The 57188-nt window shown below is 73.3% G+C and carries 51 protein-coding genes (2 of these 51 running past the window's edge); 28 read left to right on the top strand and 23 right to left on the bottom strand.

The annotated features are described in order from the left end of the window. Together uvrA and IE140_RS23175 are read right to left on the bottom strand one after the other, a co-directional pair. Window positions 1-231 carry the 5' end (the start) of an excinuclease ABC subunit UvrA gene (uvrA, locus tag IE140_RS23170; RefSeq protein WP_150197030.1) on the bottom strand. 2211 nt of this gene lie to the left of the window's left edge, so only the first 231 of its 2442 coding nucleotides appear in the window; its start codon is at window positions 229-231; its stop codon lies beyond the left edge, outside the window. 40 nt (window positions 232-271) lie between these two features. Continuing rightward, window positions 272-1495 carry an MFS transporter gene (locus tag IE140_RS23175; RefSeq protein WP_150197029.1) on the bottom strand — a complete coding sequence of 408 codons (1224 nt, stop codon included), beginning with the start codon at window positions 1493-1495 and terminating at the stop codon, window positions 272-274. A 56-nt stretch (window positions 1496-1551) separates the two neighbouring features. Here IE140_RS23175 and IE140_RS23180 point away from each other — a divergent pair, with 56 nt between their 5' ends. Further along, entirely contained in the window at window positions 1552-2106 is a 555-nt protein-coding gene (locus IE140_RS23180) for a CGNR zinc finger domain-containing protein (RefSeq protein ID WP_150197028.1), read from the top strand. Window positions 2107-2137: 31 nt separating this feature from the next. Here IE140_RS23180 and IE140_RS23185 read toward each other — a convergent pair whose 3' ends face one another. Continuing rightward, a complete protein-coding gene (locus IE140_RS23185) occupies window positions 2138-3139 on the bottom strand; it encodes an MsnO8 family LLM class oxidoreductase (protein WP_150197035.1) in 1002 nt (333 codons plus the stop codon). A gap of 102 nt (window positions 3140-3241) precedes the next feature. On the opposite strand from IE140_RS23185, the gene IE140_RS23190 reads away from it, so the two are divergent. Next, on the top strand, window positions 3242-3730 hold the full coding sequence (locus tag IE140_RS23190; protein WP_006129190.1) for a phosphatase domain-containing protein: 489 nt from the start codon (window positions 3242-3244) through the stop codon (window positions 3728-3730). On the opposite strand, the gene IE140_RS23195 is transcribed toward IE140_RS23190, so the two are convergent. Further along, window positions 3731-3946: a dodecin gene (locus IE140_RS23195; RefSeq protein WP_006129191.1), complete on the bottom strand. Its 216-nt coding sequence runs from the start codon at window positions 3944-3946 to the stop codon at window positions 3731-3733. It abuts the gene before it with no gap. Window positions 3947-4149: 203 nt separating this feature from the next. Between IE140_RS23195 and IE140_RS23200 the strand changes: the two genes are divergently transcribed. From IE140_RS23200 to IE140_RS23210, 3 genes are all read left to right on the top strand, one after another. Then, window positions 4150-5406 carry an extracellular solute-binding protein gene (locus tag IE140_RS23200; RefSeq protein ID WP_109181036.1) on the top strand — a complete coding sequence of 419 codons (1257 nt, stop codon included), beginning with the start codon at window positions 4150-4152 and terminating at the stop codon, window positions 5404-5406. A gap of 183 nt (window positions 5407-5589) precedes the next feature. Next, window positions 5590-6405, top strand: a complete 816-nt coding sequence (locus IE140_RS23205) for a GNAT family N-acetyltransferase (protein ID WP_189460646.1) — start codon at window positions 5590-5592, stop codon at window positions 6403-6405. Between the two features lie 23 nt (window positions 6406-6428). After that, complete coding sequence (locus IE140_RS23210) at window positions 6429-7325, top strand: lysophospholipid acyltransferase family protein (RefSeq protein ID WP_189460663.1); 897 nt, start codon at window positions 6429-6431, stop codon at window positions 7323-7325. Here IE140_RS23210 and egtD read toward each other — a convergent pair. From egtD to egtA, 4 genes are read right to left on the bottom strand one after another with little or no spacing between them, the layout of a single operon-like run. Beyond that, window positions 7268-8230, bottom strand: a complete 963-nt coding sequence (gene egtD / locus IE140_RS23215) for an L-histidine N(alpha)-methyltransferase (RefSeq protein ID WP_150196189.1) — start codon at window positions 8228-8230, stop codon at window positions 7268-7270. The genes IE140_RS23210 and egtD overlap by 58 nt on opposite strands. After that, window positions 8227-8982, bottom strand: a complete 756-nt coding sequence (gene egtC, locus IE140_RS23220; protein ID WP_150196192.1) for an ergothioneine biosynthesis protein EgtC — start codon at window positions 8980-8982, stop codon at window positions 8227-8229. Before egtC ends, egtD begins: the two co-directional genes overlap by 4 nt. Beyond that, window positions 8982-10418, bottom strand: coding sequence for an ergothioneine biosynthesis protein EgtB (gene egtB, locus IE140_RS23225; RefSeq protein ID WP_189460648.1), 1437 nt, complete (start codon window positions 10416-10418; stop codon window positions 8982-8984). The genes egtC and egtB overlap by 1 nt, the downstream gene beginning before the upstream one ends. After that, window positions 10415-11731: an ergothioneine biosynthesis glutamate--cysteine ligase EgtA gene (gene egtA / locus IE140_RS23230; RefSeq protein WP_109181041.1), complete on the bottom strand. Its 1317-nt coding sequence runs from the start codon at window positions 11729-11731 to the stop codon at window positions 10415-10417. The genes egtB and egtA overlap by 4 nt, the downstream gene beginning before the upstream one ends. A 145-nt stretch (window positions 11732-11876) precedes the next feature. On the opposite strand from egtA, the gene IE140_RS23235 reads away from it, so the two are divergent. After that, window positions 11877-12698: a TIGR02452 family protein gene (locus tag IE140_RS23235; RefSeq protein ID WP_093435541.1), complete on the top strand. Its 822-nt coding sequence runs from the start codon at window positions 11877-11879 to the stop codon at window positions 12696-12698. Window positions 12699-12765: 67 nt separating this feature from the next. Here IE140_RS23235 and IE140_RS23240 read toward each other — a convergent pair whose 3' ends face one another. Further along, on the bottom strand, window positions 12766-13233 hold the full coding sequence (locus tag IE140_RS23240) for a type II toxin-antitoxin system PemK/MazF family toxin (protein ID WP_093435543.1): 468 nt from the start codon (window positions 13231-13233) through the stop codon (window positions 12766-12768). Window positions 13234-13378: 145 nt separating this feature from the next. On the opposite strand from IE140_RS23240, the gene IE140_RS23245 reads away from it, so the two are divergent. Both IE140_RS23245 and IE140_RS23250 read left to right on the top strand, forming a co-directional pair. Continuing rightward, window positions 13379-14401: a LacI family DNA-binding transcriptional regulator gene (locus IE140_RS23245; protein ID WP_150196194.1), complete on the top strand. Its 1023-nt coding sequence runs from the start codon at window positions 13379-13381 to the stop codon at window positions 14399-14401. A 54-nt stretch (window positions 14402-14455) separates the two neighbouring features. Beyond that, window positions 14456-14731, top strand: coding sequence for a hypothetical protein (locus IE140_RS23250; protein ID WP_093435547.1), 276 nt, complete (start codon window positions 14456-14458; stop codon window positions 14729-14731). A 15-nt stretch (window positions 14732-14746) separates the two neighbouring features. On the opposite strand, the gene trxA is transcribed toward IE140_RS23250, so the two are convergent. Then, window positions 14747-15145: a thioredoxin gene (trxA, locus tag IE140_RS23255; protein ID WP_006129204.1), complete on the bottom strand. Its 399-nt coding sequence runs from the start codon at window positions 15143-15145 to the stop codon at window positions 14747-14749. A gap of 127 nt (window positions 15146-15272) precedes the next feature. Here trxA and IE140_RS23260 point away from each other — a divergent pair, with 127 nt between their 5' ends. Beyond that, window positions 15273-16775 (top strand): dihydrolipoyl dehydrogenase family protein, encoded by a 1503-nt coding sequence (locus IE140_RS23260; RefSeq protein WP_150196196.1) that lies wholly within the window; start codon window positions 15273-15275, stop codon window positions 16773-16775. A 280-nt stretch (window positions 16776-17055) separates the two neighbouring features. Here the strand turns inward: IE140_RS23260 and IE140_RS23265 are convergent, their stop codons facing one another. Together IE140_RS23265 and IE140_RS23270 are read right to left on the bottom strand one after the other, a co-directional pair. Next, entirely contained in the window at window positions 17056-18846 is a 1791-nt protein-coding gene (locus IE140_RS23265; protein ID WP_150196198.1) for a SpoIIE family protein phosphatase, read from the bottom strand. Window positions 18847-19020: 174 nt separating this feature from the next. Further along, on the bottom strand, window positions 19021-19767 hold the full coding sequence (locus tag IE140_RS23270) for a PP2C family protein-serine/threonine phosphatase (protein WP_150196199.1): 747 nt from the start codon (window positions 19765-19767) through the stop codon (window positions 19021-19023). A 192-nt stretch (window positions 19768-19959) separates the two neighbouring features. Here IE140_RS23270 and IE140_RS23275 point away from each other — a divergent pair, with 192 nt between their 5' ends. Continuing rightward, window positions 19960-20739: a S1 family peptidase gene (locus IE140_RS23275; protein WP_032762385.1), complete on the top strand. Its 780-nt coding sequence runs from the start codon at window positions 19960-19962 to the stop codon at window positions 20737-20739. Between the two features lie 184 nt (window positions 20740-20923). Here the strand turns inward: IE140_RS23275 and IE140_RS23280 are convergent, their stop codons facing one another. Continuing rightward, window positions 20924-22189 carry a DUF6357 family protein gene (locus IE140_RS23280; RefSeq protein WP_150196201.1) on the bottom strand — a complete coding sequence of 422 codons (1266 nt, stop codon included), beginning with the start codon at window positions 22187-22189 and terminating at the stop codon, window positions 20924-20926. A gap of 216 nt (window positions 22190-22405) precedes the next feature. Between IE140_RS23280 and IE140_RS23285 the strand changes: the two genes are divergently transcribed. The 6 genes from IE140_RS23285 to IE140_RS23310 all read left to right on the top strand — a co-directional run bounded on the left by IE140_RS23285 (window position 22406) and on the right by IE140_RS23310 (window position 36639). After that, entirely contained in the window at window positions 22406-23266 is an 861-nt protein-coding gene (locus tag IE140_RS23285) for a DUF4132 domain-containing protein (protein WP_150196203.1), read from the top strand. Continuing rightward, complete coding sequence (locus IE140_RS23290) at window positions 23263-28455, top strand: hypothetical protein (RefSeq protein WP_150196205.1); 5193 nt, start codon at window positions 23263-23265, stop codon at window positions 28453-28455. Before IE140_RS23285 ends, IE140_RS23290 begins: the two co-directional genes overlap by 4 nt. Beyond that, complete coding sequence (locus IE140_RS23295) at window positions 28452-29687, top strand: ATP-binding protein (RefSeq protein WP_150196207.1); 1236 nt, start codon at window positions 28452-28454, stop codon at window positions 29685-29687. The genes IE140_RS23290 and IE140_RS23295 overlap by 4 nt, the downstream gene beginning before the upstream one ends. Window positions 29688-29689: 2 nt before the next feature. Further along, complete coding sequence (locus tag IE140_RS23300; RefSeq protein WP_229826882.1) at window positions 29690-33679, top strand: vWA domain-containing protein; 3990 nt, start codon at window positions 29690-29692, stop codon at window positions 33677-33679. After that, window positions 33676-35664 carry a hypothetical protein gene (locus tag IE140_RS23305; protein ID WP_189460651.1) on the top strand — a complete coding sequence of 663 codons (1989 nt, stop codon included), beginning with the start codon at window positions 33676-33678 and terminating at the stop codon, window positions 35662-35664. Before IE140_RS23300 ends, IE140_RS23305 begins: the two co-directional genes overlap by 4 nt. Window positions 35665-35994: 330 nt before the next feature. Next, window positions 35995-36639 (top strand): ScbR family autoregulator-binding transcription factor, encoded by a 645-nt coding sequence (locus tag IE140_RS23310; protein WP_150197624.1) that lies wholly within the window; start codon window positions 35995-35997, stop codon window positions 36637-36639. 65 nt (window positions 36640-36704) lie between these two features. On the opposite strand, the gene IE140_RS23315 is transcribed toward IE140_RS23310, so the two are convergent. From IE140_RS23315 to IE140_RS23340, 6 genes are all read right to left on the bottom strand, one after another. Further along, window positions 36705-37532 (bottom strand): pentapeptide repeat-containing protein, encoded by an 828-nt coding sequence (locus tag IE140_RS23315; RefSeq protein WP_150197623.1) that lies wholly within the window; start codon window positions 37530-37532, stop codon window positions 36705-36707. A 100-nt stretch (window positions 37533-37632) separates the two neighbouring features. Further along, complete coding sequence (gene rpmF, locus IE140_RS23320) at window positions 37633-37803, bottom strand: 50S ribosomal protein L32 (RefSeq protein WP_032774608.1); 171 nt, start codon at window positions 37801-37803, stop codon at window positions 37633-37635. A gap of 118 nt (window positions 37804-37921) precedes the next feature. Further along, a complete protein-coding gene (locus tag IE140_RS23325) occupies window positions 37922-38623 on the bottom strand; it encodes a 2-phosphosulfolactate phosphatase (protein ID WP_150197622.1) in 702 nt (233 codons plus the stop codon). 458 nt (window positions 38624-39081) lie between these two features. After that, window positions 39082-39486, bottom strand: coding sequence for a hypothetical protein (locus IE140_RS23330; protein WP_150197621.1), 405 nt, complete (start codon window positions 39484-39486; stop codon window positions 39082-39084). A 69-nt stretch (window positions 39487-39555) separates the two neighbouring features. Then, the gene (ddaH, locus tag IE140_RS23335; RefSeq protein WP_341874152.1) at window positions 39556-40470 is read right to left on the bottom strand and encodes a dimethylargininase; all 915 of its coding nucleotides are present in this window, start codon (window positions 40468-40470) and stop codon (window positions 39556-39558) included. Continuing rightward, window positions 40388-41332 carry a methionyl-tRNA formyltransferase gene (locus tag IE140_RS23340; RefSeq protein WP_150197619.1) on the bottom strand — a complete coding sequence of 315 codons (945 nt, stop codon included), beginning with the start codon at window positions 41330-41332 and terminating at the stop codon, window positions 40388-40390. The genes ddaH and IE140_RS23340 overlap by 83 nt, the downstream gene beginning before the upstream one ends. Before the next feature lie 212 nt (window positions 41333-41544). Between IE140_RS23340 and IE140_RS23345 the strand changes: the two genes are divergently transcribed. From IE140_RS23345 to IE140_RS23355, 3 genes are all read left to right on the top strand, one after another. Next, complete coding sequence (locus IE140_RS23345; RefSeq protein WP_150197618.1) at window positions 41545-43122, top strand: amidohydrolase; 1578 nt, start codon at window positions 41545-41547, stop codon at window positions 43120-43122. 157 nt (window positions 43123-43279) lie between these two features. After that, complete coding sequence (locus tag IE140_RS23350; protein WP_093440413.1) at window positions 43280-43498, top strand: hypothetical protein; 219 nt, start codon at window positions 43280-43282, stop codon at window positions 43496-43498. Between the two features lie 261 nt (window positions 43499-43759). Further along, on the top strand, window positions 43760-45040 hold the full coding sequence (locus IE140_RS23355; protein WP_189460653.1) for an MraY family glycosyltransferase: 1281 nt from the start codon (window positions 43760-43762) through the stop codon (window positions 45038-45040). A 17-nt stretch (window positions 45041-45057) separates the two neighbouring features. Here the strand turns inward: IE140_RS23355 and IE140_RS23360 are convergent, their stop codons facing one another. Then, window positions 45058-45945, bottom strand: a complete 888-nt coding sequence (locus tag IE140_RS23360; RefSeq protein ID WP_093440418.1) for a glycosyltransferase family 2 protein — start codon at window positions 45943-45945, stop codon at window positions 45058-45060. Window positions 45946-46015: 70 nt separating this feature from the next. Here IE140_RS23360 and IE140_RS23365 point away from each other — a divergent pair, with 70 nt between their 5' ends. From IE140_RS23365 to IE140_RS23375, 3 genes are all read left to right on the top strand, one after another. Beyond that, window positions 46016-48235, top strand: coding sequence for a phosphoinositide-specific phospholipase C-related protein (locus IE140_RS23365; RefSeq protein ID WP_150194337.1), 2220 nt, complete (start codon window positions 46016-46018; stop codon window positions 48233-48235). Between the two features lie 163 nt (window positions 48236-48398). Then, window positions 48399-49379: a metallophosphoesterase family protein gene (locus IE140_RS23370; protein ID WP_150194339.1), complete on the top strand. Its 981-nt coding sequence runs from the start codon at window positions 48399-48401 to the stop codon at window positions 49377-49379. Continuing rightward, window positions 49376-50098, top strand: coding sequence for a 4'-phosphopantetheinyl transferase family protein (locus IE140_RS23375; protein WP_150194341.1), 723 nt, complete (start codon window positions 49376-49378; stop codon window positions 50096-50098). The genes IE140_RS23370 and IE140_RS23375 overlap by 4 nt, the downstream gene beginning before the upstream one ends. A 3-nt stretch (window positions 50099-50101) precedes the next feature. On the opposite strand, the gene IE140_RS23380 is transcribed toward IE140_RS23375, so the two are convergent. Further along, window positions 50102-50692 carry a histidine phosphatase family protein gene (locus IE140_RS23380; protein WP_150194344.1) on the bottom strand — a complete coding sequence of 197 codons (591 nt, stop codon included), beginning with the start codon at window positions 50690-50692 and terminating at the stop codon, window positions 50102-50104. A gap of 266 nt (window positions 50693-50958) precedes the next feature. Here IE140_RS23380 and IE140_RS23385 point away from each other — a divergent pair, with 266 nt between their 5' ends. The 4 genes from IE140_RS23385 to IE140_RS23400 all read left to right on the top strand — a co-directional run bounded on the left by IE140_RS23385 (window position 50959) and on the right by IE140_RS23400 (window position 53849). Beyond that, window positions 50959-51174 (top strand): CbtB domain-containing protein, encoded by a 216-nt coding sequence (locus IE140_RS23385; RefSeq protein WP_032762363.1) that lies wholly within the window; start codon window positions 50959-50961, stop codon window positions 51172-51174. Window positions 51175-51328: 154 nt separating this feature from the next. Further along, window positions 51329-52084 (top strand): CbtA family protein, encoded by a 756-nt coding sequence (locus tag IE140_RS23390; RefSeq protein WP_150194346.1) that lies wholly within the window; start codon window positions 51329-51331, stop codon window positions 52082-52084. Window positions 52085-52335: 251 nt separating this feature from the next. Continuing rightward, the gene (locus IE140_RS23395; protein WP_150194348.1) at window positions 52336-53097 is read left to right on the top strand and encodes an SDR family oxidoreductase; all 762 of its coding nucleotides are present in this window, start codon (window positions 52336-52338) and stop codon (window positions 53095-53097) included. 32 nt (window positions 53098-53129) lie between these two features. Beyond that, window positions 53130-53849, top strand: coding sequence for a TetR/AcrR family transcriptional regulator (locus IE140_RS23400; RefSeq protein ID WP_167533474.1), 720 nt, complete (start codon window positions 53130-53132; stop codon window positions 53847-53849). A 116-nt stretch (window positions 53850-53965) separates the two neighbouring features. Here IE140_RS23400 and IE140_RS23405 read toward each other — a convergent pair whose 3' ends face one another. Together IE140_RS23405 and IE140_RS23410 are read right to left on the bottom strand one after the other, a co-directional pair. Then, the gene (locus tag IE140_RS23405) at window positions 53966-54643 is read right to left on the bottom strand and encodes a hypothetical protein (protein ID WP_150194352.1); all 678 of its coding nucleotides are present in this window, start codon (window positions 54641-54643) and stop codon (window positions 53966-53968) included. 111 nt (window positions 54644-54754) lie between these two features. Further along, window positions 54755-55120, bottom strand: a complete 366-nt coding sequence (locus IE140_RS23410) for a tetratricopeptide repeat protein (protein WP_150194354.1) — start codon at window positions 55118-55120, stop codon at window positions 54755-54757. A gap of 146 nt (window positions 55121-55266) precedes the next feature. On the opposite strand from IE140_RS23410, the gene IE140_RS23415 reads away from it, so the two are divergent. Both IE140_RS23415 and IE140_RS23420 read left to right on the top strand, forming a co-directional pair. Continuing rightward, a complete protein-coding gene (locus IE140_RS23415) occupies window positions 55267-56232 on the top strand; it encodes a pirin family protein (protein WP_150194356.1) in 966 nt (321 codons plus the stop codon). A gap of 763 nt (window positions 56233-56995) precedes the next feature. After that, window positions 56996-57188 carry the beginning of an SDR family NAD(P)-dependent oxidoreductase gene (locus tag IE140_RS23420; RefSeq protein ID WP_150194360.1) on the top strand. 548 nt of this gene lie beyond the right edge of the window, so the window shows 193 of its 741 coding nt (coding positions 1-193); its start codon is at window positions 56996-56998; its stop codon lies beyond the right edge, outside the window.

The following is a 57188-nucleotide window of genomic DNA, read 5'->3' on the forward strand; positions in this document are numbered from 1 at the left end:
GGCGGGTGCGCCCACCTGGTGGATCAGCCGACGGGCGTAGGGGGCGACGGACTCGAAGTAGCGGCGCTGGGCCTCGGCGTAGATCGTGCCGAACGCCAGCGAGGACTTCCCCGATCCCGACACGCCCGTGAAGACGGTCAGGGTGTCGCGCGGAATGTCGACCCGGACGTCCTTGAGGTTGTGCTCGCGCGCGCCGCGCACCCGGACGTACGGGTCGTGGGGGGAGTGCATGGGGCTCGGCTCCGTACATGAGGGGACAAACGGTTTGATTCTAGGCGTGGGTGGTGGGCCGGGCCGGTCCGCCACCTGGGCGTACGGCGCAGCAGGCCGGTACGGCGAGGGCCGCGATGCCCGCCGCGACCAGGAGCGCACCGGGCGGAAACCGGTCCGCCAGGGGCCCGGCGACGGCGGCCCCCACGGCGAAACCGGTGATCTTCAGGCTGGCGCCCGTCGTGAAGACCTGGGCGCGCAGCCGCTCCGGCGCCTCCCGGTGGCGTACCGCGAACAGGGCGGTGAGCTGGGGTCCTTCCGCGAGTCCCACGACGGCCACCGCCACGACGAGCGCCACCGGTCCTCCTGTGGCGGCCAGGGCGAGGGCGGCGGCCTGGAGGAGCGGGGCGGCCCACAGGACCGTGTCGGGGGCGACGGCGTGCGGGTGCCGGGCGAGGACGGCGTTGGCCAGGAGCGCGGAGAGCGCCGCGCAGGAGAGCAGCGCCGCGCCGAAACCGGCTCCGCCCACCGCGCGTTCGCCCAGCAACGGGAGGCAGACGGTCATCATGCCCTGGGCCGAGCAGGAGAGCACCGAGGTGAGCGTGGCCCGGGCCAGGGGCCGGCTGCCGGCGATGGCCCGGACGCCCGAGGCGACGAAACCGGTCAGCGGTGCGGCCCGCGACTTCGCGGTCGGCCCGGAGACCGGCGCCGGAGCCGGTCCGGAGACCGGAGGCAGACGCCAGGCGGCGGGCGCGGCCGCCGCGATGAGCACCGCTGAGACCACCACGGCCGTCGGTGCGCCGAGTGCCTCGGCAGCACCGCCCGCGAGGGCCGGACCGGCCAGGCCCGCCGCGCCGAAGGTCATCGCGTCGAGCGCGTTCGCCCGGGGCAGCCGGCCGGCCGGGACGGTCCGGGGCAGTTGGGCCGTCCAGCCGCCCGACAGTGCGGGCCCCAGCAGCCCGGTCACGACCGCGACCAGCAGGGTGACGGCGACCGGGCCCCGGCCGAGCGCCCCGAGGGCGACCGCCAGTCCCGTCGCGTACAGGACGAGCGCTCCGGCCAGCAGGCGGCCCGGCCGGGGCGAACGGTCGAGCAGCGCCCCGAGCACCGGCCCGCCGATCGCGGCGGAGACGGTGACGGCCGCGAGCAGCGAGGACGCCCCCGTGGCCGAGCCGGTGAGAGCGAGCCCGGCCAGCAGGAGCGCGGGACCGGCCGTCTCGTCCCCGGTACGGGCCAGGAGCGCGCCCACCAGGTAAGAGCGGGAGGAGGGGTGACGGTCTGCCATGGGAGGGACCGTACGGAAGTAACGTAAAACTGCGCAAGATACGTTACATTTGGCGGATGTCCTCCACCGCCGACAACTGGTCCACCCGGCACTCCGTGCTCACCAACGCCCGCCGCGCCGCCGCCCTGGTGAACGCCCTCACCGGCGGCCCCCCGGACCCCGGCGAGGTCGCCGAGATCCTGTACGCGTACGGGGAGAGCGGCACCATCGACCTCACCGCCCGGGACCTCGCGGAGATGAGCACGGCGGCTGCCCGGCTGCGCGAGGTCTTCGCCGCCACCGACGCAGACGGCGCGGCCGCCGCTCTCAACGGTCTTCTGCGCGAGCACACCGGTCCGCTCCGGCTGACCTCCCACGAGGGCGACAGCCCATGGCACCCCCACATCGACCACGACGACGAAGCGCCCTGGGGCGCCTGGCTGCTCGCCTCGTCCTGCCTGGCGCTGACGGTGCTCGTCTGGGACCGTCAGCGTCCGCCCGGGCGGATCTGCGCCTCGCCGAGCTGCCCCGACGTCTTCATCAACCAGGGCAGTGGCCCGGACCGCCGTTACTGTTCACGCCGCTGTGCCACTCGCGAACGCGTCGCCGCCCACCGGCGGCAGCAGGCGTGACCTCCTTCGCCTGCTCGGAGCCAACGTTCGCTCAGCTCGCCCGCGGGGCGATCCCGGCCAGCCGTCGCAGTGAATCCACCAGCGCCTCACGGTCGTACGTACTCGTCGTCACGAGCACCTCGTCCGCACCGGTCTCCTTGATCGCCCGCTCCAGCTGCTCGGTGACCTGCTCCTCCGTGCCGTGGATGTGACCGTCGAGCCCGCGTTCGTACAGCTCCCGCTCCTTCGCCGTCATCGTGCGGCGCTCGATCTCCTCGGCGGGGGCCAGCGGCGGAAAGTCCCCGTGTGTGCGGGAGTACGCCATGGCCCACGCCTCCGGTACGAGCAGCCGACGGGCCGCGTCCTCGGTGGCGGCGACGGCCACCGTGCCCGCGACGATCACCTCCGGGCGCTCGGCGCGGGCGGAGGGGCGGAAATCGCGGCGGTAGACCTCGATGGCGCGCAGCACCTTCTCCCGGCCGCGCAGGTCGCCGATGACGAGGGGGAGCCCGGCGGCGGCCGCGACCGACGCGCCCTCCCCGATCGCCAGGACGTACGCGGGGATCCGCAGGCCCTCCGCCGGGTGGGCGTGCACCCGGGGATGAGCCTGCTGGGTGCCGTCGATCCAGCCGAGCAGTTCGGCCAGCCGTCCGGGGAAGTCCTCGGCGTCCTCCTTGCCGTGGCCCAGCGCCCGGCGTACGCCGTCGGTGAAGCCCACGGAGCGGCCGAGCCCCATGTCGATCCGGCCGGGGAAGAGGGCGGCGAGCACCCCGAACTGCTCGGCGACGACCAGCGGCCGGTGGTTGGGCAGCATCACTCCGCCGGTGCCGACCCGGATGGTGGAGGTCGCGGCGGCGACGGCGGCGGCCAGCACCGTCGGAGCGGACCCCACGACCCCCGGCACCCCGTGGTGCTCGGAGACCCAGAAGCGGTGGAAGCCGAGCGCCTCCGCCTCCCGGGCCAGATCCACGGTGTCGCGCAGCGCCCGGGATGCCTCGTGACCCTCACGGGTGCGGGAACGGTCCAGGACGGAGAATCGGGTCGACGCGATCACAGAGCTCACGCTCTGTTCAACGCGCTCGTTCCCCAGGGATTCCCGCGGTGCTCCCTGGGCTGAGGCGCCCCCCTGAGCCGAGGTGCTTCCTAAGCTGGGGGAGTGGAGAACGACGCACGGCCGCTGGCCGTATTCGACCTGGACAACACACTCGCGGGCACCGCCCACCGGCAGCACTTCCTGGAGGGCGCCAAGCGCGACTGGGCCGGCTTCTTCGCCGCGGCCGTGGACGACCCGCCGCTCCCGGAGGGCGTCAGGATGGTGCACGCGAGTGCCGAGGAGTGCCGAATCGTCTATCTGACCGGGCGCCCCGAGCGGTGCCGTCGCGACACCGTGCGCTGGCTGAGCCGCCAGGGGCTGCCCGAGGGCACGCTGTTCATGCGGCGCAACGACGACCGGCGCCCCGCCCGCCGGACGAAGCTGGACATCCTCCGGCGGCTGGGGCGGACGGGGCAGGTGCGCATGCTCGTGGATGACGACGAGCTGGTCTGCGATGCGGCCGAGGTGGCCGGATTTGCCGTGGTGCGGGCCCGCTGGGCCGATCCATCGGCTGTCCTGAAGGACGCCCAGGAGCGGGAGGGGCGTACCTGATCAGGTGTTTTCGTCGAGCCGAAAGCCCACCTTCAGGCCGACCTGATAGTGCGCGATTCGGCCATCTTCGATATGGCCGCGAACTTGATTAATCTCGAACCAATCGAGATTGTGCAACGTTTCCGCCGCTCTTGCGACGCCGTTCCGGATCGCCGCGTCGACGCCCTCGTCGGAGGTTCCTACGATCTCGGTGACCCGATAGGTGTGATTCGCCATTGTTTGTCTCCTCTCCTGTGACCACGGTGCCCCAATCCGGGGCGTCCCGCGAGGGGGAGAGTGGGGTGAGTCGGCACAGGCGTCCGCCTTGACCTACCCATTGGTCCATACCAAAATTCAGCCAACCACCCGTGCGAGCGCCGCCCGCAATCCCCCCACACCGGGTCCCGATTTCGTTGTGCCGTTTCGCAGAAGGTGACCACGTGAAGAACCGCATCCTGACCGGAGCCGTCGCGCTTGTCTCGACCGTCGCACTCAGCGGATGCGGCTTGATATCGGGGGCGGGCGGCGGTGACCGGACAGTGACGGTCTGGCTGATGAAGGACAGCGTCTCGCCCGGCTTCCTGGACAAGTTCACCCGCTCGTACGAGGAGGAGAACCCCTCGATCGAGCTGGACTTCCAGATCCAGGAGTGGAGCGGCATCGGCCCCAAGGTCATCGCCGCTCTGGAGGGCGATGACGCCCCGGACGTGATCGAGGTCGGAAACACCCAGGTCGCGCAGTACGCGGAGAGCGGCGGCCTGCGGGATCTGACCCTCGAGTCGATGCGCGACCTGGGCAGCGAGGACTGGCTGCCCGGCCTGGCCCAGCCCGGCAGCATCAACGGGGTGCAGTACGGCATCCCCTGGTACGCGGCCAACCGGGTGGTGATCTACAACAAGGACATCTTCCAGGAGGCGGGCATCGACGGCGTCCCGAAGACGCGCGCCGAGTGGATCGCCGCCACCGAGAAGCTCAACAACGGCGGAAACCAAGGCATTTACCTGGCCGGTCAGAACTGGTACGTGCTCGCCGGATTCATCTGGGACGAGGGTGGCGAGCTCGCCGACGAGAACGGCGGCGACTGGCAGGGCGCCCTGGACACCCCTCAGGCCCTCGCGGGCATGGAGTTCTACCAGAAACTCCAGGCGCTCGGCGACGGCCCCAAGGACGCCGACGAGGAGAAGCCCCCGCAGACCGACGTATTCGCCAAGGGAGACGTCGCCCAGATCATCTCCGTGCCGGGCAGCGCCGCGCTCATCGAGCAGAAGAATCCCGAACTCAAGGGAAAGCTGGGCTACTTCCCCATTCCCGGCAAGACCGCGAAAGAGCCCGGCTCGGTATTCACCGGCGGCTCCGACCTCATCGTCCCGAAGAACGCCGACGAGCGCAGCGCGGGCATCGCCGTCGTCAAGGCGCTGGCGAGCGAGAAGTGGCAGACGGAGCTGGCCCGGGGCATGAGTTACGTCCCCAACAAGCCGAGCCTCGCCCATGTCATCGAGGGCGAGGAGGGCACCGCGGCGATGGCGGAAGGCGCCACCCGCGGTCGTGCCACCCCCAACTCGGCCCAGTGGGCCCGGGTCGAGGCGGAGAACCCGATCAAGCCCTATATGACGGCCGTGCTCCAGGGCGGCGATCCCGCACGGGAGGCCAAGGCCGCCTCCGAGCGCATCACCGCCCTGCTCACCGGCACCGGCTGATCCCGCCCGGGGACCATCCGGGCGGCGGCCGGGGACGCTCCGTCCCTGGGGATTCAGCCGTCGCACATCCGCGCTCCCCACGGCGGTCACGTCGAATCCAGCCGGTGACGGAAGAAGTAAGGGGTCGGTGCGTCGCACCCGCGACGGTCCGGCCCCTGACCTCTTCCGTCACCGGAGACCGCCATGACCGTGCTGCCCGTCGCCCCGCACCACGCCGTCCCCGCCCCGGCACCCGCCCCCGAGGCCGCCCGTGCCACCGCCACCGAACCGGCCTACCGGGTCTCCCTCGCCACCTGCCAGGAGGACGTACGCGCGGCGCAGCGACTGCGCCACCTGGTGTTCGCCGGGGAGCTCGGAGCCCGGCTGGAGGGACCCGAACCCGGCCTGGACAGCGACGCCTTCGACGCGTACTGCGACCACCTGCTGGTCCGGGAGACCGCCACCGGGGAGGTCGTCGCCACCTACCGCCTGCTGCCGCCGGACCGGGCCCGGATCGCCGGACGCCTCTACGCGGAGAGCGAGTTCGACCTCAGCAGGCTCGCCCCGATCCGCGACGACCTCGTCGAGGTCGGCCGTTCCTGCGTCCACCCCGCCCACCGCGACGGCGCGGTCATCGCCCTCGTCTGGGCCGGACTCGCCCGCTACATGGAGCGCACCGGCCACACCTGGATAGCGGGCTGCTGCTCCCTCCCGCTGGCCGACGGCGGCGCCTCGGCCGCCCGCAGCTGGAACACCGTACGCGCGGGACACCTCGCCCCCCAGGAATACTGGGTCACCCCGCACCGCCTCTGGGACTCCTCCGCGCACGGCCCGGAAACCGGCTCCCGGGCGGACCTCCCGCCGCTGCTGCGCGGCTACCTCCGGCTCGGCGCCCAGATCTGCGGAGCCCCCGCGTACGACCCCGACTTCAACGTCGCCGACCTGTACGTCCTGCTCTCGCTGCGCCGGACCGACCCGCGCTATCTGCGCCACTTCCTCTCCCTGGCCCCGCTGCGATGACCGGTGTTCCCGGCCCCGCTGCGATGACCGGCTGGCTGCCCGTCGCCCCGTGCACCCCGGACGGCTGCGCCCGGCACACCGGAGCCGTACGCGCTTTGCTGCCCGCCGCCCTCCTTCTGCTGTCCGGCTGCGCGCTGGTCCTGCTGGGGGTGGCCTGCGTCCCGCTGGTCCGGCTGCTCGGGGCCGGCCCACGACACCGGCTGACCCGGCGCTGGGCGCGCGCCGTTCCACAGGCGTTCGGCGTACGCGTCATCGTCCGGCCGCACCTGCCGTCCGGTGCCCGGGCCAGCGCCCCGGACAGCGGCGAACTGGTCGTCGCCAACCACATCTCCTGGCTCGACATACCGCTGGTCGCGTCCGTGCTGCCCGGCCGGACGGTCGCCAAGCGCGAGATCCGGTGCTGGCCACTCCTGGGGCCTCTCGCCGCGCGCGGCGGCACCCTGTTCATCGACCGCGACCGGCTGCGCGCCCTGCCCGCCGCCGTCCGGGAGATCGCGACGGCCATGCGCTCCGGCTCCCGGGTCGTGGTGTTCCCCGAGGGCAGCACCTGGTGCGGACGGGGCGGCGGCGCCTTCCGGCCCGCCGTGTTCCAGGCGGCGATCGACGCCGGGGCGACGGTCCGGCCGGTCCGGATCACCTATCGCACTGACCCGCACGGGCCAGGGCTCACCGCCGGCGCGGTCGCGTTCGTCGGGGCCGACCCGCTCGCAGCCTCCCTGTGGCGGGTGGTGCGGGCGGCCGGGCTCACCGCCCACGTCGACGTGCTCGCACCGATCCCGGCGGACGCCGAGGACGCCCGCCGCGCCCTGGCCCGCAGGGCACGAGCGGCCGTCCTCGGACCGGGAGACCTCCTCCAGGCCGGTCAGACCGCCGTGGCCAGCGACAGGGCGAACCGGCCCGCCGCGTCCGTCCACCACTGAGCCAACCGCATACCGGCGGCGGCCAGCTCCTCGCGGACGTCCTCCGGCCGGAACTTCGCCGACACCTCCGTACGCAGCTCCTCACCGGCCTCGAACGGCACCACGAGATCCAGCTCCCGGATCTTGACGCTCAGCGCCCGCCGGGCCCGCAGCCGCATCTCGATCCACCGTTCCCGCGGATTCCAGACCGCGCGATGATCGAAGCCGTCGAGCGGGAAGTCGGCCCCCAACTCACGGTTGACGACGCTCAGGACGTTCTTGTTGAATGCCGCCGTCACCCCGGCCGCGTCGTCGTACGCGGCCACCAGCGTCTCCTCCTCCTTCACCAGATCCGTGCCCAGCAGCAGCGCGTCACCGGGCGAGAGCATCCCGCGCACCGACCGCAGGAACGTGGCGCGCTCCTCCGGCAGCAGATTGCCGATCGTCCCGCCGAGGAACACCACCAGCCGGGGGCCCGGCGTCTGAGGCAGAACCAGCCCGGCGGTGAAGTCGGCGATGAGCGCGTGGACGGAGAGGCCGGGGTGTTCGGCGAGCAGCGACTCCGCCGCTCCCGTCAGCGCGCTCTCGCTCACGTCCACGGGGACGTAGGCGTGCAGGTCGGGGAGGACCTCCAGGAGATGGCGGGTCTTCTCGGACGACCCCGAGCCCAGCTCGATCACGGTCCGGGCGCCCGACGCGGCGGCGATCTCCTCCGCCCGGGTCTGGAGGATCTCCCGCTCCGCGCGCGTCGGGTAGTACTCCGGCAGCCGGGTGATCTCCTCGAACAGCTCGCTGCCGCGGGCGTCGTAGAACCACTTCGGCGGCAGCGTCTTGGGATGCCGGGTCAGACCGCCGAGGACATCGGCGCGCAGCGCCGCGTCCGTCGCGTCCACCGGCAGGGTGCGGGTCAGAGAGTAGGGACTCACGCGGGGGGCTCCTTGAGCGGGGTGAGCAGGACGTCCGAGGCGGTCGCGACCAGCAGGGTGCGGTCGGGGACCTCGCGCCAGAGCGGGTCGTCGTCGTACGGCTCCGAGGCGACCGCGGTGCGGCGGCCCGGCTCCGTGCGGTACCAGAGGGTGTCGCCCCACGCGGTCGCCGTGATGGTGGCGCCGTCGGTGAGCAGCAGATTCAGCCGGGAGCCGGGGGCGGCGGACGCGACCTCGCGGACCGTCTCCGCGACGGCACGCGGCACATCGTCCCCGAGGTCGGTCCGGTGCCGGATCAGCGCCCAGACCAGTGCCGAGTCGTTCCGGGCGGCCAGCGACAGGAGCTTCTCGGCGGGCAGGGCGGCAGCCGGGCCGGCGAGCGACGCGGGCCAGCCCTTCACCGCCCCGTTGTGGCTGAACAGCAGCCGCCCGGCGGTGTACGGCGCGGCTGCGGCCTCCCCGTCCGCACCCGCCTCGGTGGCATCCCGTACGGCGGCGAGCAGCGCGGTGCTGCGGACCACCCGGGCCAGATCGGTGAAGGTCTCGTCGCCCCATATGGGGCCCTGGCGGCGGTAGCGTCCGGGTGCGGGGTCGCCCTCCGCGTACCAGCCGACGCCGAAACCGTCCGCGTTGACCGTGCCGTAGCGCTGGCGGCGCGGCTCCCAGGACTGCCGCACCAAGGAGTGCGGAGGCTGGGCGAGCACCTCGCCCAGCGCCACAGATTCGCCCACGTAGGCGATATGACGGCACATCAGGCATCCCTCGCCGTACGGAAACCGGCGAAGATCTGCCGTCGCACCGGAAGGTCCCAGTTGCGGAAGGTGCCCCGGCAGGCGACCTGGTCCACGGCGAACGACCCGCCGCGCAGCACCTTGTGCCCCGGGCCGAAGAACACTTCCGAATACTCGCGGTAGGGAAACGCCACGAACCCCGGGTACGGCAGGAAGTCGCTGGAGGTCCACTCCCACACATCGCCGATCAACTGCCCCGCCCCGGCCGGCGACCGGCCCTGCGGATACGCCCCGGACCGCGCCGGACGCAGATGGCGCTGCCCCAGATTGGCCCGCTCCGGCGTCGGATCCTCGTCGCCCCACGGATAGCGCCGCGAGCGGCCGGAGACGGGGTCGTGCCGGGCGGCCTTCTCCCACTCGGCCTCGGTCGGAAGCCGCCGTCCCGCCCAGCGGGCGTACGCGTCCGCCTCGTACCAGCTGACGTGCAGCACCGGTTCGTCGTGCGGCACCGGTTCGGTCACCCCGAACCGGCGGCGCAGCCACTGCCCCGCCTCCCGGCGCCAGAACAGCGGCGCGGACAAGCCGTGTTCACGGACCATGGCCCAGCCGTCGGGCGCCCACCACCGCTCGTCCCCGTACCCGTCGTCCTCGATGAAGCGGAGGTAGGCGCCGCAGGTGACCGGCGAGGCGTCCAGGTGGAACGCCGCCACGTCGCGCCGGTGCGCGGGGCGCTCGTTGTCCAGCGCCCACGGTTCGGCGGACGTCCCCATCGTGAACGGGCCACCGGGGACGAACACTTCGCTCGGAACCGTCCCGGCGCCGACGGGCTCGGGAGGAGCGGGAGGGGCAGGGGCTGTGAGGGCTGCCGGTCCCGCCCTCAGCTGATGGGTGATCAACATCGTCTCGTCGTGCTGCTGTTCGTGCTGGGCGATCATCCCGAACGCGAACCCGGCCCGCTCCAGCGGGCCCCCGCCCTCGTGCAGGGGGGTGCCCTCCAGCAGTTCCAGTGCCCGCCCCCGTACGTCGGAGGCGTACGTCCGGGCCTCGGCGGGGGCCAGCAGCGGCAGCGAGGGGCGCGAGGCGCGCGAGTGCTCGAAGGCGTTGTACAGCCCGTCGATCTCCGGGCACAGCGCCTCCCGCCCGCCGACGGCGCGCAGCAGCCACTGCTCCTCCTGATTGCCGATGTGCGCCAGGTCCCAGACCAGCGGCGACATCAAAGGGGAGTGCTGGGCGGTCAGTTCACCGTCGTCCACACTGTCGGTGAGCAGCGTCGTGCGGTCACGCGCGGCCAGCAGCGCATCCAGGGCACGCCGCCGCAGGGCCTCCGGATCGACACCGGAGGCGAAGGGGAAACCGGTGGCGGCGGGGCCGGAGACCTGGGTGGGATCGAACGCGTCGGACAGTTGACGGGGCTCGGACTCTTCGCGGGGCTCTTCGTGTCCACGGTGCTGGGTCATGCGGGGGCCGCCTTCTGCTCGGTCAGCAGGCTGAGATCGGTGAGGTCGCCCGGCTCGGGCAGATCGTCGGCCGGACATCGGCCCCGGGCGACATAGCGGTCGGTGAAGGCGGCCACCGTCTCGCGCACCGCGTCGCTCGCGCCCATCCGCTCCAGCGCCGGAAGCGCCGCCCCGAAGCAGGTGACGGCCGCGGCCCGCAACTCCGGATCGGCGAGACCTTCGCGCGCGGCGGCCGTCCAGAGCGGATTGCGCGGGGCCGCCGCCGCGCCTGCCGTCTCGGCCAGCGGCTTCACGGCCCGGTACACGGTCTCGGCGGCCTCCGGGTCGTCGAACAGGGCCGTGGCGACGGCGAGCGGCACCAGCCACCCGTCGGGTCCGCTCTGGGCGTCGATCATCCGCAGTTCGAGATGGCCGCGCGGCCGGACCGGCGGGAACAGCGTGGTCAGGTGGTAGTCGAGATCGGCCTGCACCGGTGGCCGGGGCACCCCGGTGCGGATCCACTCGCGGAAGGTGAGCCCCTCGGGGACGTCCCACGGGCCGCTCTCGCACCGGATGCACAACACGGTCGTGTCCAGGACATGCGCGGCCCAGGCCTCGCGGGGCGCGCGCCCGGTGCCCGGGGCGAGGGTCCGGCCCGGGTCGAGGTCGGCCCAGAGCGCCTGCCGGGTGGAGGACCAGCCGGTCCGGCGGCCCTGCTGGAACGGCGAATTCGCGAACGCCGCCACCAGCACCGCACCCAGCAGGTGCGCGAGCTGCCAGCGCCGCCCGTAGCCGAGCGGCCCCGGCTCCTCCTCGCCCGCGTCCAGACAGACCTGGACCGACGCGGAGGTGCACATCATCGCCCGCCCGGCCGGCCCCGTCCGGTCCAGAGCGGCCTCCATCGCCTCGTAACGCGGCTCCCGCAGCCTGCGGTGCGCGGTCTGCCACGGATCCACGCCGAGCCCGACCGGCGCGAGCCCCGCCGTGCCCAGCGCCGCACGGACCGCCGCCAGATCGGCCGCGGTCGTCGCGACGCACTCCATCAACGAACCGGCCGGCTGGGAACTGAGTTCCAGCTGCCCGCCCGGCTCGAACGTCAGCGCGGCGCTCAGCGGCAGCGCCCGGACCGCCTCGACGGCGCTGTCCAGCCGCTCCTGGCCGACCGGGACGTGCGGACGTTCCCGGTCATGGATGAGCCATTCGAGTTCCACGCCCACGGTTCGGGGCGGACCCGTCTTGAAACATATGCCGCGCAGTAAATCCTCTGCCCCGCTCTCGTCGAGCGGTGTGGCGTCCGGGCGCGAGCCGGTTGCGCCGGGAATGTCCAAGGCCATGAGGGCCTCCTTCTCAGCTGCCTGCCTACCAGCCAAACCCGTACCCGGAGATCGCACAAGGGTGCCCCCGAGCCAGGAAATCCGCTTGCGCCCAGGCCGGGTTCCCCGCCAGCATGCCCCGTATGCACCACACGGGGGAGCGCCGGTGAGCGCGCGGCTGCGCGGGATCGCGCGCGAGACGGAAGCAGTCGTCGAAGCCGGGCGATATCGCAACGCAGCAGGTCAGGACGTGTCCATCGAGCGAGCGGTGGCCGCCGCGCGCTCCGGCACCCGGCTCCACGGCCCGGAACCGGTGCCCGTCGCCGCCCTGGACACCGACCGCACCCCGCACATCGAGGTCACCGCCGAGAGCAGCCTGGCCGCGGCCCGCCGGATGACCGGTGAGGCCCCCGGCCGGGTCGCCGTCCTGAACTACGCCTCCGCCCGTAACCCCGGCGGCGGCTACCTCAACGGCGCCCAGGCCCAGGAAGAGGCTCTGTGCCGTGGATCAGCCCTCCACACGACCCTGCTGCGCGCCCCCGAGTACTACGCGCACCACCGCGCGGAGCGCAGCGCCTTCTACACCGACCGGGTGATCCACTCGCCCGCCGTGCCGGTCTTCCGCGACGACCGCGGCGACTTCCTGGACGCCCCGTACACGGCGGGATTCCTCACCTCGCCCGCGCCGAACGCCGGAGTGATCCGACGGCAGACCCCCGAGGACGCCCACCGGATTCCGGCCGCACTCGCCTCCCGCGCCGAACGGGTCCTGGAGGTCGCGGCCGTACGCGGCTATCGCAGGCTCGTCCTGGGCGCCTGGGGCTGCGGAGTCTTCGCGAACGATCCGGGGCAGGTGGCGGAGGCGTTCCGGGCGCTGATCGGCGAGGGCGGCCGGTTCGGCGGCCACTTCGAGCAGATCGTCTTCGGGATCCTGGACCGGAACCCCGACTCCGCCGTCCGGGCGGCCTTCACCCGGACCTTCGCCTGACCCGGAGCCCGGAGCCCGGAGCCCGGAGCCCGGACCTTCGCCATCCGCCGGACACGCCCCTCGGCGCTCAGCTCCAGCCGTACCGCTCGCGCAGCCGCTCGACGACCCGGTCGAAGCGCTCCCGGTCCAGCGCGCACGCCTCCCGGCGCATCCCGTCCTCGTGGACCCGGAGCACCCGGTCCAGATCGGCCCAGGACGGCCGCCCCGAGCTGTCCCAGGGGCCCGCGCCCAGCGCCACCCACTCGTGGTCCCGGTCGTGCTGCTTGCTGGAGAGCTGGACGGCCAGCAGTGTGCCCGCCTCCTCGCGGGCCACGACGAGCACCGGGCGGTCCTTGCCGCGGCCGTCGCCCTCCTCGAAGGGCACCCAGGTCCAGACGATCTCGCCGGGGTCGGGATCGCCGTCGCGATCGGGGGCGTAGGAGGTGCGCACGGATCCCACCTCGGCGGGATCGGCCTGCACCGTGGCGCTCGGCCCGCTGCTGCCGGGCACGTCAAAGGGGTTGTCGGAACGGTAGGCGCTGTCGTGGAACGTCATCACCACACCGTAGAACCCCCGGCCCCGGATCAAGGGAGGGGGGCGTCGGAGCGGGGCCGCGGGGCGGCCTTCCGGCCACCGTGACCAAAGCTGCGGGCCCCGGGCCGAAACCCGCTCCCACCGGTCTGGAAGACTGCCCGACGCCATGAGCCAGTTACCCAAGCAGCCCGCCGAAGTCTCCGTCCCGACCAGCGCCGATGTGGCCCGCCTCGCCGGAGTGTCCCGGGCCACCGTGTCGTACGTGCTGAACAACAACGCCACCGTCCGGATCAGCGATCCCACCCGACGCCGGGTCAGGGAGGCCGCCCTCCAACTCGGATACGTGCCGCACGCGGCCGCGCGCAGCCTCCGCGCCGGACACAGCCGCATGGTCCTGCTGCCCTCCGGCCACATACCCGGGGGGCCACTGCACCAGTACTTCTTCGAAGAACTCCAGTCGGGCCTGCGCCGGCTGGACTACACCGTCGTGCAGTACGGCAGCGTCGGCCTCACCGCCGACGAGGCCGCCACGGCCTGGGCCGAACTGCGGCCCGTCGCCGTCGTCGTACCGCCGGGCATCACCCTCACCCCGCACGGCACGGGCATCCTGACCCGCTCCGGGGCCAAGGCGGTGATCACCCTGGGGCCCGATCCGGTGCCGGGGGCGCACGGCCTGGTCATGGACCAACGCCGGGTCGGGGAAAGCGCCGTGGAACACCTGGTGGCCCGCGGCCGCCGCCACATCGGCGTGGTCATGCCCCAGGAACCCTGCCGGGAGTCCTTCTCCGAGGCCCGCCTCGCCGGCGCACGGCGTGCCGCCCGATCCGCGGGGGCCCGCGTCTGCCCGCTGCCGTTGGGGTACGAGGAGGAGTCCGCGCAGCGGCTGGCCGCCCGCTGGCCGGAACTGGGGCTGGACGCGGTGTTCGCGTACAACGACGAGTACGCCATGCTGCTGATGCGAGCCCTTCAGGACGCCGGGGTGGCCGTGCCCGCCGACACGGCGGTGATCGGCGCTGACGACTCCCTCATCGGCAGGCTGCTTCGCCCCCGGCTGAGCACCGTCCGGATGGAGCTGTCCATGCCGCAGCCGCTGGCGGAGACGATCGACCGCATGGTCCAGCACCCGGGCGGGCCACCGGTCCACCACGATCTGCTCCGCACCAGCGCCGTCCACCGGGAATCCAGCTGAGCGCCTCCGACGCCGGACATGCGCGGTGCACGCCGCGTGTCTAGCGTCGGAGGCATGAGCCATCCGCAGAGTTACGAGCTGCTCCTGATCCCCGACCACAGCAGGACGCGGTCCGGAGCCCCCGGCCGGCCGATCCGGTCCGCGGTCGTCGCCGCCACCGGCGAGACGGGGGCCTCCGGCTATCCCCGGTACGCGGGCGAGGGCATGGAGGCGGACGTCGATCCGGAGACCCGGACGGTGGAGGCCGTGCTCATCGACGGCGAGGAACTCGACTACGGCATGTCGGTCCGCGTCGCCGGGGCCGAGGGCGAGCGCCGTCCGAACGCGTAGGCGGGCTCGGAGCGGTTACTGGGGCTCGGTCTGGCCCTGCCCCGCCTCGGCCGCCCGCTTCTGCTCCTCGACGGACTTGCGGACCTCGTCCATGTCCAGCTTCCGGGCCTGTCCGATGACGTCCTCCAGAGCCGCCTCGGGCAGCGCGCCGGGCTGGGCGAAGACCGCGACGTTGTCACGGACGATCATCAGCGTCGGGATGGAGCGGATGTCGAACGCCGCCGCGAGTTCCTGCTGTGCCTCGGTGTCGACCTTGGCGAAGACCAGGTCCGGGTGGCGCTCGGAGGCCGAGTCGTAGACCGGCGCGAACTGCCGGCAGGGGCCACACCAGGAAGCCCAGAAGTCGATCAGGACGAAATCGTTGTCGCTGACGACCTGATCGAAATTTTCCTTGGTGAGCTCGACGGTGCTCATGCTGGGGATACCTCTTCCTGTGCCCGTGGGGGTCCTGTCGGGTCCTGTCCGGCACAACGGTGACTGCACTTGCGCTATTCCGCCTGCCCATGTGGCCGGTGGGCACACCCACGAGGACACTGTTTCCATGACAGATGCAGGGAAGATCTCCGAAGGCTCGTCCTACGACGTGGTGGTCATCGGCGCGGGGCCCGTGGGCGAGAACGTGGCGGACCGGGCCCGCGCCGCCGGGCTCACCACGGCGGTGGTGGAATCCGAACTGGTCGGCGGCGAATGCTCCTACTGGGCCTGCATGCCGAGCAAGGCACTGCTGCGCCCCGTCGTCGCCCGCGCCGACGCCCGCCGGGTGCCGGGACTCAGTGCCGCCGTGCAGGGACCCCTGGACGTGGGAGCCGTCCTCGCCAAACGGGACGAGGAGACGAGCCACTGGAAGGACGACGGCCAGGTCGCCTGGCTGGAGAGCGTCGGAGCCGACGTCCACCGCGGTACGGGCCGGCTCACCGGCCCCCGGGAGGTCACCGTCACCGCCCCCGACGGCACGGAGCACCGGCTCACCGGCCCCCGGGAGGTCACCGTCACCGCCCCCGACGGCACGGAGCACCGGCTCACCGCCCGGCACGCCGTCGCCGTGTGCACCGGCACCCGGGCCATCGTCCCCGCCCTCCCCGGCATCGCGGAGGCCCGCCCCTGGACCAGCCGCGAGGCCACCAGCGCCAAGGAGGCTCCCGGCCGGCTCGTGGTCGTCGGCGGGGGAGTCGTGGGCGTGGAGATGGCCACCGCCTGGCAGGCGCTGGGCTCCGAGGTGACGCTGCTGATCCGGGGCGGCGGCCTGCTCCCGAAGATGGAGCCCTTCGCGGGCGAGCTGGTCGCCGACGCGCTGAGGGAGGCCGGGGCCACGATCCGTACGGGCGTCTCCGTCACCGCCCTACACCGCCCCGCACCCGACGGCCCGGTCACCGTCGAGCTGGACGACGGCGACCGTGTCGAGGCCGACGAGATCCTGTTCGCCACCGGCCGGGCCCCGCGCACCGACGAACTGGGCCTGGAGACGATCGGCCTCGAACCCGGTTCCTGGCTCACCGTGGACGACAGCTGCCTCGTCGAGGGCACGGACTGGCTGTACGCGGTCGGGGACGTCAACCACCGAGCCCTGCTGACCCACCAGGGCAAATACCAGGCCCGGATCGCGGGTGCGGCGATCGCCGCCCGCGCGGCGAAGGCCCCTGTGGACACCGCCCCCTGGGGTGCTCACGCGGCCACCGCCGACCACGCGGCCGTGCCCCAGGTCGTCTTCACCGACCCCGAGGCCGCGTCCGTCGGCCTGACCCTCGCCGAGGCCGAACGCGCCGGCCACCGGGTCCGCGCCGTCGACCACGACCTCGCCGCCGTCGCCGGCTCCGGGCTCTACGCCGACGGCTACCGGGGCCGCGCCCGGATGATCGTGGACCTGGACCGCGAGATCCTGCTCGGCGTCACCTTCGTCGGCCCGGGCATCGGTGAACTCCTGCACTCGGCGACGGTCGCGGTCGCGGGGGAGGTCCCCATCGCCCGCCTGTGGCACGCGGTTCCGGCGTACCCGACGATCAGCGAGGTGTGGCTGCGGCTGCTGGAGTCGTTTCGCGGACAGTGAGGTCGAACTCGCGGGGTCGTAGGGGCTGACGGCTCGTCGACTGTGGGGGACTACCGGGCCCTGCTGACCGCCGCACACCAGCGGCCAGGGCCCCGATCGTGCTCATCCGGCACATCCAGTACCGCGGCGGACTCATAGAGGGTCGGCTCGTCGAGACCGGCCTGACCATCAACCCCTGACCCCAGTTCCCGGACGACGCCACGAATTCAGCCTCGGTAGGAACTGCCGTCGAGTACACACAGCGGGAGGGGTTTTGACGCGACGGCCTGGAGGACAGCCTTCAGGACGAGGACGGCATGTTCTGTTCCGCCCAGACCACCTTGCCGGTGGCCGTGCGGGACGAACCCCAGCGGCGGCACAGCATGTTGATGAGTTGAAGGCCCCGTCCGCCCTCGTCGCTGAGGTCCGCGTGCTGGATTTGAGGCAGGTCGGGGCCGGTGTCCGACACCTCCACGACGAGGCGTTCCCCGCGTAGCAGCCGCAGCTTGCCGGGGCCGTTCCCGTAGCGCAGTGCGTTGCCGACCAGCTCGGAGACGACGAGCTCGGAGACGTCGGCGAGTTCATCGAGGCCCCATGCGGAGAGCTGGCCGGTGACGAGACCACGGGCGGCCGAGGCGGCCCGGCCGCCTTGCGGCAGCTCCCACACCCGCAGGTCCCCGGCGGGGATTGCGGCGCTCGTGGTCAAGAGGAGAACTGCCTCGTCGAACCGGGCGGCGCCGGCCGGGGCGCGCTCCACCAGACCGCCCTTCTCCAGCGATCCGGGCGGGAGGCTCATTGCCCCCGTGCGCAGCCGGTCCAACTGGGCGTCCACGTCCTGCTCCCGGGACTTGATCAGTCCGTCCGTGTACATGACCAGGTGGGCGCCGTCCGGGACGCGCAGCCGCAGGGGGTCGTACGGAATCACGCCCGCCCCCAGCGGCGCGCCGGTCGGCACCGGGACGAAGTCGGCGCCGCCCTGCCCGTCGAGGAGCAGTGGCGGCAGGTGCCCGGCGCTCGCCAGCGTGTAGGAGGAGTCGGCGGGGTCGTAGACTGCGCACAGGCAGGTGGAGACCTGCTCGTCCTCCAGGTCGCGGGTGGCCAGGTCGAGCCGCGCGAGGATCCGCTCGGGGGCCATGTCCAGGGTCATCAGCGTGCGGGCCACCGTTCGCAGGCGCCCCATGGTGGCGGCGGCCGGCAGCCCGTGCCCCATCACGTCGCCCACCATCAGGGCCGTCCTTCCGCCGGGCAGGGCCATCACGTCGTACCAGTCCCCACCCACGCCGTGATGCGCCGCCGCTGGCGCGTACTCGGAGTGCACCAGCAGGCCCGGCGTCGCAGGGGTGACCCGCGGCAGCAAGGAGCGCTGCAACGAGACGACGTGCTCGCGCTCCCGCCCGTACAGACGCGCGTTGTCGATGAAGACCGCCGCCTTGGAAGCGAGCTGCTCCGCCAACGCCAGGTCGGTGGTGGAGAACGACGGGGCTCCGCGGCCGCGCACGAAGTCGACGCTGCCGAGGAGCAGCCCACGGGCGATCAAGGGCACGGCCAGGTAACTGTGCACACCGGCGGTACGCAATTGCGCGGCGGCGCTCGCGGTGGGCGCGACGCGGATGAAGTCGTCGTCGCGCAGCCTGCTCAGCAGCACCGGCTTGCCTTGCCGGAGGACGTACCGGTGGAGCAGCGTCTCATGCGGCTGCTTGGCGTGCGAGTAGACCTCGCCCACCGGAGTCGGCTCCAGGCTGGAGAGCTCCTCGATGGCGCACAGCGCCGTGGCCCGCATCTGCGGGATGCCGGGTTCGGCTTTCCGGGAGCCCTCGTCACCTCGCAGGACGCTCTCCAGGATGTCCACGGCCGCCCCGTCGGCGAAGCGCGGCACGGTGAACTCGGCGAGCTCTTGTGCGGTGCGTTCCAGGTCCAGGGTCGTGCCGATGCGGGAGCTGGCGGAATTCAGCCAGGCAAGCCGGCTGCGGGTGGTGAACCGGTCCGGCGGCAGGACGCCTCTGCCCCGGCGGAACCGCACGTTCTTGCCGGCCGAGGATCGCCCGGCGGTGCCCCGGCCGGGCAGGCGCCGTCTACCACTGCCGGCGTTCACTCTTGTGCCTCCCACCAGGACTCGACGCCTCTTGGTGCCCAGTGTGCACCGGAAGCGGCTGGGACACCTCCGGGTACCCCTGATCGGATCACCTGTTCAGGGACTGTGCCCCGGCGGCCGTTCCTGGCTCAACTGCTCCCGGATTCGACTTCCGCGACGAGGTGATGGGCCATCCTATGGGACGGCCCGCGGGCCGAACTCCACGAGGAGCAGGGCGGAGTCGTCGTCGGGCTGCGCTCCGGTGAAGGCGGCGACGTCTGCGCGCACGCGGCGCAGCGCTTCCTCGGGGGTGCTCTCACCCAGCAGCGGCCCTGCCCGCTCATCCACGGGGTAGAACCGCCCGTCGCCGTCCCGGGCCCCGCTCAGTCCGTCGGTGTAGAGGAAGAGCCGGTCCCCGGGTTGCAGGGTCAGTTGCGTGACACTGTTCCGCGGGTTGCCGGAGCCTGCCGGCCCGGTGAGCCCGAAAGGCGGTACCGGCTCGTCCGGCTCGATGAACCTGATGCCGCCGTCAGCGGTGCGCAGCAGAGGCACGGGGTGACCGTGGTTGAAGGCGAGGAACTGCCCGGCCGGGCCGATCCGGGCGAGGATGCCGTTCACGAACCGTTGGCCGTCCGTTGAGCGATTCAGGGCGGATTCGATGCGGCTGCCGACCTCCGCAAGCTCCTCGGCCTCCGGACCGGACTCGCGGAACGCGGCCGGCGCCACGGCCGCGCAGCGAATGGTGCCCAGTCCCTTGCCCTGGACATCAGCGATCACGAGGCGTACGCCGTAGGGGGAGGGAACCGCCTTGTACAGGTCCCCTCCGACGCGGGTGGCCCGGCTCGCGGATACGTAGGAGGCCCCGAGGCGTACAGGGCCGATGGCCGGGCCCGCGGCGTACACCGGCAGCAGGTTGTACTCCGGCCCCGTCAGAGCGTCCACCTCCCCGTCCGTCTTTCATGGCGTCGGCCCAGACCGCGTAACAGCCCTGCCCGATCGGCTGAGGGTGGCGGAAAAGTGTGCCTTGCGGCGGCGATGACCTGTTCCCGACAATCTGATGAATTGACAGGTGCATGATCCTCTCGTGCCCCTGGCGTGACTCTCCCAGCAGCCCCCCATGAAAGAAGGCAGTCCGTGAAGCAACTCCTGCGTGCGCTCAAGAGATGCTCCGTCGTCGTCGCCACCGTCGCCATCGCGGTCGTCGGCCTCCAGCCCGTCACGGCCTCGGCCGCCCCCAACCCCGTCGTCGGCGGAACCCGTGCCGCCCAGGGCGAGTTCCCCTTCATGGTCCGGCTCTCCATGGGCTGCGGCGGCGCCCTGTACGCCAAGGACATCGTTCTCACCGCCGCCCACTGCGTGGGCGCATCGGGCAACAACACCTCGATCACCGCCACCGGCGGCGTCGTCGATCTCCAGTCGTCCAGCGCGATCAAGGTCCGCTCCACCAAGGTTCTCCGGGCCCCCGGCTACAACGGCACCGGCAAGGACTGGGCGCTCATCAAGCTCGCCCAGCCCATCAACCAGCCCACGCTGAAGATCGCCACCACCACCGCCTTCAACCAGGGCACGTTCACCGTCGCCGGCTGGGGTGCCAACCGCGAGGGCGGCAGCCAGCAGCGCTACCTGCTCAAGGCCAACGTCCCGTTCGTCTCCGACGCCGCCTGCCGTGCCGCCTACGGCAACGAACTCGTGGCGAACGAGGAGATCTGCGCCGGATACCCCGACACCGGTGGCGTCGACACCTGCCAGGGCGACTCCGGCGGCCCGATGTTCCGCCGGGACAACGCCGGTGAGTGGATCCAGGTCGGCATCGTCAGCTGGGGCTACGGCTGCGCCCGGCCCGGCTACCCGGGCGTCTACGCCGAGGTCTCGACCTTCGCGTCCGCCATCGCCTCAGCGGCTCGTACGCTCTGACGCCGCGCACCATCGCCGTTCGGTCGCCCTCGGGTGATCCCGGCTGAACCGCCCCGGGGGTGCCCGCACGGACGGGCGCCCCCTCCTCCTTCCTGGCCGGCCGGTGCCCGCGGGTGCCGCCTCCTCCGCTGCGGGAGCTGCTCAGCGCGGCGGCGTCGAACAGGCGGGACGAGATCGGCCGGGACTACTCGGCGCGGCGCCGTCGGCGCGCGCGTTCGAACTCCGCGACATCCGCCATCCAGGGCCCGCGCCCGTCGAGTGCGGCGCAGCCGCCGAGGACGAAGGCGCTCACCAGCTTCCGGTACCCGTCGATCCCGTCGACGAGGCCGTACTCGACCCGGTACTCCGGATCCGAACCGCCAACGCCCTCTCGTACCGTGGTGACCCGGGCGATGGAGTCCGCGTAGAAGTGGAGCTGGATCCCTTCGCCCATCTCCTCGTCCTCGATGGTGAACACCTCGTTGTCCGCGGCGGAGCGATCGCCGACGAACTCCCAGAACTCCGCGGTGGCCGTGCGGGGACCACCTCGGCGCCACTTCTTCTCGACACCCTTGTCGTCGGTGAAGGAAAGGGCCGCCTTCCTCGCACTTCCGCCGCCCCCGACGGCGCGGTCGCCGGCAGCCTCCTCGTCATCCTCCAGGGGCGCGTTCCTGGAGCGCTCCGCTGCCTCCGAGCACATCAGGAAGCTCAGGGTGCGCACCGCGTCATCGGCCAGCTCAGGGCGGGCACGTCGTACGGCGGTCTCCACCGTCGTCGCCATCCGGTTCCACGCGCGCTTGTCCGTGGCGCGCTTTCCCCGGCGCGGATCTCGGCCGATCCGCATCCCGGCGCACGCCTGCTCCGCGACGGCGACCACCCGTAGGACCTCGGGCAGCAGCGCGGGAGCGACGGCGTCGGGCGTCCGCCTGGGAATCGTCGAGCCGTGCAGGTACTGGCCCGTGTACCGGAGAATCCCTGCGTCGAGAGGACCGAGCACAGTCCCGCGTTCGGCGCGGCGGCGGTTCGCGTGGTACTCCTGGGCGCGTTTACCGTCGGACGTCTCCGTCGCCGTGCGCATTGCCGCGCACATCTGCCCGCGCTCCAGCAGACCGATGTCGGCTCCGTGGGCGATGAGCCGGCTCCTGTCCCACGGGATGCGCCGGAAGAGCGCGTCGACGTCCGCGGGCGCGGAGAGGAGGACCGGGTCCAGAAGCGCGACGGCGGCGCTCTCGTCGAGCTCGCCCCGCGTTCCGGCGGCGTCGCACAAGGGGAGGACTGCACTCCACAGCAGCAGGTGCCTTGCCAGATCCTCCTGGATCACCGCGAGATGGGCTTCCCCGATCGGGAACGTGAAGGTGCGGGGCTCGTGGTTGGCGTCGGCCCCGGCGCCCAGCATCAGCTTCAGCCCGTCGTCCTCGCGGATCACGTTCGGGATCCAGCCGCTCCGGCGGGTGAAAACGGTGTCTCTCATGGGCCCAGTCTTCCCTCATCGCCGTCCGTCCGGAAATGCCGGAGTGCGTCCCGCCCCTGGGCGCACCCTCCGGCCGCGGTCCTCCCGGGGCTCCGAACCCGTTGTCACTGGTGCCGCCTAGAGTATTCCTCAATCGTCACGGTGCGTTGCCGTCGACGGGATTCATCAGCATGCCGCCACGGCGGCAACTGTCCGGCACGACGGGGAGAACAGCGCATGGGGTGGGTTTCGGCGGGCGACTACGAAGTCGCTCTGGAGGCGGGCAAGGTGGTCTGCCGCAACGGGAAGGGCCGGCGGCTGAAGTCTGTTCCGGCCAAGTTGAAGGACGATCCGGCGGTCGTCGGTCTCCGGCAGCTGACGGAGTGGCTGGAACGGCACGAGAGGCGGTGCCTGAGCGACGTCGAGCAGTGGATGGTGCGTTCGCTGTCCGTCCCCACCGCCGTGCTCGCCCGGGTCTGGCCCGACCCGGCGTGGCAGGCCGCCCTGCGGGACGTGGTGGTCACCGGCGCGGACGGCGGTGTCGCCGGGTTCCTGCGCGACGTCGATCCCGAGCGCGGCCTCGGCCTCGTCGACCTGGACGGCGACACGGTCCGCATCACCCCCGACATCGTCCACGTGCCCCACCCCGTCCTGCTGGAGGACCTGGAAGAACTGCGGGAGTTCGCGGTCGAACTGGAAGTCCGCCAGAACGTGGAGCAGCTGTTCCGCGAGGTGTGGCACCGCCCGGCCGGCCTCGCCCCGGACACCAGCTCCGTGGACACCTACGCCGGCGGTGTGTTCAAGGAACTGCGTTTCCTGCACGGCCGCGTCACCCAGCTCGGGTACCGGTCACGCGGCGGATACGCGGTCTGCCCGGTCGTCGAGGACGGCGCCGGTGTCGAGGCGCGCATCTGGATCGGCGAACACGACGGATACGACGCGTACGACACCGAGACGGGTCCGCTGGGCTGGACCGACGCCTCGGGGCGCGCTCTGACGGCGGCCGAGGTCGGCCCCGTGGCGTGGTCCGAGGGCATGCGCATGGCGGCGGCGCTCTACGCCGGCCGCGACGTGGAGGACGAGGAGCGGGCGGCATGAGCATCACGACGAACACCGAAGCGAACACGGCGGCAACGGGCTCGACGGCCCTGCCCGCCCAGAACCGGGGCAGCGGCCCCGCCGAGGCCCGCGTGGCGAGCCTGCTGGACGCGGGCGCGATCCTCCCGGCCGGGACCACCGACCGGGACGACGCCGACACGCTGACCGCCCGCACCTACACGCACACCGCTCTCGGGGACCGCCCGGTGGTCCGGCTCGTCCCCGGCACGCTCGGCGAAGCCGAGGACCTCGCCCTGGAGTTCCTGGGGCTGGCCCGCACCGCGGAGGCTCCCGTCGTCGGGCAGGTCCGCCGCGAGACGCTGGGCTTCCCCGCCTGGGCCCTGGTCAACGACCCGGCCAACGGGCACCACGCCCTGGCCCTGGTCAAGGACATCGAGCGGCTCGGCCGGCAGGCCAAGACCCGCGCCGGCGCGGCCAAGGAGGGCTTCGACGAGCTCGGCACCCGCCTCGGCCGTGCCGTCCCGCACTTCCTCCCCACCTACTACGAGCAGGTGGCCCGCCTCTTCCTCCAGGCCGAGAACGCCACGTACGCCGCCTCCTTCTTCGGCAAGGCCCGTGAGGCCGAGCGGGTCCACGGCCTGGTCGTGGACGAGGACCGGCAGCGCGCCGTCTTCCTGGAGTTCGCCCTCGCCGGCGCACTGACCGTCAAGGCGCTGCGCCAGTACGTGCGCGACCTGGTGGCCCGGCTCGCCCCGGCGGACGCCTGGGCACAGTTCCGCCGACTGCTGGTCGAGCGCTGCGCCGCCGGGATGCCGCCGTACGCGGCGCTGCCGCAGGACGTCCGCACGCTGGTCAAGGCCGCCGGGCTGGACCGCGAGAGCGCCGAACGCGAGCTGGTGGCCGACCTGATCGGCTCGCCCGGAGTCGTCCGCGCCCCCGCCTCGTTCTGGGCGACCTACGGCCCCGCGCTCATCGCCCTCGCCCGGGCGGACGCGTCCGTGCGCGCCCGGCTCCTCGGGTTCTTCCCGGAGACCTTCAGCGAGAACGGCCGGGACACGGACGGCGAATCCGGCTGGCTCGCGCTGCTGGCCGAGTCCGGCGCGGAGGAACTGCTGACCGCCCTTCCGGCCGCCTCCGAGCCGGCCTCCTCCGACTCCTCCGGTCGACTCGAGGCGGCCGTCTCCCCGGCGGACTGGCTCGCCCGCTGGGAGGCGTACCGACGCCGCAACCGGGCTTCCTCGGGCCGCAGCCCGCGCACCCTGGACCTGGCCGCCCGGATGACGGACCGGCTGCGCGCCGACGGGCGCCCCGTCGAACTGTTCCAGGGCCGCTGGCAGCCCACCGCCGACCTGGACCTTCTCGACCTCTGCCTGGCCTCCGGAGTCCCCGTGGCCGAGCCGGACGACGAGGACACGGGACGTGGCCAAGGGCGGTCGCACGGCTTCTCGCTGGGCCAGTGGCTCGCCGACGACGCGCCCGGGCGGCGGGATCTCGCCGCCGTCGCCGGACACCCGGGCTTCCGCGACCTGCTGCGACGGAACACCGGCGGCCTCGGCAACGGACGCGGTCAGCGGCTGAGCGACGCCGGTATGGCGAAGCTGGCCGCGCACCCGGTGCTCTCCGTCCTCCTGCGCGAATGGCTGACCGGCTGCGCCGAGCAGTACACGGCCGCGCGAGGACTCCCCGGGCTGCGCATCGCCCTCAACAAGCTCTCGCCGTTCCGCGCCGTCGTCGCGGACGTCGCCCCGGAGGCCGCGCGGCTGCTCGAAGAGCACGACGTCGTCCCGCTGCTCGCCGCCACCCTGCGCACGGGCGTCCTCGACGAACTGGGGTGGGCCGCGCTCGACGAGACCTACGCCGAGCTGGCCGCCGAGGCCGCCACCGCATCGCGGCGGGGAAACAACCGGTCGCAGAACGTCGGCGTCACCGGCGCCTGGCCCGCCCTGATCCTGAACACGCTGGAGCGGGCCGTCGTCGTGGGCCCGGAAGGAGTTCTGGTCCGGCACACCCTGCGTCTGCCTCCCTCCACCGACCAGTGGCGGACGCCCGCCTTCCGGTTCGTCGACGGCGAGTTGCTGGTGATCTGGTGGGAGGACGGCAAGCAGCGCGGCTACTGGTCGCACCGCCCCGCCGACGTCTTCACCGTCGGCGGCGAGCAGACCCCCCGCTGGGGCCGCCCCAGCCTGTCGGACGAGGTCTGCGTACCGCTGCCCGGCGGCGGCCGCGCCACCGGCGGCAAGGCCCTGCACGCCGGCGACACCACCCTCCCGCCCCAGCGCGCCGTCCTCGCCGACGGCACCGGACACTGGCGGGAGGGCCACCAGGGCACCCGGACGGTGTGGCTGGAGTACGACCCGGCCAACGGCACCCACGGCCGCGCGTCCCTCCCCGCCTTCCTCCGCTCCGGAGTGCAGGACGGCACCCGGCTGCTCGCCGAACACTGCCAGGTTCTGCCCCTCCAGCCCGGCCTGGAGACCACCCCCTTCGGCACGGACGGCACGGTCCTCGGCCGCTGGGTCCGGCGCACCGCCACCGAGCCCGGCACGGCCGCCCCCGCCGACGGGGACCGGACCGTCGCCGGCACCCCCGACGGCCACACGGTCACCCTGCCGCACCCCCTGCCCGACGGCGGTTCCGTGGTGCCCCTCGGCGCCCTCACCCTGCCCGGCGGGTCGCGGCCCGTCGCGGTCCTGCGCCACCGGTCCGTCGAAGCGCACCCGGCGGACACCGACGGCACCGGCGGCGGGCTGTGGTCCGTCGGCACCGACTCCTCGGGCGGGAACGACGCGGCGGGCACGCCCTACGTGCCTCCCACCGTCTACTGGCACGCCCTGCGCCCGAGGGACGCGCAAGGCTCCGCCGCCCTGCGGAAGCTCACGGAAGCCCGGGCCCAGGAGCTGTTCGACGAGGTCGCCACCGCGGTCGCCCGACACCTGAAGGCGTTCCGGGCGGTCGAGGAGTACACGGGGCCCTCGTCGCGGCAGATGAGTGAGGAGGCCGTCGCCCGGGTCCTGCCCGAGGTGTCCGACGTACGCCTCCTCGCGGGCGTCACCGCGCTCGTGCGGAACGCGGTGGACCGGGCCGTCGCGGTCGCCCAGTACCTGGAACCGCCCGCACCCGCGCAGCCGGTCACGCCCCGCAACACGGCACGCACCCAGGGCATGTTCTTCGACCACGAGCCCGAGCACGGCGACGACACGACCCTGCGGGCCGCCACAGCCTGGGGCGCCGAGAAGATGCGCGGCTCCTGGTACGGAGGCGGACACCGGTGGACGGCGATCCGGCAGATCCTCGCCGTCAACCACGTCCTCGGCGGTGAGCCGGCCTTCGGCCCGGCCACACCGTCGAAGGTCCCTTTCACTCCCGTGGACGGCTGGCAGCGCGACGAGTACACGGTGCCCGGCGAAGGCACCACCTGGACCACCCTCCTCGACAAGCTGCCCGAACTGGCCTACCGGGCCGCTTCGGAGGCCACCTCCGCCGAGCACCGCGCAGGGCTCCTCGTGCTGCTGGAAGCGTTCGCAGCGGGCCCGCTGGCCGACCCGGCCGGCACGGTCCGGCGGGTGGAGCTCGTCGAGCCGCTCGACACGGCCAACCCCGGGCGGAACGGACGCCCCGAGGCCGTGCACCGGATGGGGCAGGTCCTGCGCAAGGGCTCCCGCACCGTCGTGGTCCTGGCCGACCACGGCCGCAACTCCCGGGACGACGCCGCCCGCTGGCTCGCCCTCGACCACGATCCGACCGGAGCCTTCGGACCCGTCCCCGGCTTCACCCTCGACCGCGAGCACGTCTACCGGCAGGGCATCGCCCGCGACCGGCTCACCCGGCTGACCGCCCTGGTACGGGAGAAGGGCGCGGCCCCCTGGCGTCCGGAGGCCGCCGAGGCGTTCCACACGGCCACCGGAATCGGCCCCCTCCAGGCCACCGCGCTGCTGTCGGCGGCCGTCGAGGAGCCCGGCGTCGAGGCGCTGGCCCTCCTCGGTGCGAAGACCCGCGCCTTCGAGGCGGCCCAGGACCGGCTGGACGCCCTGCCCCGCGACGAACGGCACACCGTGCTCCGGGCGCTGCTGCCCGCGGACCCGTCCGAGCTGTGGTCCACTGGCCCCGACGTCCGGGCCGGGGCCGAGGCATGGCGCGAACACCTGGGCTCCCTCGTCCGCGTCCCCGAGGAACTGGACCTCGACCTCAGCGGCGCCACGGCCGCCTCCGTCGACCTGCTCCTCAACGCCGGCGCCCGCGGCTGGCTCGCCCACGGCACTCCCGTACCGGACGGCAGCACCCGCCCCGCCCTCCTCCGGGTGGGTGGGCGCGGCGCGGTCTCGAACGCCCTGACCGCCCTGCGCACCCTCGCGTACACGCTGCCGTACGGACACCCCCTGTGGGCTCATCTGCCCGTCGGCCTCGCGGCCCTGCGCAGCCGCCTCACGGACCCCGCACTGGTGCTGGACCTCGGTCTGGACTGGACCGAGTCGGGGGTCTCCCTCGGCACCGCGATCCGCGCTGCGCACGGCCTCCCGGAGTCCGGCGGGGCCGAGGCCGACGGAATGGTCCGGGCCGGATCGGCCCTGCTCCTCGCCCCCGGTTACGGCGACAGCGAGAGGCTGCTGATCCGCCCGGCGGGCCTGGCGGGCCCCGACGACCCGGCGTTCGGCCTGGTCGAGGGCATCGTCAGCCCGCACCGAACGAGCGACTTCCTCGCCCTGCGCGCCCTGCTGGGCCCGGAGGCCGACGCCCTGGCCTCGGCGGGCGTCCCCGACGGCTCCGCGCACCACCCGGCCCAGGACCCGACGCGAGCGGTGCCGGACCTGGTGGCCGAGGCGGCCGACGCCCTTGCCCTGAGCGCGGACGCCGCCGCGCTCTACCTGATGCTGCTCACCCTGCCCGACCCCACGGACCGCAACTGCGTCCGCTGGACCGAGTGGAAGCCGGCCCGGATCAAGAAGGCCCGCGCGGAACTCGCCGCCACCGACCTCGTCGTGGAGGCGAAGCGCTCCCGCGCCGGCCGCACCCTGTTCCTTCCCTGCGGCTGGCTGGAGCGCGGCGCCCCCGGGCTGCCGCTGGAGACCTGGAAGGAAAGCCTGTACCCCGTGGCGGGGTCCGCCCGGACTCTGCCCCACCTTCCCGTCCCCGCGCTGTACGCAGCCGCTTGGGCACGGGTCCGGGGCGGCGACGCCCCCGCCTTCGAAGAACTCAACACCCGCGCCACCCGGAAGGGCCGCCGCCGATGACGAACGACACCACGACCACACCGGACAGCTCCACGCCGGACAGCGCCACCGGAGGCGTCCCGGGCCAGGCGGCGGCGCCCGGCAACGAGCCACGGCAGATCACCCCGCCCGAGGACCGGTACGCCACCGAGCTGGCCTTCCTCGCCGCGCACGACTCCGGACCCCGACCGCCCGGCTGGCTGCTCACCCCCCGTGCCGTCGTCACTTTCGTGATGGGCAGCGCGGGTGACGCACTGGCCCTGCCCAAGGGGGCCCGGCCCGGCGCCGGAGTGCCGCGCCGGCTGGTGATCGAGCAGAAGTTCGTCGGCGAACGCGCCCTGGTCGAGCGGTGTGTGGTCACTCTCGCCGGGGAACGCGGACTGCTCCTCGTCGGCGAACCGGGCACCGCCAAGTCCATGCTGTCCGAGCTGCTGTCGGCGGCCGTCTGCGGGACCAGCGGGCTCACCGTGCAGGGCACTGCGGGCACCACCGAGGACCAGCTCAAGTACGGCTGGAACTATGCGCTGCTGCTTGCCCAGGGCCCCACCGAGCAGGCCCTCGTGCCGTCCCCGGTCCTCACCGCCATGACCCGGGGCGCCGTCGCCCGTGTCGAGGAGGTCACCCGCTGCCTGCCGGAGGTCCAGGACGCCCTCGTGTCCCTGCTCTCCGAGCGGCGGATCGCGGTCCCCGAACTGGCGGGCGGCGACGGCGCCCAGGTGCACGCGGCCCCCGGCTTCACCCTCATCGCCACCGCCAACCTCCGGGACAAGGGCGTCTCGGAGATGTCCGCCGCTCTGAAGCGGCGCTTCAACTTCGAGACCGTGGGCCCCATCGGCGACGTGGACGCCGAGACCGCGCTCGTCCGGCGCCAGTCCCGGGCCGCCGTCGAACGCGTGGGCGCCGCCTACCAGGTGGACGACGCGGTCCTCGAAGCCCTCGTCACCGCCTTCCGGGACCTGCGCGACGGCCGCTCCGTGGAGGGCTGGGAGGTCGAGCGCCCGTCCACGGTGATGAGCACGGCGGAGGCCGTCTCCGTCGCGGGCTCCCTGGGCCTGGCCGCCGCCTACTTCCCAGGGGACCGGGACGTGCTCTCCCTGCTGCCCGGCCATCTGCTCGGCGTCGTCCGCAAGGACGACCCCGCCGACGCGGCACGGCTGCTGGGGTACTGGGACGGGCCGGTGCGCAGGCGCGCTGAGCAGGGTTCGGCCACCTGGCGGGCGCTGTGGGACCTGCGTTCGGTGCTGGAGAGCTGAGGATGAACGAAACGAACCTGGCCGGTGCCGGCACCGGGACGGGGACAACGGCGGTATCGACGGCGGAAGACGCCACCGCCGAGGCGCCGTCGGCCGCCGGTGCGTCCGCCGGTGCTCCCGTGCCGCCCGTGCAGGGCCCGGCGGGCGGACCGGCCACCGCGGAGGCCGCGGTGGCGGCCCTCGCGGCGGCCGGTCCCGGGGCGCCGTTCCTGATCGGGGTGCGCCACCACGCGCCCTCGCTGGCGGCGTCCCTGCCGGCCCTGCTGGACGCGGCGGCCCCCGACATCCTCCTCGTCGAACTGCCCGCGGAATTCCAGGCCTGGCTGGGCTGGCTCGCCCACGAGGAGACCGAGGCCCCGGTGGCGCTCGCCGCCGTGCCCGCCGACGGGCCCGGAGCCGGACCGGCGGGTGAACGGGGCCCGGCCTTCTACCCGTTCGCGGACTTCTCGCCCGAACTGGTGGCGCTGCGCTGGGCGGCGGAAAACGGCGTTCCGGCCGTGGCCTGCGATCTGCCCCTGGCCGACCGGGCGTGGGTGGAGGGCGGCGACGCCCCCGCCCCCGCTCCGGGCGCCGCCTCCGCACCCGTGCCGGGTGAGGGACTCGGGCTGTCCACCGCACTCCGGTCCCGGCTCACCGGCCGGGACGGCGACGACCTGTGGGACCGGCTGGTGGAGACCCGGGCACCAGGTTCGACACCCGAGGCGCTCCGCCGTGCCGCCCTGCTCACCGGCTGGGCCCTGCGTTACGAGGCCGAGGCGCGGGGTGGGGTGCAGCGCACGGACCTGGTCCGCGAGGCGTGCATGCGCGGCCACATCTCCCAGGCCCTGGCGAGCGGACGGCGGCCCGCCGTGGTGGTGGGCGCCTTCCACACCCCGGCGCTGTTGCCGGCGGCGGCGGGGGCGGGCGGGTCCGCCCGGAGCGCCGGACAGCCGGATTCGGCAGCGCCTGACCTGGCAGCCATGCCGGAGCCGGGAACGCAGGCCCCGGCAGCCACGCCGGAAACGGCAGCGCCCAGCCCGGGCACGGCGCTGGAACCGGCAGCATCGGACCCGGCCACCGTGCCGGAGCCGAGCGCGGGCAAGCACGCCGACGCCGCTGCGGGGGCGGCCGCGTGCACGGTCTCCCTGATCCCGTACACGTACCCCCTGCTCGACTCCCGCTCCGGCTACCCGGCCGGCATCCGGGACCCGGAGTGGCAGCACACCGTCCTGGAGGCCGCCGGGGACCCGGCGGCGATCCACGAGGCGCTGGTCCGCACCGCCGTACGCCTCTGCGCCGCCCTGCGCGAACAGGGCCACCCCTATGGTCCGGCGGACGGCCGGGAGATCGTCCGGGTCGCCGGCGACCTGGCCCGGCTGCGCGACCTGCCCGCGCCGGGCCGCGGTGAACTCCTGGAGGCCGTGCAGACGGTGCTCGGGCGCGGCGAGACCTACGGCACGGGCCGCGCCGTCGCCCAGGCCCTCGAACGCGTCCTCGTCGGAGCCCGCACCGGACGGCCCGCACCCGCCGCTCCGCGCAGCGGGCTGAGCCCCGCAGTCGAGGCCGAGACCGCGGCACTCGCGCTCCCCGGCCCGCAGGACGCGCACGAGAGGACACCGCGCGACCTCCGGCTCGACCCGGCACGCTCAGCCCTGGACCGCCGCCGCGAACTGCTGCTGCGCAGGCTGACCGTGTGTGGCATCCCCTACGCGCAGGAGCAGGAGGTGACCGGCGCGGCGGGCGGCGAAGGGCTGACGACGCGCTGGCAGGTGCGGTGGACCCCCGCGACGGCCGCGATGCTCACCGCGGCCGGTGCCCGCGGCGTCACCCCGGCCCAGGCGGCCGAGGGCGTACTGCGCCAGCGCCACGCGGCCGAGCGCGCGGAGGGCGGTCCGACGGCCGCCCAGGTCGTCCGCGGCCTCGCGGCGGCCGCCGGGTGCGGGCTGCCCGCACCGGCCGACGAACGGCTGACTGAACTCGCGGCCGTGCTCCCCGCGAGCGGCACCCTTCCCGAACTCCTCGCCGGGCTCGACCTGCTGGACCGCATCGACGCGGGCCATTTGCCGGGCATGACCGAGCCCGAGGGCCTTGATGTCCGGCCCGACGGCCCCGGAGAACCGCCCGAAGGCTCCGAAGGTCCCGCGGCCCCGGACGCCGCCGCCCCTACCGCGAGGAAGGCCCGCATCGCGAACGCGGCGGAGCTGCTGACCGCCGCCGCGGTGCGTCAGGTCGAGGGCATGGCCGGCTCGGAGAAGCCGGAAGACGCCCGCGCACTGCTCGAACTGGCCCAGCGGGCCGACCGGCTGGGCGGTATCCGGCTCACCGACGCCCTCGCCCGGCTGGCCGCCGACGGCGCCCCGCTGATCGCCGCGGCCGCCGGTGCGGTCAGGGTGCTCACCGGCCACGACGGGGCCGAGGCCTTCGGGGAGCGCGTCGCCTCCTGGGTGGACGGAGCCGTGGACAGCGCCTCCCGGGCCACGCTCACCGCCCGCCTCTCCGGCGTTCTGACGGTCGCGGGCCCGCTCCTGACCGTCGGCGTCGGCGCCCTGGACCCCTTGCTGGACCGGGTCGTGGAGCTGGACGACTCCGCGTTCCTGGCCCGCCTGCCTGCCCTGCGCGGTGGCTTCGAGACCCTGAGCCCGGCCGCCCGGGACCGGCTGCTGGGCACCGTCGAGGAGCGGCTGGGCGAACGGGTGGACGACCTCGACGCCGACGATCCGGCCGAACTGGCCCGCCGTACGGCCGCCGACCTCGTGGCCCGCGAACTGCTGACGGCGCTCGGCCTTCCGGTCACGGCGCCCGCCCACGACGACCGGCTCCCACCACCGCCCGGCCACCCCAACGACCCCGCGTCCGCGCCCCTCACCGAGGCTGCCCCCGCGCAGGCTCCCTCCCGTACCCTCGCGCCCGCCGACCGCTGGCGGCTCGTGCTCGGCCGGAGCGCCGACCGGCTGCCGCCCGGCGCCGCCCGCCTGGCGACCGCGCTGGACGAGCTCTACGGCGCGGGACACGGCGAGGGTTCCCGGGGCGGCCTTCCCGGCCGCGGCGGCTCCGGAGCGGGCGGCGGCCGGGAGCCGTCGTTCCCCGGCGTCCGCGAGTGGTCCGAGGAGCTGGCCGCGCTGTTCGGCCCCGGCGTCCGCGAAGAGGTCCTCGCAGCCGCGGCCGTGACAGGGCGGCAGGATGTCCTGGCCGAACTGGACCCGGCGGCGGCGACCCCCTCCGTCGAGCTGCTCCGGACGATCCTGCAGTACGCCGGCGGTCTTCCCGAGGCCCGCCTCGCGGCCCTCCGCCCGCTGGTGCGCCACCTGGTCGACGAACTGACCCGGCAGCTCGCCACCCGGCTGCGACCCGCGCTGACCGGTACGACGACGGCCCGGCCCACCCGCCGCCCCGGCGGCCGGCTGGACCTGCCGCGCACCCTGCGCGCCAATTTGGCCACCGCCCGCCGGACGGCCGACGGCACGATCCGGGTGATCCCCGAGAAGCCCGTCTTCCGCAGCCGCGCCCGCAGGTCGGCCGACTGGCGTCTGATCCTGGTCACCGACGTCTCCGGATCCATGGAAGCCTCCACGATCTGGTCCGCGCTGACCGCCTCCGTGCTCGCCGGGGTACCGACCCTGAGCACCCATTTCCTGGCGTTCTCCACGGAGGTCGTCGACCTCACCGGCCATGTGCGCGATCCCCTCTCCCTCCTGCTGGAAGTGAGCGTGGGCGGCGGGACGCACATCGCCGCCGGGCTCCGGCACGCCCGCGGCCTGATCGAGGTGCCCTCGCGCACCCTCGTCGTCGTCATCAGCGACTTCGAGGAGGGAGCACCGCTCGCCGGACTGCTGGCCGAGGTGCGGGCGCTGGTGAACACCGGCTGCCACGTCCTCGGGTGCGCGAGTCTCGACGACGCCGGCCGGCCCCGCTACTCGACGGGAGTCGCCGGGCAGCTCGTGGCCGCCGGGATGCCCGTGGCGGCCCTCAGCCCACTCGAACTGGCCCGCTGGATAGGGGAGAAGACCGCATGAACGCCGATCGGTTGCCGCCCGTCGCACCTGAGGTCACGGCCACGCTCGTGGAGGGCCTCTCGCCCCGGCTGCGCAAGCGGCTGGACGCTGCGGTCACCAAGCTCGCCGCCCGCCCGGTGCACCGCGACGGGGACATCACGACGATCGAGGTCGACGACGAGACCGAGCTGCGCCTGCACGCCCCGGGCGGCGTGGTGGCGCAGGTGGAGGACGTCACCTGCGGCTGCCTCCTCGCCCCGGCCTGCGTCCACCGCGCGGCCGCCGCGTGCGCGGCTCCCACGGCGGACCTGGCGCCGGAGCCCGCCGAACAGCCCACCCCGGAGGCCGTCGGCACGGCCTCGGCCGATGCTGATGCCGCGACCGGGGGCGGGTCCGTGGCCACGGACCCGCCCCCGGTCACGGACCCGGCCACGGCGATGGTCCCCGCCTCGGACCCACACCGGGCCTCAGGAACGGACTCGGCCCCCGGCCCGGGCCCCGCCCCCGCACCCGGTCTCACCCCCGACGCCGCCCCCGCCCCGCCGGAGACCGCGACCCCCGACCAGCGTGCCGCCGCCGACGCCCTGTGGGCGGCGGGCGCCGCCGTGCTGGAGGCCGGGGTCGACGGGGCCGGGGCCGTCGCGCAGTCGGCCCTCCTGCGCGCCGCGCACACCGCCCGGCTCCGGCACCTGCCCCGTGCCGCGGGCGCCGCGCTCTCCGTCGTCACGCTGCTGCGCGCGGCCCGCGCCTCAGACCCGTCGTACCGCATCGCCGAGCTCGTTACGGCGCTGGCCGAACTCCTGGGCACCGCCCGCCGCGTGGCGACGGCGACCGGGGCGGAGCTGGCCGCGGTCCGAGGGCGCGTGCGCCGCCCGTACAGCCCCGACGGCTCGCTCCGCCTCTACGGCCTGTTCACCGAACCCGTGGTGACCGACTCGGGGCACGGCGGCGTCCGCACCTGGGTCGCCGGAGCCGACGGCCGTCTCTTCACCGTCGGCGACGTGGCGCCCGGCGGGGTGGGGCGCGCCCTCGGCGTGGCCGACCGGGCCGTGCGCCTGGGCGACAGCGCGCTCACCCACCGGGAACTGGGCCGCGCCGGGCTCGCCGTCTCGGGCGCGACGGTCTCGCCCGACGGCCGACTGGGTGCGGGGAAGAGTGTCAAGGCCGTCACCGCCCGGGGTGCGGCGTGGACGGAGCCGCCCCTCGCCGCTCTGTGGGAGACGGCACCGGCCGAACAGGCCGCCCGCGCCCTGCGGTCCACCTCCCGCTACGCGGACCCGGACGGCACCGGCAGCGACCTGCTCTTCCTGGACGTCGAACTCCTCGGCGCCGTACGGGAACCGGGTGGCACCTCCCTCCTCGCGCTGGGCGAGGGAGGCGTTCCCGTCCGGCTCACCGCCGCCGACGACGACCCCGCGCTCGCCCACCGCGACAACCTGGCTCTCCTGGCCGCGGCGCCGGGGACCCGGCTGAGGATCATCGGCCGCCTGATCCCCGCCACCCATCCCCGGCTCACCCTCCTCGCGTGCTCGCACCCCACCGGCGAGGGCACGATCGACCTCGGCCTCGACCGGCTGCGCCGCGCCGACCTCCCGGACCCGGCCGCCCCCGCGCACTTCGCCCCGCCGCAGCCCGCAGGACCCGGCGCGCAATCGCCCCTGTACCTCCTGGAGCGCCGGGTCGAACAGACGGTTCCGGCAGGCCGCGCCGCCCTCGGCCTGCTGGGCGACGTCACCGCCGAGACCCGCCGGATCCGCCGCGGCGGTCTCCCCACGGCCGCCGGGCTGCTCACCGCCCTGTGCGCCTCGGCCGCCCAGCGCGAACGCGACCACTTCGGCCGTCTGCTCCCCGCCGACACCGACGGCTTCGCCGCGTACTGGCTGGCAGCCGCCCGCTACTCGGCCGCCGTGTCCGAATCGCTGTGCTCGGCAGCCTGGAACCCGACGGGGGAGGTCCAGGGGGTGTCCGGCGGACCGCCCGCCGCCGCTGCCCGACCGGCTGTCTGAACGGTTCGGGATCGTCGAAGTCGAAGCCGTGGCCGGCACGCGGCCGATAGCCGCCGGCCCGTACCTGACGGAGGAACTCCTCGGTCTTCATACAGGCGATGACCCGGTCCCGGTCGTCGAGCACCTGTCCCGTACGGGCCTCGTGGATGGAGGAGAGGTGCTCCAGCCATCCCTCGTACATCCGACGGAACGGCCCGACCGGCTTCAGCTTCCGGGCCTCCGGCGCGGGACGAGGCCTGCTGCCGGCCGGCCCGGGGGCATCCGGCCGCGCCCCGGGAGCGCACCGCCGGGACCCCGGGTAACGTCGGACGCGGCTGAGGAAGGGTGGCCATGACGCAGGATCGCGGGGAGCAGACGTTTCAGCGGATCGTCCAGGCCGCCGGAATCGTGATCGACCGGGACGGCTACGCCGGTGCCTCCACTCCGGCGATCCTCCGGCTGGCCAACGTCTCCCGCAGCGGCTTCTACCACCATTTCGCGTCGAAGCAGGGCCTCGGCGACGAGATCCTGGCCCGCCAGCACGCGTACTTCCAGCAGGTCTCCGAGCAGATGGTGGCGGGCCCGGCCCCGGAGCTCTGGCTCCAGGCCCTGGTGGACATCAGCCACCACTACACCGCCGGCCTCCTGGAGGACCCCGTCCTGAGGGCCGCCGTGCGCCTGTCGATCGAGCCGGGCCCGTACCAGACCGCCGAGAGTTACGCGGGTTCGCTGGGGGCCGTCACCGCCGCTCTCGAATCCGCGCGCGAAGCCGAGGAGCTCCAGGACCACGTCGAGCCCATGGAGACCGCCCGGACACTCGTCGGCTGCTACAGCGGCGTACAGATGCTGTCCCTCGCCCTGGCCGAGCGGGACGCCCTGCACCAACAGGTCAGCGCCATGTGGGCCCTCGTCATGCCCGGCATCGCCCGTCCGGAGGTCTTCGCCCGTCTGCGGCTGGGGCCGCCACGCTCCATGGGGACGTCCCCGCCACGCTGAGACGGCCATCCGGCTGATCGCGCTGGGCGGCACGACGCCTCCCGGGCAGCGGCGCCGAGCAAGGCCTAAGCCGTCCAGCGGGCCGGGCGCTCCAGGGTCGGCGGAATCTTCGTGCGGGCGTCGCCCCGCGCGGCGTTCAGCTGGGGCTGGGTGAGGAACAGCGCGCCGCGCAGGTCCGCCCCGCACAGGTTGGTGTCCCGCATGTCCGCGCCGATCAGGTCGGCGTCGCGAAGGTCGGCGCCGGACAGGTCGGCCGCGATGAGGAGGGCACCGCGCAGGCTGGCGCCACGCAGCTTCGCACCGCGCAGCCGGGAGCCCATGAGGTTGGCCCCACGGTGGTTCTTCCCGCGCCCCGGGACCGCCGCCCGCGCCAGCTCGCTCGCCCGCAGGAGCAGCGGGTTCACCTCACTGCGCAGCGCGTCCACGTCGACGGCGAGCAGGGTCTCGGCCGGGTCCCGGGTGAGGGCGTCCAGGCGCTCGTACGCGCGACGCAGGTCGCGGTGGACGAGCGCGACCGAGGACAGGTCCAGGGCCTGCGCGACGTACTTCAAGAGCTCCTGGAGCTGCCGCACGACGGGGAAGACCTCATACATCCCACGGGCCGAATCCGGCTCCTCGCGCCAGCTGACGCCCTTGAAGGTGACCTGGGAGACCTTCTGGCCCGCCCCGGAGCAGTCGAACACCGTGCAGCCGTTGTACCCCGTGTCGCGCAGCCGCCGGTGGATGCCGCAGCGGAAGTCCTCCTGGAGGTTGCCGCAGGGCGTGCCGGCGGACTTGTCCACCGGGAAGTCCGAGGAGCGTGAGAAGGGCAGCGCCACGCAGCACAGCCCGAAGCAGCTCCCGCAGTCGGACTGCAGGTCGGGCTGGGCGGCGTACGAGGTGCGCTCGGACAAGACGTGACTCCTGGTGGCGTGCGGGGCCGGCAGCGGTCTGCCGGTGGCTGTACGCCTCCATTGTCCCGCGTGCGCGGAACCCGGAGTGCCAGGAGGCCGGTCAGCCCTCCGGACGCAGGAGCCCGCGCTCGTAGGCCTTCACCAGCCGCTGCGGCACGTGGTGGACGGTTCCGTCGATCGTGACGGGGACGAGCTGAGGCGTCGTGGCCTTCCACTGGGCGCGACGGTGACGGGTGTTGCTGCGGGACATCTTCCGCTTGGGGACTGCCATGGGAGACCACCTTTCGTCGTTGCGCTCGAACGTTATATGAAAACGATAGTCAATACCAAGTTCGGTCGGCTTGCCGGACTGCCGTCGTCGGGCGAGTGGGAGGCCGCCTCGCCGGGGATCAGGCCGACGCCTCGCCGTCCGGCGCGGGTACGCCGCGCGGACGGAGGACCATCAGCGAGTCCTCCTGGGTCGCGACCATGGCGAAAGAGAACCGGTCGACTTCGAGGCAGAGGGCGACATCGTCGCGGTGGGCTCCTTCGCGGACGCCCCCCGTCAGTTCGGCGGCGGCCCGAGACCCCGCGGCGCGGCGCACGAACGGGGTCGCGTCCGTCCCGGTCCCCGTGGCCCTCCGTGCGATGTACTGGGCGCACGCCAGGTCCTCCTCCGCGCGCCCGTCCTCGCCGGTGACCACGAACGTGACGGCGTCGCACCCCCGTTGGCGCAGGAGCCCCGCCGTCGCCTCCGCCACCACGAAGCCGGCGCACAGCACCAGCGACGCCTCCTTGACCGCGAGGGCGCCCACCGTCCCCGCCGTGGTCTTCTGTACGACAGTGCGCCCGCCCAGGTAGGTGGAGCGCAGCCGGCCGGGTGAGTTGACGGCGTCGAAGCCGGGCGCGGGCGCACCGTCCTTGAGTGCCACCCAGTCCGGATGGCGCGCCTTGAGCGCCAGGGCGTCGTTCAGTGACTCGGCGAGGACGATCTTCTCCGCCCCTCGGGCGAAGGCCCAAGCGGCCACGGTGTAGGCGCGCATGACATCGACCACGACTGCCACGGAGGGCGTTTCGGTCAGCTCGGGGATGCCGAGGAATCGCGTGTCCATCCGGTCATGATCGAGTAAGTCCGTCCTGAAGTCCCCTACTTCGTGAGTCACTTCACAGCGGCGGGCGTCGGCGTCCCGGATCCTCTGATCGGACGCACTGGTCCGGTCCGAACTGGCTGTCAACGGGCGAGAGGGATGCCATGTCGGAGATGCCGGAGACGGTGTCGGCTACGGCGGACCCGAAGGGCGGTCCGGGCGGGGAACGCGGACGCGTTACGGTCGGCCCGCGGATCTGGTCCTTCCGCCGACGGGCCGGGCCGAGCCAGGAGGCGGCCGCTTCGGGGGCCGGGACGAGCCCGGCACGGAGATCCGCGAGGCCCACCTGCGGGTGCTGCGCCGCCAAAGTCCGGGCCCGCGCCGCGCCGACTCCTGTGCGCCGGCAACCCTGCACCGGCCCACCCCACGGAGAACCACCGCGCACCGGCCCGCCGCGCAGAGCCTGCGGCCATGGCACCGCCTCAGGTCCGGTCCCGCCGGGGGCGCGGCGGCGGACCGTACGCCTCGACCAGCGCGTTGCGTACGGCGAGCCGTCCCGCGTGGCGGAACGCCAGAGGGTGGGAGTCCACCTCGTGCACCTTGATGGACCGCAGGATCACCGCGACGGCCACGGTGGTCCCGGGGTCCAGCTCCGCCAGCTCCTCGCGGACGCCGGAGCCGAACGCCTGGCGCAGTTCGGACACCTCCTCGGCCGACCAGCCCGGCACCGTGCTCGTGTCCGCCACTTCGAACTCCACGCCCTGCTCCCAGGGTTCGAAGTCCACCACCACCTGGGCGAAGAAGGACGGGCAGCCGGCCTGCCGGGCGTACGTGACCTTGACATCGCGCAGGGGTCGGGGAGGGAAGGTCCTCGGCTCGGTGGTCATGCGCCCACGCTAACCGCGCGCCGACGGTCTCCCCACGGAATTTCCGCGGGGAGGCCGTCCGTTCGCGCGTCAGGCGTCCCGGCGCAGCTCCAGCGTGCAGCACTTCACGCTGCCGCCCGCCTTGAGCAGCTCCGAGAGGTCCACCCCGATCGGGTTGAACCCGCGCTCACGCAACTGCGCCGCCAGCTCCGTGGCGTTCTGCGGCAGGACCACGTTGTACCCGTCCGACGTCGCGTTCAGCCCGAAAACCTCGGCGTCGGCGGGGGTGGCGAGGAGGGCGTCCGGGAACAGCCGCTCCAGCACGGCCCGGCTGCCGGGGGAGAAGGCCGCCGGGTAGTAGGCGACCGTCTTCTCGTCGAGCACGGTCAGGGCCGTGTCCAGGTGGTAGTAGTCGGGGTCGACGAGGGTCAGCCCGATCACCGGGCGTCCGAAGTACTCCTGGGCCTCGTCGTGCGAGCGGGGGTCGCTGCGGAACCCGGTGCCGGCCAGGAGCCAGTCGCCCGCCAGGAGATAGTCGCCCTCTCCCTCGTTGACGAAGGCGGCCGTGCGCAGCTCCGGAAAGCCGTTGTCACGCAGCCAGTTGTGGTAGGTGGGGCCCTCGGCGATCCGCTCGGCGTCGCGGAACCGGGCCACGAGGGCCCGCCCGTCGACGACCGTGGCGCCATTGGCCGCGAAGACCATGTCGGGGAGGGAGGGGACGGGGTCGATCGTGTCGACGGTGTGCCCGAGGCTCAGGTAGACCTCGCGCAGCCGCTCCCACTGGGCGATGGCCAGCGGAGTGTCGACGGGCTTCGCCGGGTCCATCCACGGGTTGATGGAGTAGACCACGTCGAAGTAGGTGGGCCGGCACATGAGGTAGTGCCGGGCACGTGCGGTACGCATATGGGGTAGGTCCCGATCGTCAGGGGCGGCCGGTGAGGTATCCGCCCATCGAGGTGAAGTACTCGGTCGCGGGCAGCTCGCGGCCGTCTTCGGTCCGTACACGGGTGATGGCCAGGCCGCGGTTGCGGCCCGTGCGGGCGTCGGCTCCGGCGACGATCACGACGCCGTCGCCCTCGCGGTAGAAGACGCGGCCCGGGGTGCCGCCGTAGCGGCCCTCGGACACGACGGCCGAGACGACCTCGATCCGCCGCCCCCGGTGGTACGTGAAGGCGGCCGGGTACGGGGCGGACTGGGCGCGGACCAGGCGCTCCAGGTCCTCGGCCGGCCAGTTCCAGTCGATGCGGATGTCCTCCTCGGCGCGCTTGTGGAAGAAGCTCGCCTTGGACCGGTCCTGCGGAGTGAACTCCCTCTGCCCGGAGGCGATCAGCCCGAGGGCCTCGACCGTGACCGGCGCGATGAGATCGACCGTACGGTGGAAGAGGTCGGTCGCGGTGTCCGTCGGCCCCACGGGCACCGCCCGCTGGACGACGATGTCACCGGCGTCCAGCTCCTCGTCCATCATGTGGGCCGTGACACCGACCTCCGGCTCGCCGTTGATGAGCGCCCAGATCAGCGGCGAGAAACCCGCGTAGGCGGGCAGCAGGGAGTCATGGATGTTGAGCGTGCCGTGGACCGGCAGGGTGAAGATCTCCGGCGGCATCCACGTCCGCCAGTTGTTGGCCACGATGATGTCCGGGGACACTGCCCTCAGTTGGTCCACGAGTTCGTCGTCCGGCCGATTGCGGATGATCACGGGGACGTCGTGCTTCTCCGCGAGATCGGCGACGGAGTCGCTCCAGATCTTCTCGTAGGCGTGCTCGCTCTTGGGATGGGTCACGACGGCAACCACGTCGTGCTCGGAGTCCAGCAGGGCTTGAAGGGTGCGATGGCCCCAGGTCTGGTATCCGAACATGACGACCCGCATGAAGGTGCCTCCTTGGAGAGCGGTGACCGGCGCTTCAGTAAAGCAAGGCTTACCTAAGATCACAACGGCCCATGATTCACAGGCAGGTTGACGGCCGATCACGGCTGGAAACGCCCCCTGACGTCGACAGGAGGGAACGAGCGGGTTAACTTGACCCGGCCCGCTCTCCGGCCGCGCGCCGTGGGTCCGAACGCGACGGGGAGGGACCTCCCATGCTCTGTACGAGGCTGACGAACGCGCGCTTCCTCACGATGGACCCCCGCCACCCCGTCGCCCACGACCTGGGGATCTGGCGGGGCCGGATCGTCGGCGTGGACGACGCCGTGACCTCCCTGCCCGCCCGCGAGACCCTCGACCTGGGCGGGGCGACCGTACTGCCCGGCTTCATCGACAGCCATGTCCACCTCGCCTGGGCCGGGTTGAAGGCCGGCACCCCGAGCGTCGCCCCGTGCGAACGGATCGAGGACATCCTCGCCGTCGTCGACGCGGCGGCCCGGCGGCCCGCCCCTCCCGGCGCCTGGGTGGACGTGGCCGGATACGACCAGCGGGCGCTGGGCCGGCACCTGACCGCCGCCGAACTGGACCGGGTCAGCCACGGCCGCAAGGTCTTCCTGATGCACGACTCCGGGCACGCCTGCGTGGTCAACACCGCGGTGCTGGAACTGCTGCCCGACGGGACCCCGCACGAGGACGGCTTTCTCGCCGAGAGCGCCATGACCGCCGCCCGCCGGCTGCGGCTTCCGTACTCCCAGGAGGAACTGGCCGACGCGATCGAGCTCGCCGCCCGCGCCTGCCTGGACGAGGGGATCACCGCCTGCGCGGAGGCGGGCATCGGCGGCGGACTCCTCGGCCACAGCCCCGTCGAGCTGGGTGCCTACCAACTGCTCCGGGACCGCGACCGGCTGCCCCTGCGGGTCCAGCTCATGGCCTCCGGCGACACCCTGCGCCCCCGCGCGGCACACACCGACGACGGGTTCACCCAGGCCCTGGACCTCGGCCTGCGCACCGGCTTCGGCGACGACTGGCTGTCGCTCGGCGCGCTCAAGATCTACACCGACGGCGGCATGATGGCCCGGACGGCGGCGCTCACCTCCCCGTACGAGGGCACGAGCGACAACGTCGGCCGCTTCCAGGACGACCCGGAACGCCTCGCCGCCCTCATCGTCGACGGCCATCTCGCCGGCTGGCAGCTCGCCGTCCACGCCATCGGCGACCGCGCCGCCGACCTCGCCCTGGGCGCCCTGGAGCGGGCCCAGAAGCTGCGGCCCCGCCCGGACGCGCGCCACCGCATCGAACACGCCGGGCTGATCCGCCCCGACCAGCTGCCCCGGTTCGCCGCACTGGGTGTGAGCGCGGTGGTCCAGCCCAACTTCCTGCGCTGCTTCGGCGACGACTACGCGACCGTGATGGGCCAGGAGCGGGCCGGCTGGATGTACCGGGGGAGGGGCTTCCTGGACCACGGCGTCGCGCTCGTCGGCAGCTCGGACCGCCCCGTCACGGACGGGGCGCCCCTGCGCGCGATCCAGTTCATGGTCGAACGTGCCTCCACCTCGGGCCGGCTCATCGGCCCGGACGAGGCCGTCACCGTCGACGAGGCGCTGCGGGCCTACACGGTCGCCGGCGCCCATGCCTGCCGCTGGGAGGCGACGGCGGGCGCCCTCTCGCCGGGGATGCGGGCCGACCTGGTGGTGCTGGGCGACGACCCGCACCGCGTGGACCCCTCCCGGATCGGGGACATCCAGATCGTCCGGACCTTCGTGGACGGCCGGGACGCCCGCGCCGAAGGCTGACGCTACGCTCGACGCCATGCCTGGGGAGAGCACGGAGAAGGCGGCGAGCGGGGCGGGCGCCGCGTGGGTGACCGTCGTGTCGTACGAGAACCTGCAGGGCTGCCCGCGGCCCCCGGCGGCCCTCCGCGCTTGACTGCGTGACCGCGGCATCGACTGGATGCCCTTCGCCGATGAGCTGATCCGCTGCGATCTCGCCTGCGGCATCGGCGCGGACGGGCGCCGACGCGGCTGGTACACGGTCCGGGTCGACGCCGACGCGCTGCGTGCCCTGGGCCTGCACCCCGACCAGCCCACCTCCGTGATCACCGCCCCCTCCCCGCCGCGCTGGTGGCACGCCGCCGCCGAGCGCAACGCCGAACGGCGATCCGGGGGCTGACGGCCCCTTGGTCCCCACTGCCTCCCAACTCCCGCCGTACCGAGGTCCATCGAGGTCCGTCGGACGGTCGACGTGTGTTGCCCCACATGCGGGCGGCAGAACAATACATCGCCCTTTTCGTGTTATTTAGGGTGAATCAGGGCATTGGCCCGTAGGTTGGGAAGACACGCCACCCGAGTGGCGTCCTGTGTCCCCCGACCCACGACCGGCAGGGTGCCGGGCACCCGCGCCGCAGGTCACGAACGAGGAAAGGCAGGGCAGGTGAACGTGCTGGGGATCATCGCCTCCGGTGTGGCCGCGCTGTTCATCACGGTCGCACTCGCCAAGAGTGCCCGCCGCGTGGCGCTCCGCCCCCACATCCCGGACGAACCGGGCGGGCGTGCGCCACGGGCCGAGGCGCTGCGCAGGACAGGCGGTGCGACGGCAGTGCTCGGCATCGGCACGGCGACCGGTGCGGCCCTGTGGCTCGGTGCGGCGGACGAAGCGGCGGGCTCCGTCGGAGGGCTGCTCGCCGGGGCGGGAGCGGTGGCGGCCCTCGGCCTCGTCCACGATCTGAAGCCGCTGTGGGCCGCCCTGCGCCTCGCCGTCCAGACCGCCGCCGCGGTGCTCGTCGTCTGCCTGGCCGGGCTCTCACCGGCGGCCGGCGTCCTGGCCGTGGTCTGGATCGTCCTCGTCACCAACGCGTTCGCCCTGCTCGACCACGCCGACGGGCTGCTCACCGCCGTCGGCCTGGTCACCGCCGCCGGACTGCTCGCGTGCGCCTTCGTCGGCGGGGACCCCGCTCTCGCCCTGCTTCCGGCGACCCTGGTGGCGGGCCTCGCCGGCTTCCTCCTCCACAACTGGCACCCCGCGCGCCTCCGTCTCGGCGCGTGCGGTGCGCAGTTCACCGGGTTCGCCCTGGCCGCCTCCGGCGCGCTGATCCAGGCGGCCGCCCCGTCCGGCCGCGCCGCGTGGGCCGCGCTGCCGGCCCTGGCCACGGTGGCCCTCGCCGACAGCGCCCTGGTCCTGATCTCCCGCCGCCGCGCGGCGCGTTCCCCGCTGCGCGCCACGGACGACCACATCGCGCACCGGCTGCGCCGGGTCCGTGTGACCGTGCCGGGCGCCGCGGTCCTGACCGCTCTGTGGGCGGGCGTGCCCGTGGCCACCGGGGCCCTCGTGTACGCGGAGCTGCTGCACCCCGCGTTCCTCCTGCTGCCGCTCGCCGGGACGGCCGCCGCCGTGTACGCCCTGCTGAGGATCCCGGCGTACGCCCCGCCCCGCACTGCCCCGCCCCGTACGGGCTCCTCCCGTACGGCCCCGTCCCGTACCGCCACGTCCCGGGCGACCCAGGACCGTACGATCACCGCCCGGCGCCGCACCGAGGCGGCCGACGCCGGTGCTGCGATCCCCGCCGCGGCCCCCGCGACGGGCGTCAAGGGCTCGGCTCCCGGCCGGGGTGCGCCCACCGGCACCGCCAGGACCTCCGCTGGGCACCCCACCGTGCCGCCCCCGCCCAACGGCCGCCCCGCCGAAGCCGCCACGGCCGCGGCCGAACGGGGCTGACGCCGCCCGGTCCGCGATCACCCCCGCAGCCGCCCGAGCGTGGCGCGGGCCGCTGTGCGCGCGTACGGGGAGACCATCAGATACGGGGCCCACGGCCAGGTGTGCCGCAGGCAGTACGCCCACCACTGACGCGGCGGCAGCTCCCGCACGGAGGTCACCCGGCGCAGCGCCTCCCGGACGCCGATCCCCGGCTCCCGGCTGCCGGGAGCCGCCGGTCCGTCCACGCACTCGCCGGCATGGCCCGGGGCGACGAGCACGGCCACCCCGGCCCGCTGAGCGCGCCGGCCGTGGTCGTAGTCGCCCATCCGATGACGGAAGACCTTGTCGGGATCGCCGACGACGTCGTACACGGCGCGGGGCACCAGAACAACCCGTCCGTCGTACGTGTCGCAGCGCTCGGGCCGGTGCGCGCCCGGCTCGACGAGCGTCAGGGACCGGCCCCGCCGTCCGGAGTACACCGTGTCCCCGTACGCGTTCCGCACCGCGCCGACGACGACCGCGCCGGCCCCCGCCGTTTCCGATGTGCGCAAAAGGGTCACGAGGGCGTCCCGGAAGAGCACGACGCCGTCGTCGAGCCACAGCTGATGCGTCCACGCGTGGCTCGGCCCGCCCGGGCCGCCGCCGAGCGGGCCGCCGCCCCCGCCGCCACTGCGGCTGTTCCGGCTCGCGATGCGCAGCGCCTGGTTACGGGAGACGTCGGGGCCCACCGACATGACCTCCACCGCCGGATGGTGCAGCCGCACCGCCTCCGGCGTACCGTCGGTGCTGCCGGTGTCCACGAGATGCACGCCCAGCGTCGTCCCCGCGGGGAGACCGCGCTGCCCCTCCAGGGCGCGCAGGGCGGACAGCGTCCGCGCACGGTGGTCGTGACTCGTCATCAGCACGGCCAGATGGACGGAGTGCACAGCGGGCTCCTCAGCTCCTCAACTCTCATCATTCATGCATAGAAGCTGATATTCCGCATAGGCTGGGTGGGTGAGCGCCGAACCGATCGCGAACCTGCTCGGGCCCGTGCGGGGCCCCACACCCCCGCGCAGGTTCGGCCGCTTCGTGCCGGTGTTCGCCTTCCTGCTGGCCGTCCTGTGCGTGAGCACGGTCGCGCTCACCGCGACCGTCCGCTCCACGGCCGCATCGCCCGGCTTCTACCAGGCGGTGCTGGACGAGGAGTCGGCCTACGACCGCCTCTACGGCGAGGTGCTCGTCGATCCGGAGATCTCGCCGGTCACCCGCGATCTGCTGGCGCATCTGCCCGTTCCCGAGGCGCTGGTGACCTCGAACATCAAGGTCGTGCTGCCGCCCGCCACGGTCCGGGCCCTCACCGACCAGCAGATCGACGCGGTGACCGGCTATCTGCGCGGCGACCGGGACGAGCTGCGGCTGACCGTCGACCTGGCCCCGGTTCTGGAGAACCTCGCCGATCTCGCGCGCGTCTACTTCGGCGACCTGGTGGCCAACGTGCAGGGCCGGGACCAGCCGGACTTCGAGCGGTTCACCGCCGATCTGGCATCGGGGCTCGACGACCTCAAGGAGGGCCGGGCCCCCGAGCTGCCCAGGCTGCCGCTCACCGAGGACCAGGCCGACCGCGCCGCCGAAGCCCTCCTCACGGCGGTACCGGAGGGGCAGCGGACGGCGCTGCGCCCCGAGATCGAGGTGGCGCTCGGCGAGGGGGACGTGGCGACCGCGCTGGCCGCCACCGCCGCCGCCGTGCTCTCCGACGGCTCCCGCAGCGCGGCCGCCGGCCTCCGCGCCACCCTCCAGGACGGCACGTGGGACCTCACCGGCACCCTGACCGCCGCAGGCGCGGACCTCACCGCTCTGGAACAGGCTCGCGACACCATCAGGTTCCTGACCCTCCTCCAGGTCATCGCCATCACCCTCGCGCTCGCCGCCCTCGCGACCCTCTGGTTCACCGGCCCCGCCGCCCCGGCCCGCAGACTGATGCGGCTCGGTCAGGCGCTGGCCTGTGCGGGCGTCCTGACCGCCGCGGCCGTGTTCCTGGCCCGGCTGATCACCGGCGGGCGTCTTCTCGGCACACCGTCCTCGTGGGCCCCGAGCGTCACCTCCCTCGTCGACGATCTCCAGCGCAACGCCGTGAACCAGGCGGTGGCCACCGGTCTCGGCGCCGCCCTCACGGCCCTCGTCGGCGGCGTACTCCTCACGGGCGCGGGCTGGGCGCTGCTGGTGCGCCCCGACCGGATGCCGGCGCCGACCCCGACGGCCGTGCGGACGACGGCGGCGGGCGTGGCCTGTGCCGCACTGGCCGGCGTCCTGGTCGTGCCACCCGTGTTCGGTCCGTCCGCACCCCGCCAGTGCCTGGGCAGCAGCCGCCTGTGCGACCTGCGCTATGACGAAGCCGCCTACCTCACCTCGCACAACGCCATGTCCACCACCGCCGACCGGTTCATCGGCCCGCTTCAGGACCCCGACATCACCACCCAGCTCAACACGGGGGTCCGGGCCCTCCAGCTCGACACGTACCGCTGGGAGAGCCCCGAGGACATCGCCGCACGGCTCGATTCCCCCGAGTTCACCGCGGAGCAGCGGCGCCTGATCGCCGGGGCCGTCGACAAGGCAAACCCACCGCGCGAGGGCCTGTGGCTCTGCCACGGCGTCTGCCGCGCCGGGGCCATCGAGCTGGTCCCGGCCCTGGAGGACATCGGCGACTGGCTGCGCGCCCACCCCACCGAGATCGTGACGCTCATCGTCCAGGACGACATCAGCGCCGAGGACACCGAGGAGGCCTTCCGCGCGGCCGGCCTGGACGACCTCCTGCACACCCCCGACGCGGACCCGGACGCCCCGTGGCCCACCCTGGAGGAGATGATCGACAGCGGCCGCAGGCTGGTGGTGTTCGCGGAGAAGGCCGACGGCCCGGCCCCCTGGTACCGCAACTTCTACCGGTACGGCATGGAGACCCCGTTCGCCTTCCGGAGCCCCTCCGAGATGACCTGCGCACCCCACCGGGGCGGCACGGGAAAGCAGCTCTTTCTGCTCAACCACTTCATCACGAACGCCGGCGGCAGCCGCCTGGACGCCGGTCGTGTCAATGCGCGCGACTGGGTCCTGGAGCGGACCCGGGCCTGCGAGGCGGAGCGCGGCAGCCAGGTCACCTTCATCGCCGTCGACTACACGACGATCGGCGACGCGCTGGGAGCGGTGAACGAACTGAACTCCCGCCGTAAGCAGGGCGACTGACGGTACGGCTCCAGTGTCGGCGACACACGCGAGGCCGTCCGGCGTGGCCGCACCGGAAACCCCGGGGAGAGCTGGAGGGGAGCGTGAGAGGCTACGTTCCCAGGGGCTCCACACCGTGCGGACGGAGCCGGACGACTGCCTACAGATCAGGAATTCAGTGCCCATGACTCCTCCGAGCGACCCGGCACCGCACGGTGCCCCCGCCGCAGCACCGTCACCCGGCGGCGGATCCCCACAGAGGGGCGAGGGCCGTCTGCTGGCCGTGAGTGACCTGCACGCGGCGGTGACCGACAACAGGCCGATCGTCGAGTCCCTCCACCCGACGTCCGACGCCGACTGGCTGATCGTCGCCGGCGACGTCGCGGAGCGCCCCGAGGAGATCCGGTGGGCGCTCCGGCTTCTCGCGGAACGCTTCGCCCATGTCATCTGGACCCCCGGCAACCACGAGCTGTGGACCGTGTCCAAGGACCCGGTCCAGCTGCGCGGCCAGGCCCGCTACGACCACCTCGTCGCGCTGTGCCGGGAGCTCGGCGTGACGACTCCCGAGGACCCCTTCCCGATCTGGCCGGGCCCCGACGGGCCCGTGGCGATCGCGCCGCTCTTCCTCCTGTACGACTACACCTTCCGCGCCCCGGGAACGCACACGAAGGAGGAGTCGCTCGCCGTCGCGCACGAGAGCGGCATCGTCTGCAACGACGAGTACCTCCTGCACCCCGACCCGTACCCGACGCGGGAGGACTGGTGCCGTGCCCGGGTCGCCGGGACCGCCCGCCGGCTCTCGGAGCACGACCCGCAGATACCCCTCGTCCTCGCCGGACACTGGCCGCTCGTCCGCGAACCCACGTCGGTGATGTGGTACCCGGAGTTCGCCCAGTGGTGCGGCACCGAACTGACCGCCGACTGGCACCGCCGCTTCAACGTCACCGCCGTGGTCTACGGCCACCTCCACATCCCCCGTACGACCTGGTACGACGGGGTGCGTTTCGAGGAGGTGTCCATCGGCTACCCCAGGGAGTGGCGCAAGCGGGGGCACCCGCGCGGCCTGCTGCGGCAGATCCTCCCGTACGAGGGTGAGCCCGCCCCGCCGGAGAAGGCCGGAACCGGGCCGTCCGCACAGCCGCGCACCACCGGAGGCGCCTCGTGATCGAGCTGCTGCTGCCCGCCGACGTCTCCACGGCGGCCACCCGCGCGGAGACCGTCCCGGACGGAACCCTCTTCCCGGAGGAGGAGGCGTTGATCGCCAAGAGCGTCGCCAAACGCAGGAACGATTTCGCGACGGCCCGCGCCTGCGCCCGGCGCGCCATGGCGGGACTCGGCCTGCCACCCGTGCCCGTACTCCACGGTCACCGGGGGAGACCTCTGTGGCCCGAGGGAATCGTCGGCACCCTCACCCACTGCACCGGATACCGGGCGGCCGCACTGGCCCGGGCGACGGACGTGCTGTCGCTCGGCATCGACGCCGAGCCGCACGGCCCGCTCCCCACCGGCGTAAGGGAGTTGGTGACCCTGCCCGCCGAACGTGAGCGGATCGGTCCGCCCGCGCCGGAGGGCACGGGCGAGATCCACTGGGACCGCATCCTGTTCAGTGCCAAGGAGAGCGTCTTCAAGACCTGGTATCCGGTCGCCGGTGTGGAACTCGACTTCACCGAGGCGGATCTGACGTTCCATCGCACGGACGCTCCGTCTCCGGGGAGCGGCGACGGCTCCCCGGTCCCCGCCGCCGAGGGCACCTTCACCGCCCGTCTGCTGCTCACCGACCCGGCCCTGCCGACGACGCTGCACGGGTGCTGGCGGGTCGAGGACGAGATCGTCGTCACGGCGGTGCTGGTCAGGCCCGACTGGCGGGAGCACGACGGGATGTGACGGTCATTCGGCCGGGGGAGCGGTGAGGGGGCGCCCGAGCCCCACGTTCCACCGGCCGGAGCGCCCGCTGAGTTCGGTCAGCGTCAACGGCGCGACGTCCAGCCGCCAGAACGCCTCCGGAGGCAGCCGCAGGCCGTGGACGACCGCCGCCCGGACGACGGCGGCCTCGGCCACGGCCAGGAAGCTTGCGCCGGGTGCGTCCGGTCCGCCGAGGGAGTCCAGCCACGCCCCGGTCCTCGTCACCAGGTCGCGCAGCGACTCGCCGCCGTGCGGAGCCGCCGACGGGTCGCCGAGCCAGGCGGCCACCTCGGCGGGTTCGGAGGCGGCCACTTCGTCGAGGCGGCGGCCGGCCCAGCCCGCCAGGTCCCAGCCGCCCAGGGCCGGTTCGGTCCGGGCCGCCAGGCCGAGGGCCTCGGCGGTCTCGCGGCACCGGCCGGAGGGGCCGCTCAGTACGAGCCCGGTGGCCGGCACCGCACCGGCGGCGGCCCGCGCACTCTCCCGGCCGGACCGGTCCAGCGGGGAGTCGCCGTCGAAGCGGGCCTCCCGCAGCGCCGCGTTCATCGCCGGTGAGATCAACATCACCCGTACTGTCATGTCCCTGCTCTCGCATCCGCACCAGGGGTCCCGCAGCCCTGTCGCCCCAAGGAATCCGCCCTCCGTGACGCTGCACATTGGACCATGGCGGTGCCTGCGTGCAGGCGGTATGGTCACGTCGACCATGACGAGGGTGGGACGGAAGACCGGTGGGAATCCGGCACGGTCGCGCCACTGTGGACCCGCCTTCGGGCGGGCGAGTCAGACCCGGCACCTTCGTCCGAGGCACCACGACAGGGACGCGTGTTCCCACAGGAGGTTCTGCCATGGCACAGTCCGCCGTTCCCGCGACGGGGACATCCGAGATCACTCCGATCTCGGCGAAGGCCCTTGCCCCTTGGGCGGTCTTCTTCGGCATTCTCATGCTCGTCCTGCTGTACTTCGTCGGCGCCGAACAGGGCGCCACCGCACTCGTCTCGGGCGAAGGCGTCCACGAGTGGGTTCACGACGGCCGTCACCTGCTCGGCTTCCCCTGCCACTGAGGCACGTGCCACTGAACACGTGCCACTGAGGCACCTGCCACTGAGCACCTGCCCCTGAGGCACCTGAGGAACCAGGCCCCGCCGGGGACATCATCCGCCGGGGAAACAGCGGACGCGGCCGGCAGCGGCAAGCAAGAGAAACCAGGAAACCATCGTGAACTCCATATCTGTCAGAGCCCTGCTCGTGCGCGGCATGCTCGCGGGCCTGATCGCGGGCGCGCTCGCGCTCGTCGTCGCCTACTTCCTCGGTGAGTCCCAGGTGGACGCGGCCATCGCCCTCGAAGAGGCCCACAGCCATGACCACGGCGGCGGCGAGGAATTGGTCAGCCGCACCATGCAGGCCACCGGCGGGCTCGCCACCGGTGTGCTGGTCTTCGGCGTCGCGGTGGGCGGGATCGCCGCCCTCGTGTTCTGTTACGCCCTGGGCCGCATCGGCGACTTCGGCCCCCGGGCCACCGCGGCGCTGGTCGCGGGCGCCGCCCTGCTCACGGTCTACGTCGTACCGTTCCTCAAGTACCCGGCGAACCCGCCCGCCGTCGGCAACCCGGACACCATCGGCAAGCGCACCACCCTGTTCTTCCTGATGGTCGCCCTCAGTGTGCTGCTGGCCGTCGCCGCCGTCATCATCGGCAAGCGGCTCGCACCCCGCCTGGGCAACTGGAACGCGAGCATCGCGGCCGTCGCCGGATTCGTCGTTCTGATCGGCCTCGCCTACGCCTTCCTGCCCTCCTTCGACGAGGTGGGCAAGGACTTCCCGGCGACGCTGCTGTGGGAGTTCCGTCTTTCGACGCTGGCGGTCCAGGCGACGCTGTGGAGTACCTTCGGCGTCGTCTTCGGCTACCTCACCGAACGGCTTCTGACGCCCGCCGCGCGTGCGACGGCACCGCAGGCCGCGGGTGCGGTGAGCTGAGCCGCACCGACGCACGCACGGACCCGCCCGCACGCGACAGAACCCGCCGGATGCTCCCCGGCGGGTTCTGTCGTGTGCGGTCGGCTCCGAAGGGGGGGAGCGGTGGGGTGGCGATGTTCGGTGGCGGTGGGGTAGCGATCTTGATTAGCGTCGCTACGATCGAAAGGTAGCGTTGATAACGCATTGGTGTTAGCGTTGATGTCATCGGGATTCACGGAACGGCCGCGACCCCAGTCGCCAGGAGCGAAGCCATGACCGAACAGTCCACAACCGCACCCGCATCCGCCCCCCGCAGGGTGGCCGTGGTCACCGGAGGGTCCCGGGGCATCGGCCGTGAGAGCGCCGAACGCCTCGCCGCCGACGGCTTCGCGGTCGTCGTGAACTACGCGGGCAACCGGACCGAGGCGGAAGCGGCCGTCGCCGCGATCACCGCCGCGGGCGGTGAGGCGATCGCACGGCAGGCGGACGTGGCCGACGAGGTGGCCGTCGCCGCGCTCTTCGATGCCGCCGAGGAGGCGTTCGGCGGGATCGACGTGGTGGTGCACGCGGCGGCGGTCATGGCGCTCGCCCCGCTGGCCGAGCTCGAACTGGACACGCTCGACCGGATGCACCGCACCAACATCCGGGGCACGTTCGTCGTCGACCAGCAGGCGGCACGGAGGCTGCGCGCGGGCGGGGCCATCATCAACTTCTCCAGCTCGGTGCTGTCGCTGTCCCTGCCCGGCTACGCCGCGTACGCCGCGACCAAGGGCGCCGTCGAGGCCGTGACTCTCATCCTCGCCCGGGAGCTGCGCGGCCGGGACATCACGGTCAACGCCGTGGCTCCGGGGCCGACCGCCACCGCGCTCTTCCTGGACGGCAAGGACGAGGAGACCGTGGCGCGGATGGCCGCCCAGCCGCCGCTGGAGCGGCTGGGGACCCCGCAGGACATAGCCGAGGTGGTCTCCTTCCTCGCCGGCCCGGCCCGCTGGGTCAACGGGCAGGTGCTGCGGGCCAACGGCGGCATCGTCTGAGGGCTGCCGTGCCGCTTGATAGCGTCCGTCCGGTGAGCACGAGTACCCGGACACGCATCCTGGAAGTGGCCGCCGCCCTGGTGAGGGAGTCGCCCGACGGCGACATCTCCACGCGCGCCGTGTGCGAGGCGGCGAAGGTGGGCGCGCCGGCCCTCTACCGCCACTTCGGCGACAAGGAAGGGCTGCTGTCGGCCGTCGTCGACCACGGCTTCGAGAAGTACCTGGCGACGAAGAGGGAGCGCGGCGAGACGACCGACGCCGTGGAGGACCTGCGGCGCGGGTGGGACAGTCACGTCGCCTTCGCCCTCGACAACCGGAACCTCTACCGCCTGATGAACTCGCCGGCGATGCGCACGCCGCCCGCCGCGGCGCTGGAGTCCCACCGGATCCTGACCGGGGACCTCGAACGGGTCGCCGCCCAGGGCCGGATACGCGTCGCGCCCGAGCTGGCCGCCCAGATGATCATGTCTGCCAATGTGGGCGTGGCGCTGATGCTGGTGTCCCGTCCGGCGACGTTCGACGACATCGAGGTGTCCCACCGGGTGCGTGACGCGCTGTACGCCACGGTGCTCACGCCGAAGCCGGTGCAGGAGAAATCGCCGAGCGCGTCGGCGGACGCCGAAGTCCCGACGGTGGCGGCCCGGTTGAGTGCCCTGTTGCGCAAGGAGCACGGGGCGGGTCTGAGCACCGCCGAGGCGACGCTGATGAAGGAGTGGCTCGACCGGGTCGCGAACGCTCGCCCGGAGACCTGAACGGAGGCGTCGGGCAGGGAGGTTCTGGAGTCCGGGAGCCCTGGAGGCCGATAGCCGATAGCCGGGAGCCCGCGCGCCGAAGAGGCCGGGACCTCGGAGTTCTGACATCTCTGACATCAGGGGGAGGCGTAGGGGGAGAGGGAGGGGGCGCCCTGGTCGCGCAGACCGTTCTCCATGCGGTGGGCCGCGTTTCCGATGATCCTTTCGAGGTTCTTCCGCACCTCGCGTTCCGTGCTGCCGTGCGGTGCGTACGCGGACACCGTGAGCACCAGGTCGCCGTTCCACAGGAGGAGGGTGCGGCCGGGGCGGCCCCCGTCGTCGGCCGGTAGCGCGTAGGCGGTGTCGTGCACCTTCTCGGGCCCGCGTCCGTGAGCGCGGTCGAGGTCCTCCTTGACGCGGTACGCGTGACGGGCGGGCTCGGAGTCCTCGTACACCGAGGCCGTGGCATGGAGTTTCCAGAACGCGCCGTCCGGCCCCTTGAGGTCCGCGAGGCAGCCGGTCCGCCGGTAGAGCGGCCGCGAGCCGTTCTCGCCGACGTCTTCCCGGGCGTCGGGGGAGGCGGAGTCCGTGGTGCTGCCGAGGGTGAAGCCCTCGGCGGGCGGTGAGTCCGTGAGGAGGTCGCACGGTCTGCCGGTCCAGCTGTGAGCGCCCGGCGGACGAGCGCTCAGCTCCGCGGCCTCCCCCTTCGTGCCGTCGTCGTCACCGCCGGAGCAGCCTGCCGAGGCCGCCACCGCCAGCCCGATGAGCGCGGCCGACCGCGCCCGGCGTAACGCGGCGCTCCTGGATCCCTTCATCCCCCACCCCTTCGTTCCGGAGATCTCATTGTCCGATGCTCGTACCGACGGGTAAAGGAGGCCGGGCCCGCACCGAAGGGTGCGGGCCCGGGGGTGGTGTGGGGCGGCGGCTCAGGAGCGGTCGGTTCCGGGGGTGAAGTCACCGGTGAGGGCCGCGGCCATCCGCAGGTGCGGCGCCGCGTCGGCGTCGCGCCCCTGGCGCTCCAGGGTCCGGCCCAGCATGAGGTGCGCGTACGTCTCCACCGGGTCGAGCTCCAGAACCCTCCGCAGCTCCTCCTCCGCCTTTCCCAGCCGGGCGGAGTGGTAGTAGGAGCGCGCCAGCAGCAGCCGCGGTGCGACCTGCTCCGGCGCCTCCCCGACGAGTCCGCCCAGGATCCGGGCGGCCGCCAGGTACTCCTTCGCCTCGAAGAACACCCGTGCCCGGTCCCACCGGTCGGCGGCGGTGCCGAACTCGTAGTAGGTCTCGGTCTCGCTCACGTGTCCTCCTTCGTGTGGTGCGGGCCGTCTCCGACCGCCCCGCCGTACGTTCAGCCATGACAACATCGCACAATGGTTGAACATTCCACTAAAGTTTTGGCGTGGGACCCGATGCTCCACGCCCCTGCGGGAATAGGTTGAGCGCCATGAGCAATCTCGATCGCCAGGCCACGCCCTCCGTCTGCGGCGGGCGTGGTTTCGTCGTCGCCGAGCCCGTCCGTGAGCTGCTGGCTCCCCGCCATGTCCAGCTGGGCGGATCCACCGAGGTCCGCCGTCTGCTGCCCAACCTCGGCCGGCGCATGGTGGGGGCGTGGGCCTTCGTCGACCACTACGGGCCCGACGACATCGCGGACGAGCCGGGCATGCAGGTCCCGCCGCACCCGCACATGGGGCTCCAGACGGTCAGCTGGCTCCACGAAGGGGAGGTGCTCCACCGGGACAGCCTCGGCAGCCTGCAGACGGTGCGCCCCCGCGAACTGGCCCTGATGACCTCGGGCCGCGCCATCAGCCACTCCGAGGAGAGCCCGAAGGAACACGCCCGGCTTCTGCACGGGGCGCAGCTCTGGGTGGCCCTTCCGGACGCCCACCGCAACGTCGAGCCGCACTTCCAGCACCATGCGGACCTGCCCGTCGTCACCGCCCCCGGCCTGTCCGCCACCGTCATCCTGGGCGAGCTGGACGGGGCGGCCTCGCCCGGTACGGCGTACACCCCGATCGTCGGCGCCGACCTGTCCCTGACCGGTGGCGCCCGGACCCGCCTGCCCCTGGACCCCGACTTCGAGTACGCGGTCCTGTCCATGTCGGGCGAGGCCGAGGTCGACGGCGTACCCGTGCTGCCCGGCTCGATGCTCTACCTCGGCTGCGGCCGTACCGAACTCCCCCTGCGCGCCCACTCCGACGCCGGGCTGATGCTCCTGGGAGGCGAGCCGTTCGAGGAGGAGCTGGTGATGTTCTGGAACTTCATCGCCCGGTCCGGTGAGGAGATCGTCCAGGCGCGAAAGGACTGGGAAGAGGGCTCGAGGTTCGGTGAGGTGCAGGGCTACGACGGCGCCCGCCTGTCTGCACCGGAGCTGCCCGCCACCCCGCTGAAACCGCGCGGGCGGGTGCGCTGACCTGGGGAAAGCCAAAGTCGGGCTGGCCGCGCTTCCACGGGCGGCCGCTACGCCGACTGCCCTATTCGCACCTGTCTTGTGCTCGGGGCTCGGGGGCTACTGGATTTGAGAGGTGGTGTATCGAGTTTCGTGTTCGAGCTTGTGTGTCAGGGTTCCATCGGATCGATGCTGCCCCTTTGCTGACTTTCCTGATTGGCATCGCAGGTCTGCCGCTGCGTCGGGACCGCAAGCTCGGACCGGCCCGTATCGGTCCGGTCACGGGCCTGCCCGCCTCGCCGGTGATCGGCTACTCCCTGTCCACTCCACCGCCGACGACCACTCCCGGCTCGTCGGCAGCGAAGTCCTCGCCGGCGACCGCCAGGACACAGTTCCCCGTTGATCCAGCGGCCGGAGCGTCCCCGCGTCGGCGGGGAGGGCAGGGGCTGCGGTGGACTGGTCCGCGTCCGCGCGGAGCGCTACGACTGTGTCGAGTCGTGATCAATCTGCGGGAACCGTCCTCACGGCGGGGCTCAAGGCGTGCCTCTTGTACAACGCGGGTGCACATGGCATAGCAAGCAGGCGAGTTCAGTGAGCCGTGGCATTCGACGTATTTCGGGTCGGCCGGACGCGGTGGCCGGGACAAGCCGCCTTGGCTCGCGGTAGCCACGCCCACCTGCATAAACGCCGCCCCACGGACGCTGGGGGCGGGGACCGGCGCGAAAGCAGTCTGAGTAGAGTGGCGATTTGATCGATCATTTATCAGCCCAGCTCGAAGGACCGGAACATGGCGGAACAGGGAGAGCGGCAGCAGGTGACCGTGGTCACCGGCGGCAGTCGGGGCATCGGTGCGGCGATCTGCCTGCGGCTGGCGGCCGAAGGACACGACGTCGCCGTCGGGTACCGGTCGGACGCCGACGCGGCCGAGGGCGTGGTCGAAGGGGTGCGCGCGCTGGGCCGGGCGGCCGTCGCCGTCGCGG

This window comes from Streptomyces parvus (assembly GCF_014648875.1).
GTDB lineage: Bacteria > Actinomycetota > Actinomycetes > Streptomycetales > Streptomycetaceae > Streptomyces > Streptomyces parvus.

Bases quoted from the DNA above. Each gene is read 5' to 3' on its own strand.
- IE140_RS23210 (WP_189460663.1), top strand. From the start codon at position 6,429: ATGACCGGCTGGCTGCCCGTCGCCCCGTGCACCCCGGACGGCTGCGCC.
- IE140_RS23305 (WP_189460651.1), top strand. From the start codon at position 33,676: ATGAACGCCGATCGGTTGCCGCCCGTCGCACCTGAGGTCACGGCCACG.
- IE140_RS23405 (WP_150194352.1), bottom strand. From the start codon at position 54,643: ATGAAGGGATCCAGGAGCGCCGCGTTACGCCGGGCGCGGTCGGCCGCG.
- IE140_RS23195 (WP_006129191.1), bottom strand. From the start codon at position 3,946: ATGGCGAATCACACCTATCGGGTCACCGAGATCGTAGGAACCTCCGAC.
- egtA (WP_109181041.1), bottom strand. From the start codon at position 11,731: ATGGCCTTGGACATTCCCGGCGCAACCGGCTCGCGCCCGGACGCCACA.
- IE140_RS23205 (WP_189460646.1), top strand. From the start codon at position 5,590: ATGACCGTGCTGCCCGTCGCCCCGCACCACGCCGTCCCCGCCCCGGCA.
- IE140_RS23250 (WP_093435547.1), top strand. From the start codon at position 14,456: ATGAGCCATCCGCAGAGTTACGAGCTGCTCCTGATCCCCGACCACAGC.
- IE140_RS23330 (WP_150197621.1), bottom strand. From the start codon at position 39,486: ATGACCACCGAGCCGAGGACCTTCCCTCCCCGACCCCTGCGCGATGTC.
- IE140_RS23240 (WP_093435543.1), bottom strand. From the start codon at position 13,233: ATGACGTTCCACGACAGCGCCTACCGTTCCGACAACCCCTTTGACGTG.
- egtC (WP_150196192.1), bottom strand. From the start codon at position 8,982: ATGTGCCGTCATATCGCCTACGTGGGCGAATCTGTGGCGCTGGGCGAG.
- egtB (WP_189460648.1), bottom strand. From the start codon at position 10,418: ATGACCCAGCACCGTGGACACGAAGAGCCCCGCGAAGAGTCCGAGCCC.
- IE140_RS23345 (WP_150197618.1), top strand. From the start codon at position 41,545: ATGCTCTGTACGAGGCTGACGAACGCGCGCTTCCTCACGATGGACCCC.
- IE140_RS23395 (WP_150194348.1), top strand. From the start codon at position 52,336: ATGACCGAACAGTCCACAACCGCACCCGCATCCGCCCCCCGCAGGGTG.
- IE140_RS23415 (WP_150194356.1), top strand. From the start codon at position 55,267: ATGAGCAATCTCGATCGCCAGGCCACGCCCTCCGTCTGCGGCGGGCGT.
- IE140_RS23290 (WP_150196205.1), top strand. From the start codon at position 23,263: ATGAGCATCACGACGAACACCGAAGCGAACACGGCGGCAACGGGCTCG.
- IE140_RS23175 (WP_150197029.1), bottom strand. From the start codon at position 1,495: ATGGCAGACCGTCACCCCTCCTCCCGCTCTTACCTGGTGGGCGCGCTC.
- IE140_RS23285 (WP_150196203.1), top strand. From the start codon at position 22,406: ATGGGGTGGGTTTCGGCGGGCGACTACGAAGTCGCTCTGGAGGCGGGC.
- IE140_RS23310 (WP_150197624.1), top strand. From the start codon at position 35,995: ATGACGCAGGATCGCGGGGAGCAGACGTTTCAGCGGATCGTCCAGGCC.
- IE140_RS23180 (WP_150197028.1), top strand. From the start codon at position 1,552: ATGTCCTCCACCGCCGACAACTGGTCCACCCGGCACTCCGTGCTCACC.
- IE140_RS23385 (WP_032762363.1), top strand. From the start codon at position 50,959: ATGGCACAGTCCGCCGTTCCCGCGACGGGGACATCCGAGATCACTCCG.
- IE140_RS23295 (WP_150196207.1), top strand. From the start codon at position 28,452: ATGACGAACGACACCACGACCACACCGGACAGCTCCACGCCGGACAGC.
- IE140_RS23280 (WP_150196201.1), bottom strand. From the start codon at position 22,189: ATGAGAGACACCGTTTTCACCCGCCGGAGCGGCTGGATCCCGAACGTG.
- IE140_RS23370 (WP_150194339.1), top strand. From the start codon at position 48,399: ATGACTCCTCCGAGCGACCCGGCACCGCACGGTGCCCCCGCCGCAGCA.
- trxA (WP_006129204.1), bottom strand. From the start codon at position 15,145: ATGAGCACCGTCGAGCTCACCAAGGAAAATTTCGATCAGGTCGTCAGC.
- IE140_RS23300 (WP_229826882.1), top strand. From the start codon at position 29,690: ATGAACGAAACGAACCTGGCCGGTGCCGGCACCGGGACGGGGACAACG.
- IE140_RS23350 (WP_093440413.1), top strand. From the start codon at position 43,280: ATGCCCTTCGCCGATGAGCTGATCCGCTGCGATCTCGCCTGCGGCATC.
- IE140_RS23260 (WP_150196196.1), top strand. From the start codon at position 15,273: ATGACAGATGCAGGGAAGATCTCCGAAGGCTCGTCCTACGACGTGGTG.
- IE140_RS23325 (WP_150197622.1), bottom strand. From the start codon at position 38,623: ATGGACACGCGATTCCTCGGCATCCCCGAGCTGACCGAAACGCCCTCC.
- IE140_RS23340 (WP_150197619.1), bottom strand. From the start codon at position 41,332: ATGCGGGTCGTCATGTTCGGATACCAGACCTGGGGCCATCGCACCCTT.
- rpmF (WP_032774608.1), bottom strand. From the start codon at position 37,803: ATGGCAGTCCCCAAGCGGAAGATGTCCCGCAGCAACACCCGTCACCGT.
- IE140_RS23245 (WP_150196194.1), top strand. From the start codon at position 13,379: ATGAGCCAGTTACCCAAGCAGCCCGCCGAAGTCTCCGTCCCGACCAGC.
- IE140_RS23380 (WP_150194344.1), bottom strand. From the start codon at position 50,692: ATGACAGTACGGGTGATGTTGATCTCACCGGCGATGAACGCGGCGCTG.